The following is a 56,568-nucleotide window of genomic DNA, read 5'->3' as shown; positions in this document are numbered from 1 at the left end:
TCGGCGCCGGGCGCTATGACCGGGTACGGCAGACGGTGCGCGACAGCCTCAAGCTGATCGTCGCCTATGTGCTCGGCGTCTGGCTGATCCTGGCGCTGGCCCGCCAGCCGCTCGCCGGCCTGTTCGGGCTCTCGGCCGAAGGCGTGGCGCTGGTGGAGTTCTTCTGCCTCTATGCCGCCGGGGCCTATGTGTTCTTCGGCGCGCTGTTCGTCGCCAATGCCGCCTTCAACAATCTCGGCGCGCCGCTGCTGTCCACCCTGTTCAACTGGGGACGGGCGACGCTCGGCACCATTCCCTTCGTCTGGCTCGGCAGCCGCTGGTACGGCGTCGAGGGCGTCATCGCCGGGCAGGCGCTGGGCTCGGTCTTTTTCGGCGTGGCGGCGCTGATCTGCGCCTTTGCCGTGGTGCGCCGGCTGCATGCCGGCACCCCGCCGCCGGCACCGACGACGGCCCTGGCCGGGCCGGAACTGCCGCCCTTCTCGCGCGGCGAGGACGCCCCGGCCATCGAGACCGCCGCCGGGGTCTTTCCTCGCGCCGAGGAGAACGGATAGAGTACGGGGATGAGCGACACCGCCTTTTCCGACCTCGTCCTGCCCCCGGACGGGCGCCAGTCCGAAACCGCCCGCGCCATCCAGCGCGGGGCGCTGCGCTATCTCGCCGCGCGCGGGCTGGTGGGCGTGCCGGAATTCAGCCTCGCCTCCGGCCGGCGGGCGGACATCGCCGCGCTGGACCTGCGCGGCGAGGTGTGGGTGGTGGAGATCAAATCCTCGGTCACCGATTTCCGCACCGACCGCAAATGGGCCGACTACCGCGCCCATTGCGACCGGCTGTTCTTCGCCGTCGGGCCGGATTTCCCGGTGGAGATCCTGCCCGAGGACACCGGCATTCTCGTCGCCGATGCCTTCGGCGCCGGGCTGGTGCGCGAGGCGCCGCTGCATGCGCTGGCCGGGGCGACGCGCAAGGCGCTCACCCTGCGCTTCGCCCGCGCTGCCGCCGGACGGCTGATGGGGCTGATGGACCCGGAAGCGCTGCGCGGCGTGGTGCTTTAGAGGGGATAACCGCAGCCGGCGCTTGAAACGCGCCCCTCGCCTCTGCCAGCGTCCCCGCCATGGATCAGCCCGAGCACAGCCCCGCCCCCCAAGCGGCCGCCGACACCGAGCGCGTCACGCCCAAAGCGCTCGCGGACGCGGAGCGCGTCACGCCCAAAGCGCTCGCGGACAGCGAGCGCGTCACCCCGATGATGGCGCAATATATCGAGATCAAGGCCGCCAATCCCGGCAGCCTGCTGTTCTACCGCATGGGCGATTTCTACGAGCTGTTTCTCGACGACGCCGAAATCGCCGCCCGCACGCTCGGCATCGTGCTCACCAAGCGCGGCAAGCACCAGGGCGAGGACATCCCGATGTGCGGGGTGCCGGTGGACCGGGCGGAGGAATATCTCCACAAGCTCATCGCCGCCGGCCACCGCGTCGCCGTGTGCGAGCAGATGGAACCGCCCGCCGAGGCGAAGAAGCGCGGCCCGAAAAGCGTGGTCAAGCGCGACGTGATCCGCCTCGTCACCCCCGGCACGCTCACCGAGGACGCGCTGCTCGACGCGCGACGGGAGAATGTGCTGGCGAGCCTTGCCCGGGTGAGGGGCAGCGGCGAGGAGGGCGACGGCTATGTCTATGCGCTGGCCTTCGCCGACATTTCCACCGGCTCCTTCCGCGTCGCGGAAACCGACAGCACAAGGCTTTCCGCCGACCTCGCCCGCATCGAGCCGGCCGAATTGCTGGTCGCCGACGCGGTCTATGAGGATGCCGAGCTGCGCCCGCTCTGGCGCACCCTGCCCGCCGTGACGCCGCTGCCGAAGGAAAGCTTCGACGGCGCCACCGCCGGACGGCGTATCGCCGGCTTCTTCCAGGTGGCGACGCTGGATTCCTTCGGCAGCTTCTCGCGCGCCGAACTCGCCGCCGCCGCCGCCATCGTCGCCTATATCGAGCGCACCCAGCTCGGCGCCCGCCCGCCGCTCGGCCGGCCGCAGCGCGAGGCCTCCACCGAGGCGATGATCATCGACCCGGCGACGCGGGCGAACCTCGAAATCCTGCGCACCACCACCGGCGAGCGTATGGGGAGCCTGTGCGCGGCGGTGGACCGCACCGTCACCTCCGCCGGGGCGCGCCTGCTCGCCCGCCGCCTCGCCGAGCCGCTGACCGACCCGAAGCGCATCGCTGAGCGGCTCGACGCGGTGGAATGCCTGGTCGAGGAAACGAGCCTGCGCGCGCAATTGCGCGACCGGCTCGCCGGTGTCCCGGACCTCGCCCGCGCGCTGTCCCGCGTCGCGCTCGGCCGCGCCGGGCCGCGCGACCTCGCCGCCATCGGGCGCGGGCTGAAAGAGGGCGCCGCCATCGCCGGGCTGATCGCCGACGCCCCGGCCCCGGCGGAACTGCAGGCCGCCGCCCGGGCGCTCGGCGGGGTCGATCCCGCTTTGGCGGCGACGCTCACCGCCGCGCTCGACGATGAACTGCCGCTGAACCGCCGCGACGGCGGCTTCATCCGCGCCGGCTACCAGGACGAACTCGACGCCACCCGCGCCCTGCGCGACGAGAGCCGGCGCGTGGTGGCGGCGCTGGAGCGGCGCTATGTCGAGGAAACCGGGGTCCGCGCGCTCAAGATCCGGCACAATGCGGTGCTCGGCTATTTCGTCGAGGTGAGCCAGCAGAACGCCGACCGGCTGCGCGAGCCGCCCTTCGACGCCATTTTCATGCACCGCCAGACCATGGCGGGGGCGATGCGCTTCACCTCCACCGAGCTCGCCGAGCTGGAAGCCAAGATCGCCAGCGCCGGCGACCGCGCGCTGGCGCTGGAACAGCTGCTGTTCGACGAGCTGGTCGCCGCCGTGACCGCCGAGACCGAGGCGATCCGCGCCTGCGCCGAGGCGCTGGCGGTGATCGACGTGACCGCCGGCCTCGCCAAGCTCGCGGTGGACGAGAACCATGTGCGCCCGGAGGTGGATAACGGGCTCGATTTCCGCATCGAGGGCGGGCGCCACCCTGTCGTGGAGCAGGCGCTGCGCCGGGATGGCGGGCCGTTCGTCGCCAATGAGTGCGAGCTTTCCCCGCCCGAGGGCGCCCGCGCCGGGCGCATCTGGCTGGTCACCGGCCCGAACATGGCGGGTAAGTCGACCTTCCTGCGCCAGAACGCGCTCATCGCCATCCTCGCCCAGGCCGGCGCCTTCGTGCCGGCGCGGCTCGCGCGCATCGGCGTGGTCGACCGGCTGTTCTCACGCGTCGGCGCGGCGGACGATCTCGCGCGCGGGCGCTCCACCTTCATGGTCGAGATGGTGGAAACCGCCGCCATCCTCAACCAGGCGACCGAGCGCTCGCTGGTGATCCTCGACGAGATCGGGCGCGGCACCGCCACCTTTGACGGCCTGTCCATCGCCTGGGCGAGCCTGGAGCATCTGCACGAGGCCAATCGCTGCCGCGGCCTGTTCGCCACCCATTTCCACGAACTCACCGCCCTGTCCCAGCGCCTTCCCCGCCTCGTCAACGCGACGGTGAAGGTGAAGGAGTGGGAGGGCGAGGTGATCTTCCTGCACGAGGTGGTGCCGGGCGCGGCCGACCGTTCCTACGGCATCCAGGTCGCCAAGCTCGCCGGCCTGCCGCATGCGGTGGTGGAGCGCGCCCGCGCCGTGCTGACCGAGCTGGAGAGCGCCGACCGCGCCGCGCCGACGCAGCGCATTCTCGACGATCTCCCCCTCTTCGCCGCGCTCAACCGCGCCCCGCCCCCCGCGGCGGCGGTGAAGGCCGACCCGGTGGCGGCGGCGGTGAAGGCGGCGCTGGCCGGGATCGACCCTGACGAGATGAGCCCGCGCGAGGCGCTGGAAGCGCTCTACCGGCTGAAGGCGGCGGCCAAGGGCGGGTGAGGGCGGCGCCCCTCACGCATCGGCGGCGAGGATGTGGTTGCGCACCAGCGGATAGACCTGGCCCTTCCAGCGGCGGCCGGAGAACACGCCGTAATGGCCGACGCCGGCCTGCATGTGATGGCGGCGCAGATGCGGGCGCAGCGAGGCGCAGATGTCCTGCGCCGCCACGGTCTGGCCGACGGCGCAGATATCGTCGCGCTCGCCCTCCACGGTGAGCAGGGCGGTGCGGCGGATGGCGCGGAAATCGATCCGCTCGCCGCGATAGGTCAGCACGCCGCGCGGCAATTCGTGCTGCTGGAACACCTTGGCGATGGTTTCCAGATAGAACTCGGCCGCGAGGTCCAGCACGGCGAAATATTCGTCATAGAAGGTCTTGGTGGTGGCCGCCTTGTCGTGCTCGCCCATGGCGAGGTTCTCATACAGCCCGACATGCGCCTTCACATGGCGCTCCATGTTCATCGCCATGAAGGCGCCGACCTGGATGAAGCCGGGATAGACCCGGCGCCCCGCGCCCTTGAAGCCCGGCGGCACGGTGGCGATGAGATTCTGCGCGAACCAGTCGATCGGCTTGGAGGTGGCGAGCTCGTTCACCTTGGTCGGGTTGATGCGGGTATCCACCGGCCCGGCCATCAGCGTCATGGAAAGCGGCTGGGCGGGGTTGCTTTCCTGGGCCATGACGGCGCAGGCGGCGAGCACCTGCACGCAGGGCTGGCACACGGCGAGCACATGCCCGCCCGGCCCGATCTCTTCCAGGAAGCGGATGACATGGGCGACATAATCGTCGAAGCCGAAGCCGCCGTCGGTGAGCGGCACGTCGCGGGCATTGTGCCAGTCGGTGATGTAGACATCGTTTTCCGGCAGCAGCGTCTTCACCGTGTCGAGCAGCAGCGTGGCGAAATGGCCGGACAGCGGAGCCACCACCAGCAGGCGCGGCTGCTTCTGGTCGACATCCTTGGCGAAATGCAGCAGCGAGCCGAAGGGCAAGGCCAGCGCCACCTCCTCGCGCACCTCGACCTCGCGATTGCCCACCGTCACCGTGCCGATGGCGAAAGGCGGACGCTCATGGCTCAGCCCGGCGCGCTCGATCATCTCGAAGCCGGCCGAGAGGTTGCGCAGCAGCGGCGTGTCGTGGAGGCCGCCCATCGCCTCGCCCATCGTGCCGAGCATCTGCCGCGACAGCTTGGCCGCGAGGCGGAGCGGATCGAACAGGTCGGACTGGGCCTGATAGGCGGCATAGAGCATGGGCGGGGCAATCTTCCGGCGGCAGGGGCGGCAACGGCTCGATCGGCGACAGGCGGGCGGCCGCCGCTCGGCACAGGCGCAGGCGACCCGCTGCGCTGAAGGAGCGGGAGCCCTGCCAGGGCCATCCTAGAGCGGATGCAATGACGCTGCCAAGGAGGTTGCCAAGTAGGTAGCAAAGGAGGTTGCCAACTGGGTGGAACGCGCCGGAGCGCCCGCCGCGTGGGGCGGCCCGCGCCCGGCGCGCTGTCACAGCCCTGTCAGGAATGGCACGAAGTGTGATTGCCTCTTCCGGGCTGCACATTTGACGCCCCGCCGAAACAGGACGCCTGCCATGCCCTCCGCCACCGCCACGCCCAAGCCTGCCACCGCTCCGGGCCGCAAGAAGGCGCCGGCAAAGGCGTCGGCGAAGGCGGCAACGAAAGCCTTGGCCGCGCAGGAGCCGGGCGCCCCGGCGGCGGTGCTGACCCTCAGCAGCAAGAACTATTCGTCCTGGTCGCTGCGCGGCTATCTGCTCTGCCGGCTCGCCGGGCTCGCCTTCACCGAGGCCCGCGTTTCCGCCGACGATCCGGCCATCCGCGCCGAGCTGCTGCTGCAATCCTCCTCCTTCCTGGTGCCACGGCTCGACCATGAGGGACTGCGCATCTGGGACACGCTGGCCATCGCCGAATATCTGCACGAATGGAAGCCAGAGGCCGGGCTTCTGCCTAGGGATCGCGCAGCGCGGGCGCATTGCCGCTCGATCAGCGGCGAGATGCATTCCGGCTTCGCCAATCTGCGCTCGGCGCTGCCGATGAACATCAAGGCGCATCATCCCGGCTTCAAGGTGTGGGCGGGGGCGCAGGGCGACATATTGCGCATCGTCGCCATCTGGACCGAGTGCCTCGGCACCTATGGCGGGCCCTATCTGTTCGGTGCCGCCCCGACCATGGCGGATGCGATGTACGCCCCCGTCTGCTCGCGCTTCACCACCTATGACGTGCCGCTCGACCCGCAGAGCCGGGCCTATTGCGCCACCATGCTGGCGCTCCCCGCCATGCAGGACTGGATGGCGGCGGCGCGGGAGGAGCCGGAGGAGATGGAGGAACTCGACGTGGAGTTCTGAGGGACCTGCGGTCATCCCGCCTCCACCCTCTCCCCTCAGGACCGGGCTTGACCCGGCCACCCAGCCTTCGCACCGGCGCGGGAGGCTGGACTGGGTCCCCGGGTCAAGCCCGGGGATGAGGGCGCCGGCGCCCCCTCAATGCGCCTCGTCCCAGTTCTCTGCGGCGCGGGCGTCGACCTTCAGCGGCACTTTCAGCGCCACTGCCGGGAAGGGGGCGAGTTCCATCACCTCGCGCACCACGGGGATGGTCGCGTCGACCTCCTCGTCCGGCACCTCGAAGATCAGTTCGTCATGCACCTGAAGCAGCATGCGGGCGGAGAGGCGCGCGGCCTCCAGCGCCCCGTCCATCCGCACCATGGCGCGGCGGATGATGTCGGCGGCCGAGCCTTGCAGCCGCGCATTGATCGCCGCGCGCTCGTTGAAGGCGCGGATCGAGGGGTTCTTGGCTGATATGTCGGGGTAGTGGCAGCGCCGGCCGAACAGCGTCTCGACATAGCCGTGTTCGCGGGCAAAGGCGCGGGTCTCGTCCATATAGGCGCGGATGCCGGGAAAGCGCTCGAAATAGCGCTTGATATAGGCCCCCGCCTCCTCGCGCGGGATCGAGAGCTGGTTGGCGAGGCCAAACGCCGAGATGCCGTAGATGATGCCGAAATTGATCGCCTTGGCCCGCCGGCGCACCTCGCCCGGCATGCCCTCGATCGGCACGCCGAACATTTCCGAGGCGGTCATGGCGTGAATGTCGAGCCCGTCCTGGAACGCCTGGCGCAGCGAGGGCGTGTCGGCGATCTCGGCGAGCAGGCGCAGTTCGATCTGCGAATAATCGGCCGAGATCAGCTTGTGGCCCGGCGCGGCGATGAAAGCCTTGCGGATCTTGCGCCCTTCCTCCGAGCGCACCGGGATGTTCTGCAGATTCGGCTCGGAGGAGGAGAGCCGGCCCGTCGTGGTGGCGGCGAGCGCGAAGGAGGAATGCACCCGGCCCGTCTCGGGATGAACATAGGAGGGCAGGGCGTCGGCATAGGTCGATTTCAGCTTCTGCAGCTGGCGCCAGTCGAGAATGCGGCGCGGCAGCTCGTGCCCCTGCTCGGCCAGTTCCTCCAGCACGTCGGCCCCGGTGGACCACGCCCCCGTCGGCGTCTTGCGCCCGCCGGGAATGGCCATCTTGCCGAACAATATGTCGCCGAGCTGCTTGGGCGAGCCGGGGTTGAAGCTCTCCCCCGCCATCTCGGAAATATCCGCCTCCAGCCGGCCCATGCCTTGCGCGAACTCGCCGGACAGGCGCGAGAGCATCTGGCGGTCGATTCGGATGCCGCGCGCTTCCATGCGGGCGAGCACGGCGACCAGCGGGCGCTCCAGCGTCTCATAGACGGTGGCCTTGCCTTCGCTGGCGAGGCGGGGTTTCAGCACCCGCCACAGCCGCAGCGTCACATCGGCGTCCTCGGCGGCATATTCGCTCGCCTTGTCGAGCGGGGCGCGGTCGAAGGTGATCTGCCCCTTGCCCTTGCCGCACACCTCCTCGAACTTGATCGGGGTGTGGCCGAGCCAGCGCATGGAGAGCGGGTCCATGCCATGCGGCGAGGCGCCGGCATCGAGCACATAGGAAATGAGCATCGTGTCGTCATAAGGCGCCACCTCGATGCCGAGGCGCCGCAGCACCAGCCAGTCATATTTCAGGTTCTGGCCGACCTTGAGGACGGCCGGGTCCTGCATCAGCGGCTTCAGCGCGGCGAGCGCGTCGCGGACGGGGATCTGGTCCGGCAGCAGCCCCTCGCTGAACAGGCCCTCATCCCCGCCCTTATGGGTGAGCGGGACATAGCAGGCCTCGTTCGGCCCGGTGGCGAGCGAGAAGCCGACCAGCTCCGCCTGCATCGGGTCGAGCCCGGTGGTCTCGGTATCGACAGCGACGACGCCCACCTCGCGGGCGCGGGCGATCCAGTCTTCCAGCCGGGCGAGCGTCGTCACCGTCTCGTAGCGGGAGCGGTCGACCGGGGTGGCGGTGGCTTCCGCCTGCCGGGCGGCGGCGAGGGCGAGAGGCGTGAAGCCCGGCTCACCCATTGGCGCGCCCTCATCCCCGGGCGTGACCCGGGGACCCAGCCCGTCGCCGGCGGCCTCCGCTGTCTGGGTGGCCGGGTCAAGCCCGGCCATGAGGGAGGAAGCACCCGCCCTCAGGCCCGGATCGGGATCGATGGCGGCGACATCGACCTCATAGGCCTCGGCCACGCGGCGGGTCAGCGTGGCGAATTCCATCGCCTTGAGGAAGGCGACGAGGCGGGTGGCCGACGGTTCCACCACGGCGATGTCGTCGAGCGGCACGTCGAGCGGCACGTCGCGCTTCAGCGTCACCAGCTGGCGCGAGAGCCGGGCCTGGTCGGCGAATGCGATCAGGTTCTCGCGCCGCTTGGTCTGCTTGATCTCGGGCGCGCGGGCCAGCAGCGTGTCGAGGTCGCCATATTCGGCCAGCAACTGGGCGGCGGTCTTGATGCCGATGCCGGGCACGCCGGGCACGTTGTCGACGGAATCGCCGGCCAGCGACTGCACGTCCACCACCTTGTCCGGGGCGACGCCGAACTTCTCGAACACTTCCTCGACGCCGATCGCCTTGTCCTTCATCGGGTCGTACATGCGCACCAGCCCGTCGACGAGCTGCATCAGGTCCTTGTCGGAGGAAATGACGGTGACCTGCGCGCCGCGCGCCTTCGCCTCTTCGGCATAGGTGGCGATGAGGTCGTCGGCCTCGAAGCCGCTCTGTTCCACACAGGCGAGGTCGAAAGCCCGCGTCGCCTCGCGGATCAGCGGGAATTGCGGGCGCAGATCCTCCGGCAGCTCCGGGCGCTGCGCCTTGTAGAGCGGGTAGATGTCCTTGCGGAAGGTCTGCTCGGACTTGTCGAATACCACGGCGAGATGGGTCGGCTTCGGCGCGAATCCGCCGCCATTCTGCCCGGCGCGCACCAGCTTCCACAGCATGTTGCAGAAGCCCGCCACCGCACCGACGGGCAGCTTGTCGGACGAGCGGGTGAGCGGGGGCAAGGCGTGGTAGGCGCGGAAAATATAGGCCGAGCCGTCGATCAGGACGACATGGTCGCCGGTGTCGACAGTCTCGTGATGGGCATCAGTGGCGGGCATTGCGGGCTCCGTTTCGCGCCGCACGATGCCCCCGCCGCCGCCTTGGGGCAAGGGGGCGAGGAGCGGGGCGGGGAGAGGGGGCGACACCCGGTCCCTCATCCCCGGGCTTGACCCGGGGATCCAGAGGTCTGCGGGCGCACACGTCTGGGTGCCCGGGTCAAGCCCGGGCATGAGGGCGTGACGGGGGCGACCTCCCCTGGCAGGTGACGCGGGCGCCGCCGGGCGCTACAGAGCGCGCAGGAAAACACCATGCCCCGCTACAAGCTCACCATCGAATATGACGGCACCCCTTTCGTCGGCTGGCAGGTCCAGGCGGCGGGGCTGAGCGTGCAGGGCGTGCTCGCGGAAGCGGTGCGGCGCTTTTCCGGCGAGGCGGCGGCGGTCCAGGGCGCCGGGCGGACGGATGCCGGCGTGCACGCCACCGGGCAGGTCGCGCATGTCGAACTCGCCCGCCACTGGCGCCCCGACACGGTGCGCGACGCCATGAACGCGCATCTGCGCCCGCACCCGGTCGCCGTGCTGGCGGCCGAAGAGGCGGCGGAGGACTTTCATGCCCGCTTCTCGGCGACGGGGCGGCGCTATCTCTACCGCATCATCGCCCGCCGGCCGGACCTGGTGCTGGAGCGCAACCGGGCCTGGCGGGTGCTGCGCCCGCTCGACGCGCAGGCGATGGCGGCCGGCGCGGCGCGGCTGATCGGGCGGCACGATTTCACCACCTTCCGCGCCATTGGCTGCCAGGCGGCCTCGCCGGTGAAGACGCTCGACCGGCTGGAGGTGGAAACCGTGCCGCTGGAAGGGCCGGGGATGGAAATCCGCGTGCACGCGCAGGCGCGTTCCTTCCTGCACCATCAGGTGCGCTCCATGGTCGGCACGCTGGTGAAGCTGGGCGAAGGCGCGTGGACGCCGGACGACGTGACCGCCGCGCTGGAAGCCAGGGACCGCACGCGCTGCGGCCCGATGGCGCCCTCGGCCGGGCTGTATCTGGCGGAAGTCACCTATTGAGCCGCCAGCGCCGTCGGCGAAACCACGCCTGAACCCTCCCAGAACCGCCCGAAACCCGCCGGCGCCGGCCGCCCTGCCGTCGCCACGGCGCTGTCACGCTCGCGTCACCATTGACGCGGCAGGCTGCGGCGTCCCATGGTGCGGCCCGTCTCTTGCTTTCGGAACCAAAGGAGTGTCCCCGAGAATGTCAGTCTGGCCGATCTACGGAAAAATCGACGGTCCCATCGTGATGATCGGCTTCGGCTCGATCGGTCGCGGCACCCTGCCCCTCCTGGAGCGGCATTTCGATTTCGACAAGGAACGGCTGACCGTCATCGACCCGGTGGACGACAACCGCGCCCTGCTCGACGAGCGCGGCATCCGCTTCCTGCAGCTCGCCATCACCAAGGAAAACTATATCGAGGTGCTGAAGCCCCTGCTGACCACCGGCGGGCGCGGCTTCCTCATCAACCTCTCCGTCGATACCGGCTCGGTCGACATCATGACGCTCGCCCGCGACTGCGGCGCGCTCTATATCGACACCGTGGTCGAGCCGTGGCTCGGCTTCTATTTCGACAAGGACGCCACCCCCGCCAGCCGCTCCAACTACGCGCTGCGCGAATCCATGCTCAAGGCCAAGCGCGCCAATCCCGGCGGGCCAACGGCGGTTTCCTGCTGCGGCGCCAATCCCGGCATGGTGTCGTGGTTCGTCAAGCAGGCGCTCATTGATGTCGCCACCGATACCGGGCTCGACTTCGAGGAGCCGACGACCCGCGAGGGCTGGGCGGAGCTGATGGCCCGCGTCGGCGTCAAGGGCATCCACATCGCCGAGCGCGACACCCAGCGCGCCCGCGACCCCCGTCCCTTCGGCACCTTCGTCAACACCTGGTCGGTGGAAGGCTTCGTCTCCGAAGGGCTGCAGCCGGCCGAGCTCGGCTGGGGCACGCACGAAACCTGGATGCCGGCCAACGCCCACACGCATAATTTCGGTTCCGGCGCGGCGATCTATCTGATGCAGCCGGGCGCCGCCACCAAGGTGCGCACCTGGTGCCCGAGCCTCGGCGCCCAGCACGGCTTCCTCGTCACCCATAACGAGTCGATCTCGATCGCCGACTATTTCACCCTGCGCAACGGCGCGCAGGTCGCCTATCGCCCGACCTGCCATTACGCCTATCATCCCTGCAACGACGCGGTGCTGTCCTGGCACGAGATGTTCGGCAATGAGGGCCATTTCTCGGGCGACTGGACCATCCTGACCGAAGGCGAGATCGTCGACGGGCGCGACGAGCTCGGCGTGCTGCTCTATGGCCACGCCAAGAACGCCTATTGGTACGGCTCGCAGCTCACCATCGAGGAAGCGCGCAACCTCGCCCCCTACCAGACCGCCACCGGCATGCAGGTGACCTCCGCCGTGCTCGCCGGCATGGTGTGGGCGCTGGAGAACCCGGAGGCCGGCATCGTCGAGACCGACGAGATGGATTATCGCCGCTGCCTCGAAATCCAGAAGCCCTATCTCGGCACGGTGAAGGGCTACTACACCGACTGGACCCCGCTGGACGGCCGCCCCGGCCTGTTCCCGGAGGATATCGACCCCTCCGACCCCTGGCAGTTCCGCAACATTCTGGTGCGGTGAACCGCAGCGACGGCCGGGGGCTCACCCCTCCGGCCGGCCGATGCTGAGGCAGCGCCGGCGCGCCGCCTCCAGCCCATCGGCCACCACCTCGCAAAGGCCCGCCGCGCGCAGCGCCTCCAGACCGGCGGCGGTGGTGCCGGCATAATCCACCATCTCCTGCACGAAATCCGCCGCCGGCCGCTCGCTGCCCGCCAGCGTCGCCCCGGCGGCGTGGAACAGCTGCCCCACCGCCCGGCGCGCCACGTCAGGCGCCACGCCCTGCGCCTGCGCATAGGCCTGCACCGCGTCGGCAAAGGCGGCGACAAAGCCCGGCACCGGGCCGGTGATGGCCGTGAACACGTCGATCTGGCTCTCATCCGGCACCTCGTCCGTGCTTCCGCAGGCGGAAAACAGCGCCCGGACCCTTTCGCGGTCGGCCTCAGTCACCCCCGCCCCGGCGCACCAGGGCGAATAGGCCATGCCCAGCGCCGCGGCCGGGCTCGACATCGCCCGCACCACCCGCGCCCCGCCGCTGATCGCGATGAGCTCGTCGATCCGCACCCCGGCCATGACCGAGACCACCAGCCGCCCCGCGCCGGCAAAGCGCAGCGCGCGCCCGGCGGCGGGGGGCAGCGCGAGCAGGATCACCTCGCAGCGCGCCACCAGCATCTCCACATCGGTCGTCCAGTTCACCCCCGGCACGGCGGCGAGGTCGCCCGCCGGGCCGGAGCGGGTGGCGACCCATAGATGCCCCTGCGTCACCACCCCCGCCCGCAGCAGCGCCGCGCCGATCGCCCCGCCGAGCTGGCCGGCGCCGATGAGCCCCACATTCCGCCCGCGAACCGCCATGCCGCCTCCTGATCCTTCCGCCGCCGGGCAGCGTACAACAAAGCGCGGCGCGCGGACGCCCGCCCACGGCGCCCGCGACATTCGTCCGGTTGGAATGCGGCGCCCCTCCCCCTATAAGCACGGCACATTCTGCCGGCAGCGACCCGTCGAGGAAGTAGCGATGAACAAGCCTGTTGCGGCCAAGGACGCCTCCGTGGCCCTCACCCCCGCCCCCGGCGGCGGGCTGCCCGCCGGCCACCCGCCGGTGAAATTCGGCAAGATCGGCGTGCTCATCGTCAATCTCGGCACGCCCGACGGCACCGATTACTGGTCGATGCGCCGCTATCTCAAGGAGTTCCTCTCCGACCGGCGGGTGATCGAGGTCAACCGCGTGCTGTGGTGGTTCATCCTCAACGTCATCATCCTGTCCATCCGCCCGCAGGCCAAGGGCAAGGACTACGCCTCGATCTGGAACAAGGAGCGCAATGAGGGCCCGCTGCGCACCATCACCCGGGCGCAGTCGGAAAAGCTCGCCGCCGCGCTCGGCGTGCGCAGCGACCGGCTCGTCTTCGACTGGGCGATGCGCTACGGCAACCCGTCCATCGCCTCGCGCATCGAGGCGCTGCAGGCGGAGGGCTGCGAGCGGCTGCTCCTCGTGCCGCTCTATCCGCAATACGCCGCCGCCACCTCCGCCACGGTGTGCGACGCTGCCTTCGATGCACTGAAGAAGATGCGCTGGCAGCCGGTGCTACGCGTCGCCCCGCACTGGCCGGACGAGCCGGCCTATATCGAGGCGCTGGCAAATTCCATCACCTCGGAACTCGCCACGCTGGACTGGGAGCCGGAGCTGGTCATCGCCTCCTTCCACGGCATCCCGAAGGAGTATTTCGACAAGGGCGACCCCTATCACTGCTATTGCTACAAGACCACGCGGCTGGTGCGCGAGAAGCTCGGCTGGCCCGAGGGCAGACTGCGCCTCACCTTCCAGTCGCGCTTCGGCAGCGCCGAATGGCTGCAGCCCTATACCGACAAGACCATCGAGGCGCTGGCGAAATCCGGCGTGAAGCGGCTCGCCGTGCTCACCCCCGGCTTCGTCGCCGACTGCCTGGAAACGCTGGAGGAAATCGCCGGCGAGAATGCCGAGATCTTCCACCATAATGGCGGCGAGAAGTTCCACTTCATCCCGTGCCTCAACGACTCTCCGGGCGGCATCAAGGTGCTGGAAGCGGTGGTCGCGCGCGAGCTGAAGGGCTGGGTGGAGATTTAGGGGGCGCGTCCCCATCAAGAGCGCCCTCATCCCCGGGCTTGACCCGGGGACCCAGCCACGTCGGCACGCAGGGGTGACGCCCGGTCCTGAGGGGCGCTCTGTCACCGCGCGAAACCCAATGTGTGTTGCCGCGCCCGGCGTCCTCGCCCAAGCAGGGCGCCCGTCCTCGGCCACGGAGCGCCGCCCATGTCCTCATCCGCACGCCGCGAACCCGGCCTTCCCGCCGCCGACGATCCGCGCAGCGAGATGCAGCGCATGCGGGCGGGCGAACTCTATCGCGCCAGCGATCCCGCGATTCAGGCCGCCGAGCGCGCCTGCTTCGCCTGGCTGGCGCGCTTCAACGCCTCGCTCCCCCTCGCGCGCGCCGAGCGGCGGGTGCTCTTGGCCGAAGGGCTCGGCACGGTCGGGGAGCGCACCGGCATCCGCCCGCCCTTCCATTGCGACTATGGGTTCAACATCCATCTCGGCACGGGGGTGTTTCTCAATTTCGACTGCGTGATCCTCGACGTGGTGGCGGTGCATATCGGCGACGGCACCGAGATCGGACCCGGCACCCATATCTACACCGCCGAACACCCGCGCGACCCGGAGGTGCGCCGCCTCGGCCTGGAATATGGCCGCCCGGTCAGCATCGGCCGCAATGTCTGGATCGGCGGCAAGGCGATCATCCTGCCGGGCATCACCATCGGCGACGATGCCGTGATCGGCGCCGGCGCGGTGGTGACGCGCGACATTCCTGCCGGGGCGACGGCGGTGGGCAACCCGGCGCGGATACTGGCGCCGCGCCCGGCGGGGTGATCCGGCGTCGGACGTGATCACTCCTCGGATGTGTCGAGCCGACCGTGACCGGGCCCGGCGCCCTCGCGGCCGCTGCCGGCGAAGCGCTCGGTGAAGGCGAGCACCGCATAGGCGGCGAGGAACAGCACGCTCGCCGCCATCAGCCAGCGCACCTGCGTCTCGCTCACATCCGTTTCCAGCCGCATCAGCGCCTTCAGCAGGGTGATGCCGGAGATTGCCATCAGCGAGGCGAACAGCTTGAGCTTCAGCTCGAAGAAGCTGATCCGCATCATCCAGGCCGGCGATTCCGGCGCCTGCCGGCGGTCGATCTGCTCGACGAAATTCTCGTAGCCGGACTGGATCACGATCACCATCAACCCGCCGACCAGCACGAGATCGATCAGGTTGAGCAGCTCCATGATCACGGCGGTCTCGGAAAGGCTGAAGATCTGCAGCGCAAAGGCCCACAGCCGCGCGGCGAAAGCGACCACCAGCAGCACCAGGGCGAAGGCCAGCCCGAGAAACAGCGGCACCATCGCCCAGCGGCTGAGCAGCACAATGCGGACGATGACGCGCCCCGGCCAGCCCGACATCTCCGCCGCCATCATCCGCCCTTTCCGCCCCTGCCCGCCGGCCGCCCGCGCCGGGCAGCCGATGCTAACGGAGGAGCGGGCGGGTTCAAAGGGGCGCGAATGAGAGCAGGCGCAGACACAAGGAGAGGCCAGAACGGGGCGAGATGCTCTGGCGCACCACCCCTCGGGGCTTATCCCTCTGAAACGGCGGCGCCGGCGCTCTCACGCTTCCTCGTCGTTACCGTAAAACGCGAACTCGAATCCGCACTCAAGGCCGAGGTTGCCGATCGCGATCGACTGCCTAGGCCAAAGCATCGGCCCCCGTATTGTATCGTGACCACCAGATGCCGTTAAAACGAACATCCCATCCCCTTTGGCTCAACGCGGCGGCATCGAAGCGGGCGTCGACGAGACGGGTCAGCACCCAGTCGATATGGCGGCGGAGATCGCGTGATCTGACATGGTGTTCTGGGTCGAGAAACCATGCATTGAGGGGCGAGACACGGTGACGCCCACGACTCAACAGCACGATTTCGCCCTGCCGCGTCAGACGCGTCGGTGTGAGGCCGGTCGCGCGCGTGACCTCATCGGGGTCTGACCCGCCGGTGTAGATGTTGAGATGAACCGCGGTGCGATCGCAGGTGGCGTAGTCGTCGTTGTAGTCTTCCGTCACGGCCCCCTCTTCGCGTCGGTGAGCTGGCGCCTGTGAGGCGAGAGCCGCCCGCGCACGCCCTCTTTCAATCTTGACAGCCCTTGCGTTTCCGGCGGGCCCCGCCCCCAAACAAAACGGCCGGCGTGTTGCCACGCCGGCCGTCTCGCATTCAGCTATCAGCCGTCAGCCGGCCGAGGAGAGGCAGCTTGAGCGCCCCTCCGGGAGAGGCCGATCAATCGGCCTTCTCGCTCGCCTTCTTCAGCGCGGCGCCGAGGATGTCGCCGAGCGAGGCACCGGAATCCTGCGAGCCGAACTGGGCCACGGCTTCCTTTTCCTCGGCGATTTCCAGCGCCTTGATCGACACCTGCACCTTGCGCGCCTTGCGGTCGAACAGGGTGACGCGGGCGTCGAACTTCTCGCCGACGGCGAAGCGGTCCGGGCGCTGGTCGCCGCGGTCGCGGGCCAGTTCCGAGCGCTTGACGAAGGTGGTCATGTCGGAGCCGATGATCTTCACATCGACGCCGCCATCCTTCACGTCGATCACCTCGCAGGTGACGATGGCGCCCTTGCGCAGTTCGCCGGCGTCCTGGAAGGGGTCACCGCCGAGCTGCTTCACGCCGAGCGAGATGCGCTCCTTCTCGACATCCACGTCGAGAACGACCGCCTTGATCATGTCGCCCTTCTTGAACTCCTCGATCACCTGCTCGCCCGGACGGTTCCAGTCGAGATCGGAGAGGTGGACCATGCCATCCACATCGCCGTCGAGGCCGAGGAACAGGCCGAACTCGGTCTTGTTCTTGACCTCGCCCTCGACCACCGCGCCGGCCGGATACTTCTCGGCGAAGGCGTCCCAGGGGTTCTGCAGGGTCTGCTTGAGGCCGAGCGAGATGCGGCGCTTGACCGGATCCACCTCGAGGATCGCCACTTCCACTTCCTGCGAAGTGGCGACGATCTTGCCGGGGTGGACGTTCTTCTTGGTCCAGCTCATTTCGGAGACGTGGATCAGGCCTTCGATGCCCGGCTCCAGTTCCACGAACGCGCCGTAGTCGGTGATGTTGGTGACGCGACCCTTGAAGCGGGCCTCCACCGGGTACTTGGCCTCGATGCCCTCCCACGGATCGCCGAGCAGCTGCTTCATGCCGAGCGAGATGCGGTGGGTCTCGTGGTTGATCTTGATGATCTTCACCTTGACCGTCTGGCCGATGTTCAGCACCTCGGTCGGGTGGTTCACGCGGCGCCAGGCGATGTCGGTGACGTGCAGCAGGCCGTCAATGCCGCCGAGGTCGACGAACGCACCGTAATCGGTGATGTTCTTGACCACGCCGTCGATGACCTGACCTTCTTCGAGGTTCTGCACCAGCTCGTGGCGCTGCTCGGCGCGGGTCTCTTCGAGAACCGTGCGGCGCGAGACCACGATGTTGCCGCGGCGGCGATCCATCTTGAGGATCTGGAACGGCTGCGGGTTGTGCATCAGCGGGCCGACATCGCGGATCGGACGGATATCGACCTGCGAGCGCGGCAGGAAGGCCACGGCGCCGTCGAGGTCGACGGTGAAGCCGCCCTTGACCTGGTTGAAGATGACGCCCGTCACCTTCTCCTGCGCGTTGAACGCCTTTTCGAGGCGGACCCAGCTTTCTTCGCGGCGGGCCTTGTCGCGGGAGAGGACGGCTTCGCCCAGCGCGTTCTCGACGCGCTCGAGATAGACCTCGACCTCGTCACCGACCTTGATGTCCTGGTCGCGGCCGGGGCCGGCAAATTCCTTCAGTGCCACGCGGCCTTCGGTCTTCAGGCCGATATCGATGATCGCGAGATCCTTCTCGATCGCGACGACGATGCCCTTGACGACGGAACCTTCGGCGAGCTCGGACTGGCCGAAGCTCTCTTCGAGCATGGCGGCGAAATCGTCACGCGCGGCGGCAAGCGTTTGAGTAGCGGACATAGATGCTCCTTGCCAGGATCTGCGCCGGACGGGGTTGAATGAGCCTTCTTTCCCACGGACGCCGGGTCTGGCAGGCCCGGCGCTGTCCGCCCCTTGAGAGAGCGGACCCGGCGCGCTGGCCGCGGGAGAGAAGGCTTGGAACTTAGAGGGCGATGTACCGATCCGACTGACTCAATCGGATCGGATCGCACTCCGGGTAAACACCTGTTCGGCGCCGGTCCGGGCGCGGCCCCTTGGCGAAGGGGTCGTCACGCACGGGCACGCCGCCGAGATAAGTTGCATGGGTCCGGGGCAAGCCGCGAGGCGGGAATCGGAGGGCAGGCCTCCAAGCGACGGAGAGCGCGCATCCCGCGCCTCCGGCCCTCCCGATGGACCGCCTCGATAAATGGTGGCCCGGACACGCGCGTGCAATAGCGCAAGGGGAGGGGAAGGGCAAGCGGTTGAGGGGAGGGGGAGTTAAAACAGCCTTTTAGCTATATCGCTAACCGAGTTTAGCCCGCCTCTCACATCGCCTCCTGTCTTTGGAAGCGTAAATGTATATCTTGGATCGTTCTTATATATTAGCTTATAGTGCTTCCCGATTTCCGAAATCGTAAAGCCCATTGCTGTTAGCTCTGCACGCACCTTTCCATCCATCTTCTTATAGGACTTCAATAGCGACTTAAGCTTCGCGCGCTCGGAGCCAGCTCTCAAGTATCCCCTCATTTACGTGATCCCGAGGCTCCGGTGAATGTCGCGTTTTGGCGGATGAGTTGTGCGTATCGCTCGACGAGCGGACGCAGGCGCTCCTCCGGCATGTTGGGAATGAGGTCGTAGAGCAGGCAGCCTTGTCGGAATAGGGAGTGGACACGGCGTTTGGCGGTGCTGGTTCGCAGTTGACGATCCATGCCGAGGCTTTCGCCGGCGGCGCCCAGGATCGTCAGCAGCAGGATGGCGAAGGCATTGAGGAGCAGGAGGCGGTCGCGGCGCCTTGGATCGTCGATCCTGAGCGCGCCCAGCCCCATGCCGAAGCGCATGTCCTTGCTGTCGCGGAAGCTGGGTTCGATGGTCCACCTCTTGGAATAGAGCTTGATGATCTGCGGCGCGGACAGCGAGGCGTCACTGGCGGCCAGATGCCAAGCCTGCTTCATGCCCACAGCCTTCACGCACACGACCGCGCCGACCTTCTGGCGGGCGGCCGAAACTTCGGCGTCGCGCAATTTCCGCGCCCGCCCGTGCTTGCCGACCCAATCGGCGGCCAGCCGCGTTTCGCCGTCGGCCGCGCTGACGTGAATGTTGCCTCGGAAACGGATGACGTATTGGAAGCCGAGGCTTTCCAGGAACTCGAACAGTTTGACGTCGCCGAAACCGCGGTCGGCCAGGATCGTCGTCGCCACGCCTTCGGGCAGCAGCGCCTTCAGCCGCGACAGGCACAGGTCCTCGAAATCGTTGCGCTGGTCCTTCAATTCGTCCTTGTCGACGGTCAGCCAGAGGAGCGGCGTCGCTCGGCCGTGACGGGTGACGAGATGCAGGGCGAGCGTGGACTGATTGTCGGCGTCGAAGTCGGTCCAGTCCATCGCCACGACGATCTCGCGCCGAGCGCCCACCACCTCGCCGACCCACGAGCCGAACAAGTCCCACGGGACCACGCCCGGGTTGCTCAGGAGCCGGTCGACCTGCTTGATCGCCGACTTCGACACCAATCCACGCGCGTGGGCGAGCGCATGGCCGATCAACGAAACCGCCAGAGCCGCTCCCGTCATCACCCCAAGCGTTCCGTTGGCCAACGACAGGATGCGCTTGGCGTGCAAGTCGTCGGCAAACACCCGGATAACGAATTCATGAACAAAATCAAATCGTCTCTTCGCCCCGCGCATCGTTCCCCTCAAGCCGGCTGATGTCCTTCAGCACGACCTCGGAATCTCAAAATCAGGCGTTTTCGAGTCCGGGAAAATGAGGGGATTCATGAGGAGCCAGCTTCATTTGTCGCCGGATTGGCATTGATGACAGATTCTATCAAATGCCTCCGCCTACTATCCGAACCTAGATTGTTCTTCGCATCCGTAAGGACGTCAATTATACAACTTAATATCTCTCTCGGATAAAATTCCTGCTCTGATCCGGGATTGATCGCCAACCCTACGGCAGGGGGGCTCATGGCCTCATAGCGCCTGATTTCGCTCTTCAGTCGAGATATTTCTTTTTCAGAAGAAGCGAGATTTTGCTTTACCGAAGCAAGCTCCTGATCAAACTGCTCGATATAGTAATCGACCTCCTTAGAGTCGACGGCCTTAAGCTCCGAAACAATTTTTCTTGATAAAGCCTCCTTCGCCGAATCCCAGGTACAATTGTAAAGAGGCTGCCGATTTACCAAAGACGTCCTTATGGCAGAAAATATATCTCCTCTAAGATCTGCAGCTTTGTGATAATCATAAGGTCGAAAAAACAATCGCCTACCAGCCGCATCTGGCCAATATATCCCGACAACGCCTCCATAAACGTTAAGCGAGTTAACCTCTAGCTGCAAGCGCTGAGAAAATGGACGATTTGGCTCTACCACAACATGAGCCATACCAGATAATTCTTTTGCTAGGGTGCTTGGGTCGACTGCGGGTCGACCATTAAACGATACGCTAACGTATACGACTGGAAGTCTCGTCTCGATCGAACCAAGCACTATCTGGGCGGCGAGCGCGATCTCATTGTTTGTTAAAAATCTTGGTACCCCTTGAACCGCGAGGTCGCCATCATTGGCGCCACCCAACGCGTCAAGAATCAATCTAACTATGACTGGCTTCTTGGCCATGGGAAGAGATACGGTGGCATTCCGCGCCTCGCGAGAGGTCCGAACGCCTATCCAGCACTCTTCTCCATTTTTATGAAGTACGATGCTCGTAGTCCATTCAATATCCCTATCTTCAGCAACGAGTTTAGAAGCTAAAGTAACTTCATTGTTATTTGATACTGAAATCGAAGATAGAATTTGACTCCCGACTTGAACATTAAATTCATCGCCGAGACCAACATGCGCTATATCCGACTCTGTAAAAGCGGTGTGAGGCGATTCAATAATCCATTTCTTAATTGTAGCCAAAAAAATCGATTCCACACCCTCTGATGGAACAGGAAACTCCGTTGCAAAAGAAAGCATAATTCTCTCGAATCTTGACTCGCAACGTGGTCGCCTTTTTGAAGGCGCAAATCACGGGCAGGTTAATTTTAGAATCACATGAGCTGCCATTTCAGCAAATAAAGCGTCATCAGTCATCCGCCATCTGTCTTCAGCAGTCTGCTCTCCATCGCTTCCGCCCCAATGCGCCGGTATGTTGGCTCCGTTCTTGAGACCGTCATCCCGGCCGCAGCCGAAGGCGAAGGGCCGGGATCGTCTACCAGGCTTGGGACACGATCCCGGACAGAACCTGCGGACCTTCCGGGATGACGCTGGCGGCAGCGCGTTGAAGCCGGGGCTCCCCATGCGCAGCGCCCGGCGGGGGCCGAGCGCTTGTCCCGGCAGAAGGATCACCGCCTCCCCGCCCGCACCACCGCCGCGACGCCCATGAGGATCAGCCCGGTGCACACCCCGGCGGCGAGCACGGCGGCGGGGGTCATGCGGGCGCCGGCGGAAAGGCGCAGCGGGCCGAGGCGGATCTCGGCCGCCGCCTTCATCTCCTGAGGGTGCGTCGGCGGGGCGGCGAGCCAGGCGAGCACGGGGGAGGCGGCCTCCCCCCGGGGCGCAGCCTCCGGACGGGGCGCGGGTTCCGCCCCACCGGGCGCGGCAAGCCGGGCCGGCACGGGGCGCGCCGGCAGGCCGGGGCGACGGCCGGCATCCTCAAGCGAATCGTCACGCGGGTCGGCGGCCATGGCGGGCTCCTCGCGGCTGCGTTGGGCCCATTATGCCGGGGAATGCGCGCGCGCCAACCGCGCGAAAACGCCAAGCGAAACGCCCGCCTGCCTCAGCCGGGGGGCAGCGCCCGGGCCAGCCACACATCCATCACCCAGCCGCGCGTCGCCTTCACTTGCGCCCTCACCTCGGCAATCTCGTCCGCGACCGCGCCGAGCCGCCCGTGCCGCAGCACCTGCGCCGATGTGCCGAGATTGGCGCCCCACCAGATGTCGCCGTCAAAACCCCGCGCCGCCAGCGCGGCAAGGCCGGAACCATCATCCAGCAGCACGGCGAAGGCGGGGGATGCGGGCGTCGCTTTCGCCACATTGCGCCCGGTGGTGAGCGCCACCTCCTCGCCAATGGCGTTGAGCGGGATTTCATGCGCCGCGCACAGCACCTGGAGCGCGGTGAGGCCGGGGAAAACCTCGACGGTGAAATCCGTCTGCGCCCGCGCCGCGCCGAGCACCCGCAGGGTCGAATCATAGAGCATCGGGTCGCCCCAGACGAGCAGCGCGCCCGTGCCCTCCTCCGGCAGCTCCCCGGCGATGAGGCCGGCGAGCAGGCGGGCGCGGGCACCGTGCCAGTCCGCCACCGCGCCTTCATACGCTTCGCGCGCGCCCGCGAGCGCAGCGGGGCGGCGAGGCGGGCTCGGCGCCCGCACCACGCGGTGGCCGGGCTTGGCGAAGCGGGCGATCAGCTTCTCGCGCGCCGCCACCAGCTCCCCCGCGCCCTCCCCCTTGTCGAGCAGGAAGAACACCTCGGCGCGGGCAAGGGCGGAGATGGCGTGGCCGGTGAGCCCTTCCGCCTCGCCCATGCCGATGCCGATGACCAGCACGCGCCGCATGGCCTACCCCGCCGCGGGGGCGGCATCGCGCGCGGAAAAGACTTCCTTGGCGATCAGCAGCGCGTCGAGCGCGGCGGGGAAGCCGGCATAGAGCGCCATCTGCATGATGACCTCCACCACCTCGTCGCGCGTCGCCCCCACATTCAGCGCCGAGCCGATATGCACGCGCAGCTCCCGCTCGGCATGGCCGAGGCAGACCAGCCCGGCGACGGTGGCGAGCATGCGGGCGCGCAGATCCAGCCCCGGGCGGGAATAGACATCGCCATAGCCGAACTCGAAAATGTAGCGGGCGAAATCCGGGGCGACATCGCCGAGCGCGGCCATCACCTCCTCGCCGGAGCGGCCGGTGATGGCGGAGAGCCGCGCCTTGCCGCGGGCGAGCTTGTCTTCCGCCGGGGCCTTCCCGGTCAGGTCGGCCGCATCGGCCCGATCGGTCACATCATCCACCTCATCGGACTCACTAGCCACGCTCATCGCGCCCCTCCCAGGCCCTGCCGGCGGGCGACGATGGCGAGCGCCGCCTGCCAGCTTTCCTCGACGCCGAGATGGGTGTTGTCGAGGATCTCGGCATCGTCGGCGCGCAGCAGCGGGGCGCTGGCGCGCCCGCTATCCCTTTCATCGCGCTTAGCAATATCCGCCAGCACCTGCTCGAAAGTGACGGCTTCGCCGCGCCCGACAAGCTCGGCATGGCGGCGCGCGGCGCGGGCTTCCGGCGTGGCGGTGACGAAGATTTTCACCTCCGCCTGCGGGGCGATGACGGTGCCGATATCGCGCCCGTCCAGCACCGCGCCGCCGGGCTGGTGGGCGAAATCCTGCTGTACGGTCAACAGCTTGGCGCGCACGCCCGGCAGGGCGGCAACGCGCGAGGCGGCTTCCCCGATGGCGCCGGCTTTGAGCGATTCCGGGTCCAAAGCGGCGGGGTCGAGCGCGCCGGCGAGGCGTTCGAGGGCGGCGACATCCTCGAAATTGACGTGTTCTGCCAAAGCCTTGGCGCCCACCGCGCGGTAGAGCAGCCCGGTGTCGAGATGCGGCAGGCGGAAATGCGCGGCGAGCCGCCGGGCGATGGTGCCCTTGCCCGAGGCGGCCGGTCCGTCCAGCGCGATGATCATCCCGCGACAGCCTCGGTATCGATGAGAGCCCCCAGCGCCCGCATCTGGGGCAAGAAGGTGGGGAAGGAGGTGGCGATGAAGGAAATATCGTCCACTTTCAAGGGCTTGTCGGTAGCGAGGCCCATGACGAGGAAGCTCATGGCGATGCGGTGATCCATATGGGTGGCCACCGTGCCGCCCCCCGCCGCCGCCCCGGCGCCGGTGACGATGAGGTCGTCGCCCTCGATGCGATAGGCCACCCCCGCCTGCGCAAGGCCATCCGCCACAGCGGCGAGGCGGTCGGATTCCTTCACCCGCAATTCGGAAAGTCCGTTCATCCGCGTCTCGCCGGTGGCGAAAGCGGCCGCAACGGCCAGCACCGGGTATTCGTCGATCATCGACGGCGCCCGCTCCGCCGGCACATTGACGCCGGTGAGCGCGGAGGCCCGCACGCGGATGTCGGCGACGCTCTCGCCGCCTTCCACCCGCTCGTTCTCGAAGGTGATGTCGGCGCCCATCTCCTTGAGCGTGATGAACAATCCGGTGCGCAGCGGGTTGGTCATCACCCCCTCGATCACCACCTCCGAGCCCGGCACGATCAGCGCCGCCACCAGCGGGAAGGCGGCGGACGAGGGGTCGGCCGGCACGCGGATCGGCGCCGGCTTCAGCTCCGGCCGGCCCTTCAGCGTTACCTTGCGGCCATGTTCGCCATAGGGCTCCACCGTCACCTCGGCGCCGAAATGGGTGAGCATGCGCTCGGTATGGTCGCGGCTCGCCTCCTTCTCGATCACCGTGGTCTCACCCGGCGCGCCGAGGCCCGCGAGCAGCACCGCCGACTTGATCTGCGCCGAGGCGACCGGGCTCTCATAGGTGATCGGCACCAGTTCCTGCGGCCCCTTGAGGGTGAGCGGCAGGCGCCCGCCGTCAGCGGCATCGACGACCGCGACACCCATCTTCTCCAGCGGGTCGAGAATGCGGCGCATCGGCCGGCGGCGCAGGCTGGCATCACCGTCAAAGGTGGCGGTGATCGGGTTGCCGGCGACCACGCCCATCATCAGCCGCGAACCGGTGCCGGCATTGCCGAAATCCAGCACGCCGTCGGGGGCGCGCAGCCCGCCGACGCCGACGCCGTGCACCCGCCATTCGCCCTCGCCCACCCGCTCCACATCCGCGCCGAGCGCGGCACAGGCCTTGGCGGTGTTGAGCACGTCCTCGCCCTCCAGAAGGCCGGAAATGCGGGTCTCGCCGACGGTGAGCGCACCGAAGATCAGCGAGCGGTGCGAGACCGACTTGTCGCCGGGCACGCGCACCCGCCCCTTCAGCGCCGGCGAACGGCGGGCACGGGCGGGAACGGGGAGGGTGGCGTGACCGGTGCTGCTCATCACTCAAGCCTTGTCTTGCGATCGATCGGGGAACCGCCCGGCCGGGGGCGGTAACGCGGAACGCCGGGAGAGGCCTCCTCCGGCGCCAAATGCGGGGCCCCTCCTAGCACGGGGGCTGGCCAGCCGCCACGGCCCGTGCAGATGCGGCTTGACTCCGCCCCCTCAGCGGTTCAATGGGAGCACCCTTTCCATCACCACCCGAGGTCCGAAACCGTGGTGAAACCTGAATTAGGCACCAAGCGCGTCTGCCCCGTCACCGGGCGGAAGTTCTACGACCTGAACAAGGATCCGGTGATCTCGCCCTATACCGGCCAGATCGTGCCGATCACCCTTCCGGTCACCCGCGGCCGCGCAGAAGCCCCGCGCGCCGCTGCTGTTGCGGCCGATCCCGACCTGGAAGAGGTCGCCGATGTCGAGCTGGTCTCGCTGGAGGACGCCGACGAGGAAGCCGCCGGCACCTCCAAGGCGGCGGCCGTCGATGACGATCTCGAAATCGACGACGACGAGGTCGCGACCGATGACGACGACACCTTCCTCGAAGAAGACGAGGATGGCGATGATGACGTGACCGATCTCATCGGCGACGGCATCGAGGACGACGAAGAGAGCTGAAAGCGGAAAGCCCTGGGGACGGATCACTCGATTTAAAATCGAGGCTTGCAGTCTGATCCGTCCTGTGGTTTACGAGCGTCCCGTCCCGGAGCGATCCGGGTCGGAAAGTCCGGATGAGAACCCAAAGTGCAGCGCTAAGGCGCTCCACGCATCCGGCGCCCTCGGTGGGGCCATAGCTCAGTTGGGAGAGCGCTTGAATGGCATTCAAGAGGTCGGCGGTTCGATTCCGCCTGGCTCCACCAAATCTCACTTCCCCAAGATATTCCCGATCAAGACATTCCCGATCAGGACACTGTCCTGAAGAGACGGCGTGCGGCGTCGTTCGCGGCGCGGCGCGGCCGATGCACGGAAACGGCGCCGATACGCGGCGCAGGGCGAATCACCTGCGCCTGAGCAGGCCACCCCGCGCAGCGCGTCAGGCGCGAAGGGCCGCCGCAGGGGATTGGCGATAGGCCAGCACGGCCGGCAGCAGCGCCGCCAGCCCGCCAATGGCAAACAGAAGCAGAAAGGCCCCGCCATCCTCGGCGGCGAAGCCCACCGGCAGCACAACGCCGGTCTGCATCGAAATCTGCCGCGCCAGCAGGCGGGCGACGCCAAAGCCGAGCGCGAATCCGCCCGCCAGCCCGGCGCCGATCACCAGCACCGCCTCCAGCCAGACCACGGCGCACACCACCGCGCGCGGCGCGCCGAAGGCTCTGAGCGCACCGATCTGCCGACGGCGTCCCATGACATGGATGAGCACCACCAGCAGCACCGCCGCAGCCACCAGAAGCTGCGCATTGAGCGTCACGAAGGCGAGAATCTGCCGCGCATCGCCGAGCGTGCCGTAAAGGCGGGTGAGCACCTCGCCGGGAAACACCGCCAGCGTGTGGTCGGTGCGGTAGGCCTGCCGCAGACGGTAGGCATCGGCGATGGTGCGCGGCTTCACCACGATGGCGGGCACGCCCGGCGCATCGGGCGCCGTCAACGCCTCCGGGTTGATCGGGGCATCGAAGCCGGCGGCGTCGCTTTGCTCGCGCTGCCTGTGCGCCTCGGCGATGGTCCGCGCCGGCGTGCCGGCGGCAGGGCCGGGCTCGGAGGGGTCCGGCGCGTCATGCGGTTCCGCCTCCGCCTGCGCGTGGCCCTCGGCCGCGTGGTTCGCGTCTTCATGGTCTTCGGACCCGTGACCTTCGCTGCCATGGTCCTCAGCGCCATGGGTGCCGGGCGCATGGGTGCGCCACACCGCCTCGATCGGCACCAGGATGGCCCGGTCCCATGCCGTGCCGGTTGGCGCCAGCCGCCCGACGATGCGGTAGGTGATGGCACTGTGCACCCCGCCGCGGGCTTCCGCGAGGCCATGCATGGGATGGAAGCTGTCCCCGAGCGCGCGGGGCACGGCGGCACCCATGATGGCGTCGCCCAGCCGTCGGAAACTGTGGCCCTCGGTCACGCCGCCGAGACCGTCGACCAGCGGCTGGGTGGTGCCGATTACGGGCCGGTCATCAGAGAAATCACCGAAGCCGACCGGCGCTGCATAGGCAACGCGCGGGTCGGTGGCGAGCGCGGCCAGCACACTGCCGGGCAGCAGGGTCAGCGGCGCCGGCTGCAGGAACACCGCCGAGAGCACGAGCTGAGTCTCGCTGCCGGGGGCGCCGATGACGAGGTCGAAGGCCGCCGCCGCCCGGGCGCTGCCGAGGCGCAGGGCGCGCTCCTCCAGCGTGACCACCACGCCGAGCGCGGTCGCCAGCGCGATCAGCAGCGCAATGGCGAGCGCGCCCCAGCGATGCCGAACGAGATCCGCCGCGATCAGCCGGAACATCTGCGCCTCCTGAAGCATCTTCGGGCGAAGCGGGGTGCGGTTCGCGGGAAGAAAAACGCGACAACATGATTCGGAGCCCATCCGCCGACCTGGCGGGCACCGGAAGGCACTAGGCCGCGGGGTCGACGGCCGCGTGAGTTGGAGCCGGTGCGGCCGGATTGGCGCCCGCCGGCACCAGCCGCCCCGCTTCGAGGCGCAGCACCTGCGCCATGCCGGCGATGAGCCGGGCATCGTGCGTCGCCACGATGAGGGTCGCCCCCACCTCGCGCGCCAACGCGGCGAGCAGTTCCGCCACCGCCGCCCCGGCATCGGCGTCGAGGCTGGCTGTCGGCTCGTCGGCGACGAGGATCGGCGGACGTGCCACCAGCGCCCGGGCCACGGCCACGCGCTGCATCTGGCCTCGGGAGAGGGTTTCCACCTTCTGCCCGGGACGTTCAATGCCCACCCGCGCCAACAGGCGGTCGGCCTCGGCCCGCCGGCCCGGCGCCAGCCGGAACGTCGCGAGGCGCTGCGGCAGCAGCACATTTTCCAGCGCCGAGAGGCCGGGGAACAGGTGAAACTCCTGCATCACCAGCCCGACATGCCCGGCACGCCAGCGGTCGCGGGCGCCCTCGCCCAGCCGGCCGATGTCGGTGTCGCCCCAGATGACACGGCCGGCGGGCGCACGGTCGAGCCCGGTGAGGATATTGATGAGGGTGGTCTTGCCGGAGCCGGAGGGCCCGGTGAGCGCCACATGAGCGCCGGCCGGCAGTTGAAGCGTGGGGATATCCAGCGCCGGCCGTTCCAGCCCCGGAAAACGCACGACAAGGTCACTGACGTGAAGTTCCGGCATGGTCACACGGTCCGGAAGGCGGCGCCGACCAGGCGCAGCAGGCTGACGAAGCCGGTCTGCGGGTCGGTCCAGGAACCGACCTCCAGCCGTCCCGTAACGTCGATCGGGGCATTGGCCTGTACGAAGGTCTGGGCGCGGTCGAGATAGACCACGACGATATTGTCAGGCCAGTCGCTGTCCGAGGAGCAGAAGGGACAGATGGACATCGGAATCTCGGTCAGCACGAAGAAATTGGCCTCGGCCTTCAGCGGCGGCGCCATGAAGCCGCGCATGGTCACCTCGCCGCCGTTCAGGCTCTTGACCTTGTCGGAGAAGGTCAGGCCCAGAACGGTGACCTTGGCGTAGAGCTCGTCGAAGTCGAGCCGTGTCGCGGCGGCAGCGGCCAGGCCGCACAGAGTGGCACCGCCCGCCCCAAGCAGCAGCCGCGCGCTCCCGATGAGGAAGGCGCGGCGCCCGTCAAAGCCGGCCCCCGTGGGGGCCGGCGGCGACGACGACATCGCTGCGTCGCCCAGGATCACTTCTGCGCCGGGGCGAGGGCGAACGCCTCGACCAGCACGCGGTAGACGTCGCTCTCTTCCATATAGCCCTTGAAGGCTTCGGCGCCGGGGCCGGAGGCCTGCAGGACGCCGTCATCCACCGCATGCACGGCGGTGTCGGTCGAGCGCGGAATATTGCCGATGCGCAGCACCGCGCCGGGCAGGTCCTTATAGGCCGCGTTGGCGACGTACTCGCCCTTCTCGTTCTTGATCGCCGGGTCGAACGGGCCGTTCATCTTCGGCCGCCAGGTCTCGTAATAGTCCGGGAAGTTGTTGGCGAACACGGCGAGGCGGCGCGACACGTCCACCTTGTCGGGATAGCCGTCGCCATTGGCGTCGGTGTAATTCGGGAAGCCGGCGGCCGCGTAGACGCCCACCTTCTCGCGCATGTCCTCGCCCGGCTTGTCGTCGTCAATGGTGCCGATGATCGAGACGCCGTGGGTGTGGTCCGGGGTCGCGATGACCAGCGTGTCGGGATGCTCCTTGGCGAAGTCCATCGCCACGCGCAGGGCCTGGTCGAATTCGATGGTGTCGTAGAGCGCGCGGTCCCAGTCCATGGGATGCGACATCTTGTCGATGGTGGCGGCTTCCACCATCAGGAAGAAGCCGTCCGGGTTCTTGGCCAGCTGGGCCAGCGCCACCTTGGTCATGTCCACGAGGCCGGGCTGGTCGGGGAACTTGTCGACCGTGCCCTTCTTCAGGAACTTGCGATCGAGCACCGAGTCCATGTTGCCGGTGTGGAACAGGCCGAGGATCTTGCCGGCGTTGGCCTGCCCCACCGCCTGCAGCGTGCCGGCGTCGGTGGCGAGGCTGTAGCCGGCCTCGGTGAACGCCTTGATGAAGTCCTGGTCGTCCTTGCGCTTCGAGCCGGGGGTGGTTTTCGGCAGGAAATAGGCCGAGCCGCCGCCGAGCACCACTTCCGGCTTCAGCGCGAACATCATCTCGACGATATCCGCCTTGCGGTCGCGCAGGCGGGTATGGGCAACGACGGCGGCCGGGGTCGCGTCCTCGACCTCGGCGGTGGTGACGATGCCCACCGACTTGCGGCCGGTGCGGGCGAGCGCTTCGGTGATGTTCTCCACCCGCGGATCGTCCAGCGGGTCCTTGGTGCGGTCGGCATAGACGCCGAGCGCGTTCACCGCCGTCTTGTGCCCGGTCATGTGCGCCGACATGGTGTTGGCGCTGTCAGTGGCGATGGCGTTCGTCGACGAGGTGCCGATGAAGGCCATGTAGTCGAGATCGTCCATGGCGAGGCGGCCATTGGCCTTGCCCTCGGTCATGCCCTTGGAGAGCAGCCGGGCGCCGGTGCGGTGCGCCACCGACATGCCGTCGCCGAGGAAAAAGATGATGTTCTTGGCCTTCGGCACGTCCGGGGTGCCGTACACGTCCCAATGCACCGTCTTGGTGTCATTGCCGGCCTTCACCTCGACCGCGTAGGCGCCGGGCTTGACCACCTTGGCCGCGCGCAGCAGAACCGCCGACGCGTCGACGCCCTCTTCCTTGGCGATGAACTCGAAGTCCTTGCCGAGAATCTTGGCCGCAGGTTCGCCATTGATGGTGATCGACACATCCTCCGCCTTCACGACACCGGCGAACTCGACCTTGAAGTCGAAAGCCGAGCCGGCCAGGATTGTGGCGCGATCGATCGGATAGACATTCGCCGCATCGGCCGTGCCGATGAAGCAGGCCGTGGCGGCCAGCAGCGCTGCAAAAAGGCGCATGGTGTTCCCTCGCTACACCGGATTACCCGGCCTTGTTAGCGCCGCCACGTGTCACGGCGATAACAGGTCGGACGCCCTGGGGGCGGGGCCTATTCCCGCGCGGTGCGCCAATGGGGATAGGTGACATAGGCGGTGAGAGCGCCTTCCTCATGCGCATGAATGGTCACCGTCTCGCCCTTCGGCATGTAGACGATCTCGCCCGGACCGGCCCCGACCTCAACCTCCTGCGCCGCCACCGAAAGCCGGCCGGCGAGGACGATCATCACGTCGTCCACCGCCATGGTTTCCGTCAGCCTCTGGTTGGGGGCGTAGCGGCCATAGCCGATGGTGATCGGCCCGCCGTGGCGCTCGTCGACGGCATTGCCGACAAAGATCTCGGCCTCCGTGCCGGGGGTCCGCTCCAGCGTGACGTCGGCGATGGCGAATTTCTGCAGCTTCATCATGCTCTCCCAGCGGCCCGGGCCGGCGGTCCATCGGGCGGCAAGGAAATGACGGCAACGCGGAAGCAGAGTTCCCGCCGTTGAAGCTCTTGTGAGTACAGAGGCGGCGACCGCAGAGAGTGGGCGCATCGCGACCGGACGCCTGCGCCCGGCCGCGACGGCTCCCGGTCCGTTCAAGCGCCGGGGGCGCGGGGCAGCACGAAACGCTCGATGGCGTGGGCGACGCCGTCCTCCTCATTGGTGAGGGTGACGAAATGCGCCTGTTCCTTCACTTCCGCCGCGCCATTACCCATGGCGATGGCGAGGCCGCCGACCGCGAACATCGGCAGGTCATTGGCCATGTCGCCGATAACAGCCACCTCGTCCATCGACACGCCGTAATGCCGGGCGAAGGCCCGTGCCGCATAGCCCTTGTCGGTGCCGGGCGGCGTCATGTCGAGATATTTGGCCTGCGAGCGCCGCGCCGTGGCGCCCGCGCCGACCAGCGCCTGCAGCTCCGGCTCGCTCGCCGCCAGCATGTCGAAATCGGTGGAGGAGAACACGATCTTGCCGGCGCGGGTGAGATGGTCGCCGAAATCCTCCACCACCGTCGGCTGGAAAGCCACGGTGCGGATTTCGCCGGCGACATAGGTGCCGTCGGGATCGGTGACGAACCATTCGTCATCGGCGAACACCCAGACCGCCGCGCCGCGCGGCTGCATCAGGGCGATGCCGGCCCGCGCCGCCTCGGCCGAGACGAAATGCTCCTCGACGACCGAGAAATCCCGGCGCTGGATGCAGCCGCCATTGAAGCCGCCGAACAGGTCGACATTCAGCGCCTCGACCATCAGCCGCATGCCGCGCGGCGGGCGGGCGGAGACGGCGGCGAAGGCAATGCCGGCCTCATGCAGGCGGCGCACCGCCTCGATCGTGGCGGGCGTCACCTCCTTGGCCTTGTTCACCAGTGTACCGTCGACATCCGACACCATGAGGCGGATGCGCGAAGCGGGGGGGCGGGTGGCGCCTCCCCGCTCTTCGAGGGCCAGTTCGGTCGAAGCGCTCATCGCGGGCGATCCCTCTCCAGCGGCAACCACTGGAAGCCGTCCTGCGCCAGCATCACATCCGACATGGCCGGGCCGCTGGAACCGGCGGAATAGAACTGCACCTCGTTCTCGCCGCCGCCGACCGCCTCCAGGATCGGCTCCACCGCTTCCCATCCGGCCTCGATCGTGTCGGCACGCTGGAACAGCGTGGGGTCGCCGCACAGGCAGTCATAGATCAGCGTCTCATAGCCCGTGCTGGGCGCCGCCTTGAAGTAGTCGGCATATTTGAAGCTCATCTCGACATCCGAGAGCCGGACCTTGCGGCCGGGCACCTTGGCGGCGAAACGCAGCGAGACGCCCTCATCCGGCTGCACATGGATGACCATCAGGTTCGGCTTGAGCGCCGTCGGCAGGTGGCGGAACAGCACGCCCGGCGCCCGCTTGAACTGAATGGCGATCTCGGTGCGCCGTACCGCCAGCGCCTTGCCGGTGCGCACATAGAAGGGCACGCCGTTCCAGCGCCAGGAATCGACGAAGCATTTGAGCGCCACATAGGTCTCGGTGCGGCTCTCGGGATGCACGTCCTTCTCGTCGCGATAGTCCTTCACCGCCTCGCCATTGACGAAGCCGGCGCGGTACTGGCCGCGCACCGCCGCACCGATCGCCTCGCTCGGGCGCATATGGCGGATGGCTTCGATCACCTTGGTCTTTTCCGAGCGCACCGCGTCGGCATCGAAGGAGTTGGGCGGCTCCATCGCCGTCATGGCGAGCAGCTGGAACATGTGGTTCGGCACCATGTCGCGCAGCGCGCCGGTGGCGTCGTAGAAGCCGCCGCGCTGTTCCACCGTCACCGTCTCGGCGGCGGTGATCTGGACATGGTCGATATATTCCTTGCTCCAGATCGGCTCGAAAATACCGTTGCCGAAGCGCAGCGCCATCATGTTCTGGACCGTTTCCTTGCCGAGGAAATGGTCGATCCGGTAGATCTGGCGCTCATCGGCGACCGCCAGCAGGCGGCGGTTCAGCGCCTTGGCCGAAGGCATGTCGGAGCCGAAGGGCTTCTCCACCACGACATGGCGGAAGCTGCCCTCCCCCTCCTTCAGCAAGCCGGCAGCGCCGAGCTGTTCGGCGATGGTCGCGAAGAAGCGCGGGGCCACGGCGAGGTAGAACACCGCATTGCCGGTCTGCGCCCTGCGCTGCTCCAGCCGCTCGCGGATGCGGCCATAGGTGGCCGGGTCCTCGAAATCGCCGGCGACGTAGAAGATGCGGCTGATCAGCCAGCGCCAGGTCTCGCCCTCGGTGTCGAGCGAGCCCGGCAGTTCCCGCACCGCATCGGTGAGGAAGGCGCGGTAATCCTCCTCGCTGCGCTCGACATGGTCGACGCCAACAATGGCGAAGTCGTCGACCAGCACGCCCTCATGGGCGAGGTTGTAGAGCGAGGGCAGGAGCAGGCGCTTGGTGAGATCGCCCGAGGCACCGAAGATGAAGAAGGTCGAGGCCGGTGCCGGCGCCGCATCGGGCGCCAGCACCTTCTGGCCGAGAACGACGGACTCGCTTCCCATGGATCGCTGTCCGCCGCTCACTTGGTCTTGAATTCGGTGTGGCCGCCGAACTGGAAGCGCATCGCCGAAAGGAGCTTCTCGCCGAAGGTGTGGTCCTGGCGCGAGCGGAAGCGGGTGTAGAGCGCGGCGGACAGCACCTCGGCGGACACCGCCTCCTCGATCGCTGCCATGACCGTCCAGCGTCCCTCGCCGGAATCAGCCACCTCGCCGGGGAAATCGCTCAGGCTCTCATCCTTGGTGAGGGCGATGGCGGAGAGGTCGAGCAGCCAGGACGACACCACCGAGCCGCGACGCCACACCTCGGCGACATCGGCCATGTCGAGGGTGAAGCGCTCATTCTCCGGCAGGTCGGTGGAGTTCTTCTTCTTCAGGATCTCGAAGCCTTCGGCATAGGCCTGCATCAGCCCGTATTCGATGCCGTTATGCACCATCTTGACGAAATGGCCGGAGCCGGCCGGGCCGCAATGCATGTAGCCATGCTCGACGCGCGCATCGCGGTCCTCGCGGCCGGGCGTGCGGGGAATGTCGCCAAGTCCCGGGGCGAGGGCGGAGAAGATCGGGTCGAGCCGGTCCACCGCTTCCTTCGGGCCGCCGATCATCATGCAATAGCCGCGCTCCAGGCCCCAGACGCCGCCTGACGTGCCGACATCGATATAGTGCAGGCCCTTGGGCTCCAGCTCGGCGGCGCGGCGAATGTCGTCCTTGTAGAAGGTATTGCCGCCATCGATGATGACATCGCCCGGCGCCAGCAGGCCGGTCAGCGTGGCGATCGTGCTCTCTGTCGGGCCGCCGGCGGGCAGCATCACCCAGACCGCGCGCGGGGCGTCGAGCTTGGCGACGAGATCGGCGAGATCGGCGGCGGGCCGGTTGCCTTCGCCGCCCAGCTCCGTCACGGCGGCTTCGTTGCGGTCCCACACCACGCAGTCATGACCGGCCTTGGTGAGGCGGCGCGCGATATTTCCACCCATGCGGCCGAGGCCGATGATTCCGAGCTGCATCTGCTTTTCTCCCCGATACGACGCCACCCGCCCGCTCGTGCCGCGGCTGCGGAACCGGCGCCCGCTGCATTCAAGCCGAATGTCTAGGCCAAGCCTATGCCGACCATGCGACAATTGGAACGGGTGGGGTGCGAAAGCGCCGGCATCCGCGCAGCGGCACGTTCACAACTCAGGAAGAGAACTCGGTCTCGTGCTTGAGCACGTCCTCCGCCTCCGGATTGAGCGGGCGGGCGGGGCGCTCGGGCGCGACCAGCGGCTCGGGCTCAAGCGGCAGCGGCCCGCGATCCTCGCCTTCGGCCAGCTGCCGGCGCAGCCGTTCCAGGTCGCGCTGGCGCACATCGGCAACGGTCGCCTGCGCGGTGGCGGCGTCGATGCCATTGGCGCGCAGCGCGGCTTCACCGAAAGCGAGGGCCGATTCGAAGGTCTCGCGGATCTCGAAATCCACCCCCCGCCCGCGCAGCGCCACCGCATGGGTGCGGTCATAGGCGCGCGCGTGCAGGCGCACATCGGGCATGTTCTGGCGGATGATCTCGACGATACGGTCCGTGGTCTCGCGCCGGTCGACGCAGACGGCGACCACCCGCGCCCGCTCGGCGCCGGCAGCGCGCAGCACGTCGAGCCGCGTACCGTCGCCATAGAAGATGCGGAAGCCGAAGCGGCCGGCGCTCTGGATCATCTCGACATCATTGTCGATGATCGTCACCTCCAGCCCGCGCGCCAGCAGGCACTGCGACACGATCTGGCCGAAACGGCCGAAGCCGACCACCAGCACCGAGCCATGGGCGTCGCTGAAATCCTCGTCCGGCAAGGTGGTGCGGCGGTCCAGCCGGCGGGCAAGCTGCTCGCCGAGCAGCGCCACCGGGGGCCCGAGCAGCATGGTCATGGCGGCGCAGGCCACCAGCATGTCGGACTGGCGCGAATCGATCAGCCCCAGGCTGAGCGCGAGCGGAAACAGCACGAAGGAGAATTCGCCCGCCGGCGTCAGCACGGAGGCTGAGCGCACCGCGTCGGCGCGCGTGCTGTCGGAGAAGCGGAATACCGCCCAGACCGACACCGCCTTCACCAGCGTCACCATCAGCGTGCCGACGATGAGCAGAGGCGCGTTGGCCAGCACCACGTCGAGATTCATCGACATGCCCACGCCCATGAAGAACAGGGCGATCAGCAGGCCGCGAAACGCTTCGATATTGGCTTCCAGCTCGTGGCGGAAATTGGATTCCGACAGCATGACACCGGCGAGGAACGCGCCGAGCGCCATCGACATCCCCGCCGCCGCCATCAGCGCGCCGGCGCCGAGCACGACGAGGAGCGCGGCGGCCGTCATCACCTCGCGGGCGCCGGAGTGGGCGAGGATGCGGAACAGGGGCGGCAACAGATAGCGGCCGGCACCGACGATGAGCAGCATCGCCCCGATGATGATCGCCACATGCTCGGCCGAATCGAGAAAGCTGTGCTCTTCCTGCACGCCCTGCCCGAGAAAGGGCAGCAAAGCGAGCAGCGGCACGATCGCCATGTCCTGGAACAGCAGCACGCCGAAGGCCCGCTGGCCATAGGGCTGGGCCAGGCCGCTCTTTTCTTCGAGCAATTGCAGCGCGATGGAGGTGGCCGACAGCGCCAGCGCCATGCCGGCGACCAGCGCCCCGCGCCAGTCGAAGCCGGTGGCGGCGTAATGGGTCAGCACCGCAATGGCGGCGCCGCTGAACAGAAGCTGCGCCGTGCCGAGACCGAAGATCGCCCGCCGCAGCGCCAGCAGCCGCGAGAATTGCAGCTCCAGCCCGATGATGAACAGCAGCAGCACCACGCCGATCTCGGCGACGGTGATGATCCGTTCGGGATCGTTGAACGCGCCGAGGCCGGACGGTCCGATGGCGACGCCGGCCAGCAGATAGCCCACGATCGGCGAAAGGCCGAGCCGGCGCGCGACTGGAACGGCGATGACGGCGGTGGCGAGGAATACCAGCGCCCCGATCAGAAATCCGTGGCCGTCTGCATGCATGGACCCGCCATCCTCCGCGCCTTCGCCCGCCGCACAGTAAAGGATCGGATGACGCGCGCCGATGGCGGAAGCGTGATGGAAAGGCGAAGATTCGGCGCTGAACCCCGCCATTCGCACGAAATCATGTCGCGGGAAAACGGCTCCGGGCACATGCCCTTACGGAAGACACCGCCGCGAAAGCCCCGGCATGACGCGGCTGGCAGCGCCTTCCAGCGTGCCGGCCAGGTGTGAAGGCGCAGGGTGTGAAGGCGCAGGCCTCAGTGGTGATGCGCGGTCGGGCCGGGAATGTCGCGGGTCGGGCGCGGCAGGGGAATGGTGTCGCGGGAGACCGGCGGCAGCGACTTCAGCGCCTCGAGCACATGCGGGGCAAGGCCCTCGCCGCCGGCGGCGATGTGGTCCTCGATGCGCGCGCGCATGCGCGGATCCCAGAAGTCCTTGATGTGTTTGGCGACGCCCTTCACGGCCTTCTCATAGCCCTGCGGCTCGAAGAACTTGCCGATCTGGTTCGCCATATAGACCAGACGTTCCATCGTGTTAGCCGACATGGGCGAAACGCTCCTTCTCTGCCCCGTCCAGCACGATGCGATGGGGGTGGGTAAAGACTTCGAATCCGTCGTCACGGGCGATGGCGACGAGGGTGATGCCGGCCTTCTCCGCCGTGCGGACGGCGAGAGCGGTCGGCGCCGACACCGCCACCAGCACCGAGGCGCCCAGCATGGCGGTCTTCTGCACCATCTCGATCGACACCCGGCTGGTGAGCAGCACCAGCCCGCCGCCGGCCGCATGACCGCGCCTCACCAGATGGCCGACGAGCTTGTCGAGCGCATTATGGCGCCCGACATCCTCGCGCACGGCCACAAGCCCGGCTTCCGGCTCCCAGAACGCGGCCGCGTGCACGGCACGGGTCTGGTGGTTCAGCGTCTGCGCCGGGGGCAGCGCGGCCACCGCGCGGGAGATTTCCGCCGCCGTGAACCCTCGACCCTCCGGCACGGTGCGGGCGGGCTTCACCGCCAGCTCCAGACTTTCGACACCGCACAGCCCGCACCCCGTAGGGCCGGCGATCTGGCGGCGGCGGGCGACCTGTTCGCCCGCGCGCGTGGCGGTGAGCCAGAGACGCACCTCGACGCCGCTGACACCGTCCTCCTCGCCGAATTCGAGCGTCTCGATCTGCTCGACATCGGCGAGACTCTCGATGACGCCTTCGGTCAGGCTGAAGCCATAGCCGAAATCCTCGAGGTCGGCCGGCGTCGCCATCATCACGGCATAGGTGGAGCCGTTATGGACGATGGCGACGGGCGTCTCCTCGGGGATCGCCCGCTCGCCCGCCATCACCCCCGTGGAGGTGACGGCGCGGCGCGCAACGCGGGCGACCGGCGGGATCATGACAGCCCGGTCCCGCTCACTCCGCCGCCACCGCGATGCGGCGGCTCTGGCGGGTGAACTCGTCATAGTCTTCCTGCCACTCGGACGGGCCGTTGGAGCGGGCGATCTGCACCGCCGTCACCTTGAACTCGGGGCAATTGGTGGCCCAGTCCGAGAAGTCGGTGGTGACGACATTCGCCTGCGTCGTCGGGTGGTGGAAGGTGGTGTAGACGACGCCCGGCGCCACACGGTCGGTGATCTGCGCGCGCAGGGTGGTGGAGCCGGCGCGGCTGTCGATGCGCACCCAGTCGCCGTCGCGCACGCCGCGCTGCTCGGCGTCGTGCGGGTGGATTTCCAGCACGTCCTCGGGATGCCAGGCCACGTTCTCGGTGCGGCGGGTCTGCGCGCCGACATTGTAGTGGCTGAGGATGCGGCCGGTGGTGAGCAGCAGCGGGAAGCGGGGGCCCGAACGCTCGTCGGTCGGCACATATTCGGTGACGACGAACTTGCCCTTGCCGCGCGCGAAGCCGCCAATGTGCATGATCGGCATGCCCTCGGGATTGGCGTCGTTGCAGGGCCACTGCACCGAGCCCATCTCGTCCAGCTTCTTGAACGACACGCCGGCGAAGCTCGGGGTGAGCGCGGCGATCTCGTCCATGATCTGGGCGGGGTGGCTGTAGTTCCAGTCGAGGCCGATGGCGCGGGCGAGCATCTGGGTGACTTCCCAGTCGCCATAGCCATTCTTCGGCGCCATCACCTTGCGCACGAGCTGGATGCGGCGCTCGGCATTGGTGAAGGTGCCGTCCTTCTCGAGGAAGGTGCAGCCCGGCAGGAACACATGGGCATAGGCGGCGGTCTCGTTCAGGAACAGATCCTGCACGATCACCAGCTCCATCGCCGCGAGGCCGGAGGCGACGTGATGCGTGTCCGGGTCGGACTGCAGAATGTCCTCGCCCTGGATGTAGATCGCCTTGAACGTGCCGTCGACGGCCGCGTCCAGCATGTTGGGAATGCGCAGGCCGGGCTCGGGATCGAGCGGGCGGCCCCACATCGCCTCGAAGGTGGCGCGGGTGGCGTCGTCGGAGATGTGGCGGTAGCCCGGCAGCTCATGCGGGAACGAGCCCATGTCGCACGAGCCCTGCACGTTGTTCTGGCCGCGCAGCGGGTTCACGCCGACGCCGCGACGGCCGATATTGCCGGTCGCCATGGCGAGGTTGGCGATCGCCATCACCGTGGTCGAGCCCTGCGAGTGCTCGGTGACGCCGAGGCCGTAATAGATCGCCGCATTGCCGCCGGTGGCGTAGAGCCGGGCCGCGCCGCGAATCTGCTCGGCCGGCACGCCGGAGAGCTTCTCGACTTCCTCGGGCGAGTGACGCGCATCGGCGACGAACTCGGCCCAGTCCTGGAATTCCTCCCAGTCGCAGAACTGGCGGACATATTCCTCGTTCACCAGCCCCTCGGTCACGATGACATGGGCGAGCGAGGTGACGATGGCGACGTTGGTGCCCGGCTGCAGCGGCAGGTGGAAATCCGCCTTGATGTGGGGCGAACGCACGAGGTCGATGCGGCGCGGATCGATGACGATCAGCTTCGCACCCTCGCGCAGGCGCTTCTTCATGCGCGAACCGAACACCGGATGGCCGTCGGTCGGGTTGGCGCCGATCACCAGGATGACATCGGAATCCTCGACCGAGTCGAAATCCTGCGTGCCCGCCGAGGTGCCGAAGGCCTGGTTCAGGCCGTAGCCGGTCGGCGAATGGCAGACGCGGGCGCAGGTGTCGACATTGTTGGTGCCGAAGCCGGCGCGGATGATCTTCTGGACGAGATAGGCTTCCTCATTGGTGCAGCGCGAGGAGGTGATGCCGCCGACCGACTTGCGGCCATAGGTCTCCTGGATGCGCTTCAGCTCGGAGGCGGTGTAGGCGATCGCCTCTTCCCACGACACTTCGCGCCACGGCTCGGTGACCTTGGAGCGGATCATCGGCTTGAGGATGCGGTCCTGGTGCATCGCATAGCCCCAGGCGAAGCGGCCCTTGACGCAGCTATGGCCGCGATTGGCCTTGCCGTCCTTCCACGGCACCATGCGCACCACTTCCTGGCCGCGCATTTCCGCCTTGAAGGTGCAGCCGACGCCGCAATAGGCGCAGGTCGTCACCACCGAATGCTCGGGCGTGCCGATGTCGATCAGGCGCTTTTCGGAAAGCGTCGCGGTCGGGCAGGCCTGCACGCAGGCGCCGCAGGACACGCATTCCGAGGTGAGGAAGGCTTCCGACTGGCCGGGCGAGACGCGGCTGTCGAAGCCGCGGCCGGAAATGGTCAGCGCGAAGGTGCCCTGCACTTCCTCGCAGGCGCGCACGCAGCGATTGCAGACGATGCACTTGGCCGGGTCATAGGTGAAATACGGGTTCGACTCGTCCTTCGGCATGGCGAGCGCGGAGGAGGGGGCGAAGTGGTTCGCGCCCTCCATGCCGTAGCGCACTTCGCGCAGGCCGACCGCGCCGGCCATGTCCTGCAGTTCGCAGTCGCCATTGGCGGCGCAGGTCAGGCAGTCCAGCGGATGGTCGGAAATGTAGAGCTCCATCACCCCCTTGCGCAGCTGGGCGAGCCGCGGGGTCTGGGTGTGGACCTTGATGCCCGGCGCCACCGGCGTGGTGCAGGAGGCCGGGGTGCCGTTGCGGCCCTCGATCTCGATCAGGCAGAGACGGCAGGAGCCGAAGGCCTCCAGCGAATCGGTGGCGCAGAGCTTGGGGATCTGCGTCCCCATCTCCATCGCCGCGCGCATGATGGACGTGCCTTCCGGCACGGTCACTTCCATGCCGTCGATGGTGAGGGTCACCATCTTGTCGGTCTTCGGAGCCGGCGTACCGTAGTCGATCTCATGGATGAGAGACATGATGCGTCCTCCTCACTCGGCGGCTTCGAGGCGGCGCGGGGGTGCGCCGAATTCCTCGGGGAAATGGTTCAGCGCACTCAGCACCGGATACGGGGTGAACCCGCCAAGGGCGCAAAGCGATCCAAGCTTCATGGTCTGGCAGAGGTCGGTGAGCGTGGCGAGGTTGGCTTCGACGCGCTCGCCGGCAATGATCTTGTCCATCAGTTCGACGCCGCGCGTCGAGCCGATGCGGCAGGGCGTGCACTTGCCGCAGCTTTCCACGGAGCAGAACTCCATGGCGAAGCGCGCCATCTTGGCGAGGTCCGCGCTCTCGTCGAACACGACGATGCCGCCATGGCCGATCAGCGCGTCCTTGGCCGCGAAAGCCTCATAGTCGAAGGGCAGGTCGAACTGCCAGGTCGGCACATAGGCGCCGAGCGGGCCGCCGACCTGCGCCGCCTTCACCGGCTTGCCGGTGGCGGTGCCGCCGCCAATGTCGTTGATCAGTTCGCCGAGCGTGATGCCGAAGGCGGTTTCGAACAGGCCGCCGAACTTCACATTGCCGGCGATCTGGATCGGCATCGTGCCGCGCGAGCGGCCCATGCCGAAATTGGCGTAGAACTCGCCGCCATCGGCCAGGATATGCGGCACGGCGGTGAGCGAGAGCACGTTGTTGATGACGGTCGGCTTCTGGAACAGGCCCTTATGCGCCGGCAGCGGCGGCTTGGCGCGCACCGTGCCGCGCTTGCCTTCCAGGCTGTCGAGCAGGGCGGTTTCCTCGCCGCACACATAGGCGCCGGCGCCCATGCGCACTTCCATGTCGAAGCTGTAGGGCGAACCGGCGATGTTGACGCCGAGCATGCCATGGGCGCGCGCCACCTCGATCGCCTTCTCCATCGCCCAGATGGCGTGGGGATATTCGGAACGGGTGTAGACATAGCCCTTGGTGGCGCCGACCGCGATGCCGGCGATGGTCATGCCCTCGATCAGCTCGAAGGGGTCGCCTTCCATGATCATGCGGTCGGCGAAGGTGCCGCTGTCGCCTTCGTCGGCATTGCAGACGATGTATTTGCGGTCGGCCTTGGCGTCGGCCACGGTCTTCCACTTGATCGCGGTCGGGAAGCCGGCGCCGCCACGGCCGCGCAGGCCGGACTTCTTCACTTCCTCGATGATCTCGGCCGGCCCGAGCTGCAGCGCGCGCTCCAGGCCCTTATAACCGCCATGCGCGCGGTAATCGGCATAGGAGGCCGGGTCGATGATACCGCAGCGGGCGAAGGTGAGCCGGGTCTGCTTGGCGAGGAAGGGGTGCTCCTCCGGCTTGCCGATGCGCAGCGCATGGTCGCCGCCGGTGAGGAAGCCGGCCGCGAACAGGCCCTCGACATCGCCAGCCTCGACAGGGCCATAAGCGATGCGGCCCTCGGGCGTGACGACCTCGACCATCGGCTCAAGCCAGAGCATACCGCGCGAGCCGTTGCGCACGATCTCCACCGGCTGGCGCGCCGAAACGGCGGCAGCGGCGATCGCCTCGGCCACCTCGTCGGCGCCGCAGGCGATGGCGCAGGCATCCTTGGGAACGTAGATGCGGATGGTCACGACTGGGCCTCCTCGATCAGGGCGTCGAGCCGGCGCTCGTTGAGCCGCGCGACGATCCGGCCGTCCAGCATGGCGGAGGGCGCGGTCGCGCAGAGGCCGAGGCAGTAGATGGGCTCCACGGTGACGCGGCCATCGGCCGTGGTCTCGCCGAGCTTGCAGCCGAGCCTGTGCTCGGCATGTTCGGCCAGCGCATCGCCGCCCGCCGCCTGGCAGGCCTCGGCGCGGCAGAGCTTCAGCACATGGCGGCCGGCCGGCTCATGGCGGAAATCGTGATAGAAGGTCACGACGCCATGCACTTCGGCGCGCGAGACGTTCAGCTTCTCCGCCAGCATGGGCACGACGGCGTCGGGAACGTGGCCGAACGTCTCCTGCACCGCGTGGAGCATCGGCATCAGCGGGCCTTCCAGATGAGAAAACTCATCGATGACCGCGCGGGCGCGCTCGTCGCTCCAGGGTTCGTAATGCGGCATTTCTCCCGTAGCCTTCTTTTAGAATTTTCCAAAGGTGAGGATGGTACGCGGCGAAACTGAAATCAATTCAGGTGTTCCGTGCCACGATAGAATTTCTCTATCACCAATCAGACGGGTAGGCGCTTAACGTTCTGTTCATGTTCTACCCGCTTTGTTCCCTTATTGTTCTTGACCTGCGCGTTCTGGGCCGTATTCTGCCACCAGCGGGTGCGGAACGGCGGCGCCCCGACGTGCATTGCCGGATCTCCTGGGAGAGGGTGCGATGGTCCAGCGCGTGGCGACGGTGGCGTTCGAGGGGGTGGAGACGCGCCCGGTCGATGTTCAAGTTCAGGTGAGCCCCGGCCTGCCGGCCTTCAATCTCGTCGGCCTGGCCGACAAGGCGGTCACCGAAGCGAAGGAGCGGGTGCGGGCGGCCCTCACCGCCTCCGGCCTCGCGCTTCCCGCCCGCCGCATCACCGTCAACCTCGCCCCCGCCGACCTGCCGAAGGAAGGCAGCCATTACGACCTGCCCATCGCCCTCGGCCTCATGGCCGCGATCGGCGCCATCGGCCCGGACGCGCTGGAAGGCTTCACCGTGGTGGGCGAGCTCGCGCTGGACGGGCGCATCGCCGCGGTCTCCGGCGTGCTGCCGGCGGCCATCGGCGCCAATGCGCGCGGCCACGGGCTCATCTGCCCGGAGGCGTGCGGGCCGGAGGCGGCCTGGGCCAGCCCCGACATGGCGGTGCTGGCGCCGCACTCGCTGATCCAGCTGGTCAATCACTTCGCCGGCCGCCAACTCCTCAGCCGTCCGGAGCCGCGGCTGGAGGCGGGACCCGCCCAGCTGCCCGACCTCGCCGATGTGAAGGGCCAGGAAACGGCCCGGCGGGCGCTGGAGATCGCGGCGGCCGGGCGGCACAATCTTCTGCTCAGCGGCCCGCCCGGCGCCGGCAAATCCATGCTGGCGCAACGCCTGCCCTCGCTGCTGCCGCCGCTCACCCCCTCGGAGCTGCTGGAAGTGTCTATGGTCGCCTCGGTGGCCGGTACGCTGCAGGGCGGGGCACTGACCAGCCGGCGCCCGTTCCGCGCGCCGCACCATTCCGCCAGCATGGCGGCGATGGTGGGCGGCGGCATGCGGGCCCGGCCGGGCGAGGTCTCGCTGGCGCATAATGGCGTGCTGTTCCTCGACGAATTGCCGGAATTCGCCCCCGCCGTGCTCGATTCGCTGCGCCAGCCGCTGGAAACCGGCGAGGCGGTCATCGCACGCGCCAATCACCGGATTTCCTATCCCGCCCGCTTCCAGCTGATCGCGGCGATGAATCCCTGCCGCTGCGGCCGCGCCGGCGAACCGGGGCAGAGCTGCCGGCGCGGGCCGCGCTGCGCGGCGGAATATCAGGCGCGCCTCTCCGGCCCGTTCCTCGACCGGGTCGACCTGCATCTCGACGTGCCGGCCGTCGCAGCGGTCGATCTGGTTCGCCCGGGTCCCTCGGAGCCCAGTGCGGCCGTGGCGCGGCGGGTGGCGCAGGCGCGCAGGCTTCAGCGCGAGCGCTTCCTGGCACTCGGGCGGCCTGACCTGTTCACCAATGCCGAGGCGACGGGCCCGATCCTCGAAGAGATCGCCACACCCGACGCCGCCGGCACGGCCCTGCTGGCGGACGCGGCCAAGCTGATGCGCCTCTCCGCCCGCGGCTATCACCGGGTGCTGCGGGTGGCGCGCACTCTCGCCGATCTCGCCGGCGCGGAGACAGTCGGCCGGGGGCATCTCGCCGAGGCCTTGGCCTACCGCGCCGCTGCCGACCGCCAGGCCGCCGCCGCCTGACGGCGAAAGCGCGCGGCGGCCTGCCGGGGACATGCAGCGTGTGTCGCCGCCGCGCACGGGGGCGTCGCGTCCGGGCCGACCGTCATCGCCACCCCGCCCGCGCAGGCGCCTCGACACGACGGCTCGGCAGTCCCCCGGCACCGGCGCGACCCGTGCCCCCGTCTGTCACATGACCGTCTGAGAAATGTGATTCCTGTCACAAAACGCTATAGTGAAGGCAGCGTGGGGGATCGGACATGACGCAGCTGTTCGCCGAAGGGACTGTCGAGACACCGCCCACCTCGCGCTTTGCCGCCTCGCTCAACGCTCCCGGCCTCTCGGCCCTGCGCAGCTTCTTTACCCCTCGAACGGCCCTGCCCGGTGCCGCGCCGCTGCGGCTGGTGCCGGCGGCGCTCACCCCCTCCCGCCTGATGCCGGCCTTGCGCTCCTATTCCGGCGTGCGCCATCGCGGCAGCCGGGGTGAGCCCGGCCCGGCAACGCTGGGGCGCATCGGCGCGCTCGAAGTGCGGCTCGCGGTGACGGCGGCGGATGTGCGCCGCGCCCAGCGCCTGCGCTACGAAGTGTTCTACGAGGAAATGTCGGCGACCCCGGCCGCCGCCATGCGGCTCGCCCGGCGCGATGTCGACGCCTTTGACGGTATTTGCGATCACCTTCTCGTGCTCGACCATGAATCCTGCCGCATGGTGCGCGGCCGGCGCGTGCCGCGCGTCGTCGGCACCTACCGCCTGCTGCGGCAGGAGATCGCCGACCGGCACAACGGTTTCTACACGGCGAGCGAGTTCGACATCGCCCCGCTGCTGGCGCGCCACCCGCACCGCCGCTTCCTCGAACTCGGCCGCTCCTGCGTGCTCAGCTCCTACCGCACCAAGCGCACGGTGGAGCTGCTCTGGCACGGTATCTGGGCCTATGTGCGCCGCCATGGCATCGACGTGATGTTCGGCTGCGCCAGCCTGGAAGGCTGCGACCCGCAGGCGCTCGCCCGTCCGCTGGCCTTCCTGCACCATTTCGCGCCGACCGATCCGGAATGGGCGGCGCAGGCGCTGCCGCAACATGCCGCGCCGATGGACCTTGTTTCGGTCGAGGCGCTGGACGCCAAGGCGGCGCTGCTGGCGCTGCCGCCGCTCATCAAGGGCTATCTGCGTCTCGGCGCGCAGATCGGGCGCGGCGCGGTGATCGACCGCCAGTTCGGCACCACCGATGTGCTGATCGTGCTGCCGGTGGAGAAGATCAACCCGCGCTATCTCGATCATTTCGGTGTCAATGGCGAACGCCACGCCGCCTGAGCGCGGCATTTTGGGGCCATCGCCCCGTCCCACCGGGAGCCTTTCCGCTGAACACCTGTTCGGCTGAAAGGCTCCAAGCATTTGTTCCGGCGCATTGTCCTGGCGCGAACGGAAATCCACGTCGCGCGCGAAGGCTGCAGGTCAACCGCGGCCATCACCCGGCGCGGCCGGCCACGCGTTCCACGCTCTCCCCCTGCCCGTCGCCACCCACACCCGGCGTCTTGCGCAGCGGCCGGCGCGGGCCCATATCGCTCCCCAACGGGATGCCTTCACCGGGTCCCATCACACAAAGTCGCTTCAGACGAGGACTTTGGGAGCATGTCGCGTATTCCCTCGCTGTCGAGCCCCTTCCTGCTCGGCTTTGATGAGGTCGAGCGGGCGCTCGACCGTGTCATGAAAGGTTCCGACGGGTACCCGCCCTACAATATCGAGCGGGTGGCCACGCCGGATCAGCCGGAAAAACTCCGCATCACCCTGGCCGTCGCGGGCTTCACCCGCGAGCAGCTCGACGTGACGGTGGAGGAGAAGGAGCTCGTCATCCGCGGCCGCCAGAGCGAAGAGCCCGGGCGGGTCTTTCTTCACCGGGGCATCGCCGCCCGCCAGTTCCAGCGCGTCTTCGTGCTGGCCGAAGGCATGAAGGTGATCGGCGCCGAACTGAAGAACGGCCTGCTCTGCGTCGAACTGGTGCGACCGGAACCGGAACGCGTCGTCCGGCGTATCACCATTGCGACGGATGAGTGACGACGTCCCCCAGGCGGTCTCGACTGTACGCAGAGGAGTAGCCGATCATGACCAATGAATTTCACATCGACCCCGCTTCCGCCGGTTCGGCGCTCGCCGGCGCCCTCACGGCGGAAGATTTCGCCAATCTCGGCGGCGGGCATATCGCCTATCTGCGCACGATCCGTTCGGAAGAAGCGGCGGAAATGTTTCCGCAGGCGCATCTCTCGCCCGGTCTGGTGCTGTTCACCCTGCATGCCGCCGACGGCACGCCGATCATGCTGACCGACAGCCGTGAAGCGGCGATCGCCAATGCGATGCAGAACGAGCTGGTGACGCTCAGCGTCCACTGAACGCCCTCGCGCGCACGAAATGACGGCACCGCCCCCAGGGCGGTGCCGTTTTTCCTGCAACGCCGTGCCGGGCCGACCTCAGCGGCGCTTGGCCTCGATCATGTCCCACACCGTCACCGCGATGTCCGGCCCGCCAATGCGCTTGATGGCGCGAATGCCGGTGGGAGCGGTGACGTTGATCTCGGTGAGATGGCCGTCGATCACGTCGATACCGGTCAGCAGCAGCCCGCGCGCCCGCAGCGCCGGGCCCAGCCGCTCGCAGATCTCGCGCTCGCGGGCGGTGAGGTCGGTTTCCGCCGCAGCCCCGCCGCGCACCATGTTGGAACGCAGATCGCCTTCGCTCGGCACCCGGTTCACCGCACCGGCGAACACGCCGTCCACCAGAATGATGCGCTTGTCGCCGTGCTTCACCTCGGGGAGGAAGCGCTGCACCACCCAGGGCTCGCGCAAGGTGGTGGCGAACAGGTCGTAGAGCGAGCCGAAATTCAGGTCGTCGCGGGTGAGCCGGAACACCGAGGCGCCGCCATGGCCATAGAGCGGCTTCATCACGATGTCGCCGAACTCGTCGCGGAACGCCTTGATCTCATCGAGGTCGCGGGTAATCAGCGTCGGCGGCATCAGGTCGGGGAATTCGGTGACGAAGATCTTTTCCGGCGCGTTGCGCACATGGGCGGGGTCGTTCACGACAAGCGTCTTCGGGTGAATGCGCTCCAGCAGATGCGTGGCGGTGATGTAGCTCATGTCGAAAGGCGGGTCCTGCCGCATCAGGATCACGTCGAACGTATCGAGCCGCACCCGGCGCGCCTCGCCGAGCGTGTAGTGGTCGCCCTTCACATCGCGCACCTCCAGCGGGTGGACGGTGGCGAACACCTCGCCATCGCGCATCGCCATGCGGTCGGGCGTGTAATAGGCGAGCGCGTGGCCGCGCGCCTGCGCTTCCAACATCAGGGCGAAGGCGGAATCGCCGGCAATGTTGATGCGGTCGATCGGGTCCATCTGGACGGCGACGTTGAGGCTCATGGGAGTTCCGTCTGCGACAGGAGGGAGCCGGCCGGCGGCAGATGTGCCCGGCGGCGTTTTCATCTCCCTGTTTAGTCGCTCCCGCGTCGCCGCGCCACGGCCTCGTACCCCGCGCTCATTCCGCCTCGAAGGCGCCCGGCAGGTGGAGCGGCGGCGCGCCGGGCGCGACCAGAACCACGTCGAGCCGCTGGTCGAGCGTGGCGAGCTCAGGATGGCGCGCGAGGTAGATTTCCGCCGCGCCGACGATCCGCCGGCGCTGGCGCGGCAGGATCGATTCGGCCGCGAAACGCAGCGAGGCGCGGGCCTTCACCTCGATGAAGACGACAAGATCGCCGCGCCGCGCCACCAGGTCGATCTCGCCGCGCGGGGTGCGCACGCGCCGTTCCAGAATGGCGAAGCCTTCGGCCTCGAACAGGGCGGCGGCGGCGGCTTCCGCCGCCATGCCCCGGGTGAAGGCGGCCTGGCGGCGCTGAAGCGCCCGCGCACGCCCCGCATCCTCCGGCGCGCCGCCGTCAGCCATCGCCGCCCTGCAAGGCCAGCGCGCGGGCATAGACCGCGCGGCGCGGCAGCCCGGTCGCGGTCGCCACCGCCGCCGCGGCATCCTTCACCGAAAGGCTGGCCAAGGCCGCTTTCAGCGCGGCGTCGAGATCGGCCTCGCTCGATTCCTCCGCCATGGGCGGGCCGATCACCAGCACGATCTCGCCCTTGGGCGGGCCGGCCTCGACATAATGGGCGGCGAGCGCGTCCAGCGTGCCACGCCGCGCCTCCTCGAAAGTCTTGGTGAGTTCCCGGCACACCGCCGCCGGGCGCGGGCCGAGCCCGTCGGCGAGGTCGGCGAGGCTGTCGGGCAGGCGCGGGCCGCTCTCATAAAGGATCAGCGTCGCCGGCAGCGTCTTCAATTCGCTGATGCGGGTGCGGCGGGCGCCGCTCTTGGGCGGCAAAAAGCCCTCGAAGAAGAAGCGGTCGGTCGGCAGGCCGGCGGCCACCAGCGCGGCAAGGCTCGCCGACGCGCCCGGCAGCGGAATGACGCGGTGCCCGGCCTCGATCGCCGCCGCCACCAGCTTGTAGCCGGGGTCGGAAACCAGCGGCGTACCCGCATCCGACACCTGCGCCACCACGCCGCCTTCCGCCAGCCGGGCGAGCAGGCGCGGGCGGGCCTGCTCGGCATTGTGGTCGTGATAGGCCACCAGCTTCGTTTCGATACCGTAACGCTCCAGCAGCCGGCGGGTGACGCGGGTGTCCTCGCAGGCGATGAGATCGGCCCCGGCAAGGGTTTCCAGCGCGCGCAGGGTCACGTCGCCGAGATTGCCGATCGGCGTGGCGACGATGTAGAGCCCGGGCTGCGGCCGCGCGGCGGGCAGGCTGTGCGCGCCGATACGGAAGCTGCGCGGCGCGGAGGTCTCGGAGGAAGCGGAGGTAGCGGGAGAAAGGGTCATGCGTGCATTGTAGAGAGCCGCGCGGCCCGCGTCATGCGCCGCGTGCCGGGCCCGCTGAGCCCGCGCTCGCGGAAAATGACGGCCGAACGCGTGGATATTTAACGCTTTCGCGCCCCCGGCCGCGCGGAGAAGGTGACAGCGCGAGTCCCGCCGTCCTAAAAAGGTAGGCGACGTCGGCCAGGGTGGCAGGCGCACAGCCGAGCCGAACGCACCGCATGAACGCTAGGGATACGGCCGCGATCCGCACAGGCCTCGCCCGGACGAGCCGGCGCGGTTTTCTCCTCATGGCGGGCGCGGCGGGGCTGGCCGCTTGCTCCTCCGGGCCGGATATGGGGGCGCCGCAGGCGGCGCTGCCGCTGCCGGAGGCTCCGCCGACCGCCACTCCCGCCCTCGGCACCGGCACCCCCATCGGCCTCATCCTGCCGCTCGGCGCCAGCGGAAATGCCGGGGCGGTGGCGCTCTCGCTGCGCAATGCCGCCGAAATGGCGCTGTCGGAATTTTCCGGCGCGCGGATAAGGCTGATCGTCAAGGATGATGGCGGCACCGGGCCGGGGGCGCAGGCCGCTGCCAGCCAGGCCCTGGACGAGGGCGCCCGCGCGCTCATCGGTCCGCTCTTCGCCCATTCCGTCGCCGCCGCCGGACAGGTGGCACGCCAGCGCGGCGTGCCGCTGGTCGGCTTTTCCACCGATACCAATGTGGCGACGCAGGGGGTCTATCTCCTCAGCTTCCTGCCGCAGACCGATGTCGAGCGCGTCATCCGCTACACCGCCTCCCAGGGCCGGCGCTCCTATGTCGGGCTGGTGCCGGACAATGCCTATGGCTCGGTGGTCGAGGCCGCCTTCCGCGAGACCGTGCCTGTGGTCGGCGGGCGCGTGGTCGGGCTGGAGCGCTACGCCTCGGGCCGGGCGGCCGAGGCCGCGCGCCGCCTTGCCGGCTCGATGGCGCAGGCGGATGCCGTGTTCCTCCCGGATGCCGCCGGCACCGTGCCGCAGATCGTGCAGGCGCTGTCGGGCTCCGGCGCCAGCCTCGCCGGCAAGCAGCTGATCGGCACCGGCCTGTGGGACGATGCCAAGCTGTTCGCCAATCCCGCGATGAATGGCGGCCTCTTCGCCGCGCCGGACACAGCCGGCTTCCGCGCCTTCGCCGCCCGCTACCGCGCCCGCTTCGGCAGCGAGCCGGTGCGCACCACCACGCTCTCGCATGACGCGGTGTCGCTGATGGCGGCGCTGGTGAACTCCTATGGCGAGAACGGCATCACCGATGCGGCGATCCAGAACCCGTCGGGCTTTTCCGGCGTCGACGGCATTTTCCGCTTCCGCGCCGATGGCACCAATCAGCGCGGGCTGGCGGTGATGCAGATTTCCGGCGGCACCAGCCACATCGTCAGCCCGGCCCCGCGCAGCTTCGCGCAGGGGTGAGGGGCTTTCATTCGCCGTCATCCCGGACGGTCCGCAGGACCGATCCGGGATCGCTATCTCGTAGGAAACAGGCGGCAGACGATCCCGGCTCCCGCTGCGCTCGGCCGGGATGACGGCCGAAAGGGAGCCGCCGCGTCCCCCTACGCCGCCAGATCGGCGACAAGCGCATCGAGCACCGGCAGGCCGAGCGCGGTGGCGCGCAGGCGGTTCCCCGGCAGTTCCTCGATCATGCCGTCTTCCAGCAGCGCCGCCACGCGCGCGGGGTCGAAGCCGCGCCCCGCCAGCCGGGCGAAGCGGGCGCGGTCGATGCCCTCCATGAGCCGCAACCCCATCAGCAGATATTCGTCGGCCTGCTCGGCGCGGGTCAGCGTCTCGTCGGCGATGACACCATGGCCCTGCGCCTCCACCTTCGCCACCCATTCCTCCGGGCCGCGCTCGGTGGAGGTGGCGACCCGCCCCTCCGGCGTGTCGAGCCGTCCATGCGCGCCGGGCCCGATGCCGGCATATTCGCCATAGCGCCAGTACAGCAGATTGTGCTGGCTCTCCGCGCCCGGGCGGGCATGGTTGGAAATCTCATAGGCCGGCAGGCCGGCGGCGCGCGTCGTCTCCTGCGTCACGTCCCACAGGGCGCGCGCGACCTCGTCCTCGGGCACGATCAGCCGGCCGGCGCGGTGGAGGGCGGCGAAGGGCGTGCCCTCCTCAATGGTCAGCTGGTAGAGCGAGAGATGCTCGCAGCCCTCGTCGATGGCGCGGCGCAGCTCCGCCGCCCAGTCCGCCGGCCGCTGGTCCGGCCGGGCATAGATGAGATCGAAGGAGACGCGCTCGAAGGCGGCGCGCGCCACCGCCACCGCGCCGAGCGCCTCCTCCGCGCTGTGCATGCGCCCCAGCGCCTTCAGCGCGGCGTCGTCCAAGGCCTGCACGCCGAGCGAGACGCGGTTGACGCCCGCGGCGCGATAGCCGCGAAAACGGCCGGCCTCGACGCTGGTGGGGTTGGCCTCCAGCGTCACCTCGGCGCGCGCGTCGAGCGGCCAGGCCTCGTTAATGGCGTCGAGAATGGCGCCGACCGTCGCCGGCTCCATCAGCGACGGTGTGCCGCCGCCGAAGAACACGCTGTGGGTCCGCCGCTGGCCGATGCGTTCGCGCGTATGCGCGATCTCGGCCCGGAACGCCGCCACGAAGCGCGCCTGGTCCGGCGGCGCATGGCGGACATGCGAGTTGAAGTCGCAATAGGGGCATTTCGCCTTGCAGAACGGCCAATGCACATAGACGCCGAAGCCGGGGTCCGCCGGCGGCGGCGCGGGGGCGCGCTCAGTCAAACGTCGCCCCGAGGCAGGCCTGCGCCAGCGTCATGAAGGCCCGCGCGCGGTGGGAGAGGCCGCGCCCATGCGGCGGCAGGCCGTGCTTCTCGGCGCCGCTCATCTCGCCGAAAGTGCGCTCATGGCCATCGGGCTGGAACATCGGATCATAGCCAAAGCCGGCCGGCCCGCGCGGCGGCCAGACCAGCGTGCCGTTCACCACGCCCTCGAAATCCTCGACATGCCCGTCGGGCCAGGCGAGGCACAAGGCGGAGATGAAATGCGCCTTGCGCAGGTCGGGGAGTTCGGCCCCGGCATCGCGCAGTTCCTCCTCCACCCGCGTCATCGCGGCCATGAAGTCCTTTTCCGGCCCCGCCCAGCGGGCGGTGTAGAGCCCCGGCGCGCCGCCCAGCGCATCGACGCACAGGCCGGAATCGTCGGCGAAGGCCGGCAGGCCCGACGCATTGGCGGCGGCGATGGCCTTGATGCGGGCATTCTCGCCGAAGGTGAGGCCGGTTTCCTCCGGCTCGGGCAGGCCGAGCTCGCCGGCGGACACGGCGTCGATGCCATAGGGCGCCAGCAGGCCCCGCATCTCTTCCAGCTTGCCGGGATTATGGGTGGCGATGACGACCCGGCCTTCGAGCCGGCGGTGCGCGGCGGGGCTCATGCGACGGCCAGCTTCTGCAGATCGACCAGCTTGGCGACGCCCTTGCGGGCGAGGCCGAGCATGGCGTTGAACTCGTCCTCGGTGAACGGCGTCTTCTCCGCCGTGCCCTGCACCTCGACGAAGCCGCCGGAGCCGGTCATGACGAAGTTGACGTCGGTATGCGCCTCGGAATCCTCGGCATAGTCGAGATCGAGCCGCGGCTCGCCGTCGATGATGCCGCAGGAAACGGCGGCGAGATGGTCGCGCAGCGGCAGGGTGGAGAGCATGCCGCGCGCCTTCATCCAGCTCAGGCAGTCATGCAGCGCGATCCACGCCCCGGTGACGGAAGCGGTGCGGGTGCCGCCATCGGCCTGGATCACGTCGCAATCAATGGTGATCTGCCGCTCGCCGAGCTTTTCCAGATCCATCACCGCGCGCAGCGACCGGCCGATGAGGCGCTGGATTTCCTGGGTGCGGCCGGACTGCTTACCGGCAGAAGCCTCACGGCGCGTGCGGTCATGGGTGGCGCGCGGCAGCATGCCATATTCCGCCGTCACCCAGCCGCGCCCCTGCCCCTTCAGCCAGGGCGGCAGCCGCTCTTCCAGCGTGGCGGCGACGAGCACATGGGTCTCGCCGAACTTGACGAGGCAGGAACCCTCGGCATGGCGCAGCACGCCGCGCTCGAAGCTTACGGCCCGCATCTCGTCGGGAAGGCGGCGGGAAGGGCGCATGCGGACGATCTCCTGAACGGCGGCGGCGGGCCCGTCGCGACAGGCCCTGTGGGCGGACCTTGTAAGGGCGGCGCGGGCCCGGTGCAATCGCCAGCCGTCCCTCACGGCCCAATGACGGGGCCTCGGCACGCGCCGCCTTGTACATGGGCGGCGATTACCGAGATAATAGACACCCATGACCGGGTAGACGAGACAAGGGACAGGCCCCGCGATGCCCCTCGACCCATTTCTCTCCGCCACCGCGCCGTCGCTGGCGCGGCTCGACGAGCGCTCGCGCGAGATTTTCCGGCAGATTGTCGAGACCTATCTCGCCACCGGCGAGCCGGCCGGCTCGCGCAACATCTCCCGGCTCATCCCCATGACCCTGTCGCCCGCCTCGGTGCGCAATGTGATGGCGGACCTCGAAGCGGCGGGGCTGATCTTCGCTCCCCACACCAGCGCCGGCCGTCTGCCGACCGAGCTGGGGCTGCGCTTCTTCGTCGATGCGCTGCTGGAGATCGGCGACGTTTCGGAAGACGAGCGCAACTCGATCGAGACCCAGGTGCGCGCCGCCGCCCGCGCCCAGACGGTGGACGGGGTGCTGGCGGAAGCCTCCAACCTGCTCTCCGGCCTCTCGCGCGGCGCTGGCGTCGTCACGACAGGCAAGACCGATGTGCGGCTCAAACATATCGAATTCGTGCCGCTCGACCCCAGCCGGGCGTTGCTGATCCTCGTCTCCGAGGATGGCGAGGTGGAAAACCGCCTCGTGCCGCTGCCCAAGGGCCTGCCCTCCTCCGCGCTGGTGGAAGCGACCAACTTCCTCAGCGCGCTGACGCGCGGGCGCACGCTGGTGGAACTGCGCACCGAGGTGGAGCGCACCCTCGCCGCCCGCCGCGCCGAACTCGACGAGGTGACGGCGCGGGTGGTGGAAAGCGGCATGGCCAGCTGGTCGGGCGGCGACAAGGCGGAGCGGCGGCTCATCGTGCGCGGCCAGACGCGGCTGCTGCACGATCTGCGCGCCATCGAGGATCTGGAGCGGGTGCGTCTGCTGTTCGACGATCTCGAAGCCAAGCAGGAGGTTGTGGACCTGCTCGGGCGGGCCGAGGACGCGCAGGGCCTGCGCATTTTCATCGGCTCGGAGAACAAGCTGTTCTCGCTGTCGGGCTCCTCCACCATCGTCGCGCCCTATCGCGACGGGCAGGGCAGGGTGGTCGGCGTGCTCGGCGTCATCGGGCCGACGCGGCTCAACTATGCCCGCATCGTGCCGATGGTCGACTTCACCGCCCGCGTCGTCAGCCGCGTCCTCGCCGGTCCGGGGATTGACGCGGCTTGATTTTTGCGGCTTCCGCCCCGATATGGCGGGCGTCCGTGCGGCCCTGCCGCCGGGACGGATTCATTGTTCGACGAGGTATTCATGAGCGACGAAAACCGCACTCCGGCTGACCAGCCCGAAACGGGTGATCAGACTGTCGACGCCGGCCACGGCGCTGCGGGCGCGCCGGACGACCTCGCTGCCGCCTTCGCCGCCGAGAAGGAACAGCTCGAGGCCGAGATCGCCGCGCTGAAGGACAAGTTCCTGCGCGCCTTCGCCGAGGCCGACAATGTGCGCCGCCGCGCCGAGCGCGAGGTGGCGGACGCCAAGATCTACGGCATCACCGGCTTTGCCCGCGACATCCTCACCGTGGCCGACGATTTCGAGCGCGCGCTCGGCGCCATCGACGCCGAGGCCCGCGCCAAGGCCGACGGTACGCTGAAGACGCTGCTGGAAGGCATCGACCTCACCGGCCGCGCTTTGCTGCACGCGCTGTCCAAGCACGGCGTGGCGCGCATCGAGGCGGAAGGGGCGAAGTTCGATCCGAACATGCATCAGGCGATGTTCGAGGTGCCCAACACCGAGGTGCCCACCGGCACCGTGGTTCAGGTCATCCAGCCCGGCTACAAGCTCGGCGAGCGCGTGCTGCGCCCGGCGCTGGTCGGTGTCTCCAAGGGCGGGCCGAAGGCGGCCCCCACGGACGCCCCGCCGGCCGGAAACTGAGCCGCGCTCCGCGCGCGCCGGCACATCCGACCTGAAAAAGGGCCCCGCGGGGCCCTTTTTTGCGGGTGGTTCAGAAGATCAGCGCAGGGTCACGCCGTCGCGCACGGCCCGCATGGCGGTGTAGTCGGTGTCGAAATTCTCCGTCGCCGCCACGCCGACCATGCGCAGATAGCCGTTGCGGCCGAAGCTGAGCCACTGCGCCACCTTCACCGGCGTACCGCTCTGCTGGTCCACCGCATTGGCGATCAGCTCATAGCCGGGCTGGCCGCCGACGCGCAGCGGGCCGCCGCGCTCGACGCGCAGTTCCTTGATGCCCGGCACGCTGGCGATCGCCCGCTTGGCCACCGCCTCCCGCTCATCCTCGCGAATTTCACCGGGCCCGACGGCGACGATGAAAAAGGACTGGGACTGCATCTCGCCCTTGTCCGCCGGGGCGGCATCGGCCTTGGTGAGCAGCACCGCATTATTGCCGATCACCTTCATCACCTTGTAGCCGCTCAGCTGGTCCAGCGTGAAGGGCAGCTTGGCGAGCATTTCCTCGGTGCTGGGGGGCGCGCGGAACACCACGGTCTTCAGCGCCTCCTCGACCTTGGCGTCGGGATAGCGGCTGCTGGAAGCCTCGGGGAACTGCACCGTCACCATGCCGGTCTGGTCCTTGCCGCCGGCGATGAGGATCCATTTCTTCAGCGCCCCGGCACCCACGGTCTGAAAGCCCTTGAGCAGCACCGCCGGCACGCCATCGGCGAGCGTCACGTCGCGGCGCTCCTCCACCGTCACGCCCTGCTTCTCCAGCTCCTTGGCGGCGAAGCTCTTGGTGATCTCCTCATAAGCGGGCTTGGGCATTTCAAGCACGAGCAGCGAGGCGCTG

50 protein-coding genes and 1 tRNA gene (2 of these 51 running past the window's edge) are annotated in these 56,568 nt (G+C 68.4%); 17 read left to right on the top strand and 34 right to left on the bottom strand.

All coding sequences use genetic code 11. From position 1 onward, the window contains the following. The 3 genes in view from J2S75_RS04815 to mutS are tightly spaced (at most 59 nt apart) and all read left to right on the top strand, a layout consistent with a single transcriptional unit that may run on beyond the window. Positions 1-551, top strand: partial view of an MATE family efflux transporter gene (locus tag J2S75_RS04815; RefSeq protein WP_307018694.1) — the end only. The gene continues 922 nt to the left of window position 1, outside the view; the window shows 551 of its 1,473 coding nt (coding positions 923-1,473); the start codon falls outside the window, past its left edge; the stop codon is at positions 549-551. 9 nt (positions 552-560) lie between these two features. Next, positions 561-1,049, top strand: a complete 489-nt coding sequence (locus J2S75_RS04810; protein WP_307018693.1) for an MmcB family DNA repair protein — start codon at positions 561-563, stop codon at positions 1,047-1,049. 59 nt (positions 1,050-1,108) lie between these two features. Beyond that, complete coding sequence (gene mutS, locus J2S75_RS04805) at positions 1,109-3,907, top strand: DNA mismatch repair protein MutS (protein WP_370874088.1); 2,799 nt, start codon at positions 1,109-1,111, stop codon at positions 3,905-3,907. 12 nt (positions 3,908-3,919) lie between these two features. Here the strand turns inward: mutS and J2S75_RS04800 are convergent, their stop codons facing one another. Beyond that, positions 3,920-5,149 (bottom strand): polyhydroxyalkanoate depolymerase, encoded by a 1,230-nt coding sequence (locus J2S75_RS04800; RefSeq protein WP_307018692.1) that lies wholly within the window; start codon positions 5,147-5,149, stop codon positions 3,920-3,922. A gap of 331 nt (positions 5,150-5,480) precedes the next feature. Here J2S75_RS04800 and J2S75_RS04795 point away from each other — a divergent pair, with 331 nt between their 5' ends. Beyond that, the gene (locus J2S75_RS04795) at positions 5,481-6,251 is read left to right on the top strand and encodes a glutathione S-transferase (RefSeq protein ID WP_307018691.1); all 771 of its coding nucleotides are present in this window, start codon (positions 5,481-5,483) and stop codon (positions 6,249-6,251) included. 135 nt (positions 6,252-6,386) lie between these two features. Here J2S75_RS04795 and polA read toward each other — a convergent pair whose 3' ends face one another. Beyond that, on the bottom strand, positions 6,387-9,371 hold the full coding sequence (gene polA, locus J2S75_RS04790) for a DNA polymerase I (RefSeq protein WP_307018690.1): 2,985 nt from the start codon (positions 9,369-9,371) through the stop codon (positions 6,387-6,389). 249 nt (positions 9,372-9,620) lie between these two features. Between polA and truA the strand changes: the two genes are divergently transcribed. After that, positions 9,621-10,373: a tRNA pseudouridine(38-40) synthase TruA gene (gene truA / locus J2S75_RS04785; RefSeq protein WP_307018689.1), complete on the top strand. Its 753-nt coding sequence runs from the start codon at positions 9,621-9,623 to the stop codon at positions 10,371-10,373. Positions 10,374-10,557: 184 nt separating this feature from the next. Continuing rightward, entirely contained in the window at positions 10,558-11,985 is a 1,428-nt protein-coding gene (locus J2S75_RS04780) for a homospermidine synthase (RefSeq protein ID WP_307018688.1), read from the top strand. Between the two features lie 21 nt (positions 11,986-12,006). Here J2S75_RS04780 and J2S75_RS04775 read toward each other — a convergent pair whose 3' ends face one another. Next, the gene (locus J2S75_RS04775; protein ID WP_307018687.1) at positions 12,007-12,813 is read right to left on the bottom strand and encodes a pyrroline-5-carboxylate reductase family protein; all 807 of its coding nucleotides are present in this window, start codon (positions 12,811-12,813) and stop codon (positions 12,007-12,009) included. A gap of 160 nt (positions 12,814-12,973) precedes the next feature. Here J2S75_RS04775 and hemH point away from each other — a divergent pair, with 160 nt between their 5' ends. Together hemH and J2S75_RS04765 are read left to right on the top strand one after the other, a co-directional pair. Beyond that, positions 12,974-14,059: a ferrochelatase gene (hemH, locus tag J2S75_RS04770; RefSeq protein WP_307018686.1), complete on the top strand. Its 1,086-nt coding sequence runs from the start codon at positions 12,974-12,976 to the stop codon at positions 14,057-14,059. A gap of 186 nt (positions 14,060-14,245) precedes the next feature. Beyond that, on the top strand, positions 14,246-14,857 hold the full coding sequence (locus J2S75_RS04765; protein ID WP_307018685.1) for a sugar O-acetyltransferase: 612 nt from the start codon (positions 14,246-14,248) through the stop codon (positions 14,855-14,857). 17 nt (positions 14,858-14,874) lie between these two features. Here J2S75_RS04765 and J2S75_RS04760 read toward each other — a convergent pair whose 3' ends face one another. The 10 genes from J2S75_RS04760 to aroA all read right to left on the bottom strand — a co-directional run bounded on the left by J2S75_RS04760 (position 14,875) and on the right by aroA (position 25,175). Continuing rightward, positions 14,875-15,444, bottom strand: a complete 570-nt coding sequence (locus J2S75_RS04760) for a YqhA family protein (protein ID WP_307018684.1) — start codon at positions 15,442-15,444, stop codon at positions 14,875-14,877. Positions 15,445-15,709: 265 nt separating this feature from the next. Further along, on the bottom strand, positions 15,710-16,081 hold the full coding sequence (locus J2S75_RS04755) for a DUF4279 domain-containing protein (RefSeq protein ID WP_307018683.1): 372 nt from the start codon (positions 16,079-16,081) through the stop codon (positions 15,710-15,712). A gap of 211 nt (positions 16,082-16,292) precedes the next feature. Then, positions 16,293-17,999 carry a 30S ribosomal protein S1 gene (rpsA, locus tag J2S75_RS04750; protein WP_307018681.1) on the bottom strand — a complete coding sequence of 569 codons (1,707 nt, stop codon included), beginning with the start codon at positions 17,997-17,999 and terminating at the stop codon, positions 16,293-16,295. A gap of 701 nt (positions 18,000-18,700) precedes the next feature. Continuing rightward, entirely contained in the window at positions 18,701-19,855 is a 1,155-nt protein-coding gene (locus tag J2S75_RS04745; protein WP_307018679.1) for an IS4 family transposase, read from the bottom strand. Positions 19,856-19,941: 86 nt separating this feature from the next. Next, entirely contained in the window at positions 19,942-21,129 is a 1,188-nt protein-coding gene (locus J2S75_RS04740) for a PspA/IM30 family protein (RefSeq protein ID WP_307018677.1), read from the bottom strand. Positions 21,130-21,497: 368 nt separating this feature from the next. After that, positions 21,498-21,839 (bottom strand): hypothetical protein, encoded by a 342-nt coding sequence (locus tag J2S75_RS04735; protein WP_307018675.1) that lies wholly within the window; start codon positions 21,837-21,839, stop codon positions 21,498-21,500. Between the two features lie 92 nt (positions 21,840-21,931). Continuing rightward, positions 21,932-22,705 (bottom strand): precorrin-6A synthase (deacetylating), encoded by a 774-nt coding sequence (gene cobF, locus J2S75_RS04730; RefSeq protein WP_307018673.1) that lies wholly within the window; start codon positions 22,703-22,705, stop codon positions 21,932-21,934. Between the two features lie 3 nt (positions 22,706-22,708). After that, the gene (locus J2S75_RS04725) at positions 22,709-23,179 is read right to left on the bottom strand and encodes a carboxymuconolactone decarboxylase family protein (protein WP_370874086.1); all 471 of its coding nucleotides are present in this window, start codon (positions 23,177-23,179) and stop codon (positions 22,709-22,711) included. Further along, positions 23,176-23,814 carry a (d)CMP kinase gene (gene cmk / locus J2S75_RS04720; protein ID WP_307018671.1) on the bottom strand — a complete coding sequence of 213 codons (639 nt, stop codon included), beginning with the start codon at positions 23,812-23,814 and terminating at the stop codon, positions 23,176-23,178. Before cmk ends, J2S75_RS04725 begins: the two co-directional genes overlap by 4 nt. Continuing rightward, entirely contained in the window at positions 23,811-25,175 is a 1,365-nt protein-coding gene (gene aroA / locus J2S75_RS04715; RefSeq protein ID WP_307018669.1) for a 3-phosphoshikimate 1-carboxyvinyltransferase, read from the bottom strand. Before aroA ends, cmk begins: the two co-directional genes overlap by 4 nt. Before the next feature lie 213 nt (positions 25,176-25,388). Between aroA and J2S75_RS04710 the strand changes: the two genes are divergently transcribed. Further along, positions 25,389-25,787 carry a TIGR02300 family protein gene (locus J2S75_RS04710; protein ID WP_307018667.1) on the top strand — a complete coding sequence of 133 codons (399 nt, stop codon included), beginning with the start codon at positions 25,389-25,391 and terminating at the stop codon, positions 25,785-25,787. A 166-nt stretch (positions 25,788-25,953) separates the two neighbouring features. Beyond that, positions 25,954-26,029, top strand: a tRNA-Ala gene (locus J2S75_RS04705). A 173-nt stretch (positions 26,030-26,202) separates the two neighbouring features. On the opposite strand, the gene J2S75_RS04700 is transcribed toward J2S75_RS04705, so the two are convergent. The 14 genes from J2S75_RS04700 to J2S75_RS04635 all read right to left on the bottom strand — a co-directional run bounded on the left by J2S75_RS04700 (position 26,203) and on the right by J2S75_RS04635 (position 42,989). Next, positions 26,203-27,585, bottom strand: coding sequence for an FtsX-like permease family protein (locus J2S75_RS04700; RefSeq protein ID WP_307018665.1), 1,383 nt, complete (start codon positions 27,583-27,585; stop codon positions 26,203-26,205). Positions 27,586-27,694: 109 nt separating this feature from the next. Then, positions 27,695-28,417, bottom strand: a complete 723-nt coding sequence (locus J2S75_RS04695; protein ID WP_307018663.1) for an ABC transporter ATP-binding protein — start codon at positions 28,415-28,417, stop codon at positions 27,695-27,697. 2 nt (positions 28,418-28,419) lie between these two features. Next, the gene (locus tag J2S75_RS04690) at positions 28,420-28,914 is read right to left on the bottom strand and encodes a hypothetical protein (RefSeq protein ID WP_307018661.1); all 495 of its coding nucleotides are present in this window, start codon (positions 28,912-28,914) and stop codon (positions 28,420-28,422) included. A gap of 17 nt (positions 28,915-28,931) precedes the next feature. Continuing rightward, a complete protein-coding gene (locus tag J2S75_RS04685) occupies positions 28,932-30,674 on the bottom strand; it encodes an alkaline phosphatase (protein WP_307018660.1) in 1,743 nt (580 codons plus the stop codon). An 89-nt stretch (positions 30,675-30,763) separates the two neighbouring features. Further along, a complete protein-coding gene (locus J2S75_RS04680) occupies positions 30,764-31,114 on the bottom strand; it encodes a EutQ-related cupin domain-containing protein (RefSeq protein ID WP_307018658.1) in 351 nt (116 codons plus the stop codon). A gap of 173 nt (positions 31,115-31,287) precedes the next feature. Further along, complete coding sequence (locus J2S75_RS04675) at positions 31,288-32,157, bottom strand: Cof-type HAD-IIB family hydrolase (protein WP_307018656.1); 870 nt, start codon at positions 32,155-32,157, stop codon at positions 31,288-31,290. Beyond that, positions 32,154-33,698: a glucose-6-phosphate dehydrogenase gene (gene zwf, locus J2S75_RS04670; protein ID WP_307018654.1), complete on the bottom strand. Its 1,545-nt coding sequence runs from the start codon at positions 33,696-33,698 to the stop codon at positions 32,154-32,156. Before zwf ends, J2S75_RS04675 begins: the two co-directional genes overlap by 4 nt. 17 nt (positions 33,699-33,715) lie before the next feature. Beyond that, positions 33,716-34,723: a phosphogluconate dehydrogenase (NAD(+)-dependent, decarboxylating) gene (gene gnd, locus J2S75_RS04665; RefSeq protein ID WP_370874085.1), complete on the bottom strand. Its 1,008-nt coding sequence runs from the start codon at positions 34,721-34,723 to the stop codon at positions 33,716-33,718. A gap of 142 nt (positions 34,724-34,865) precedes the next feature. Beyond that, the gene (locus J2S75_RS04660; protein ID WP_307018650.1) at positions 34,866-36,692 is read right to left on the bottom strand and encodes a monovalent cation:proton antiporter-2 (CPA2) family protein; all 1,827 of its coding nucleotides are present in this window, start codon (positions 36,690-36,692) and stop codon (positions 34,866-34,868) included. Between the two features lie 257 nt (positions 36,693-36,949). Next, positions 36,950-37,237, bottom strand: a complete 288-nt coding sequence (locus tag J2S75_RS04655) for a formate dehydrogenase subunit delta (RefSeq protein ID WP_244380262.1) — start codon at positions 37,235-37,237, stop codon at positions 36,950-36,952. Continuing rightward, on the bottom strand, positions 37,227-38,075 hold the full coding sequence (fdhD, locus tag J2S75_RS04650; RefSeq protein WP_307018648.1) for a formate dehydrogenase accessory sulfurtransferase FdhD: 849 nt from the start codon (positions 38,073-38,075) through the stop codon (positions 37,227-37,229). Before fdhD ends, J2S75_RS04655 begins: the two co-directional genes overlap by 11 nt. Before the next feature lie 16 nt (positions 38,076-38,091). Next, positions 38,092-40,947 carry a formate dehydrogenase subunit alpha gene (gene fdhF, locus J2S75_RS04645; RefSeq protein WP_307018646.1) on the bottom strand — a complete coding sequence of 952 codons (2,856 nt, stop codon included), beginning with the start codon at positions 40,945-40,947 and terminating at the stop codon, positions 38,092-38,094. A 12-nt stretch (positions 40,948-40,959) separates the two neighbouring features. Then, on the bottom strand, positions 40,960-42,519 hold the full coding sequence (locus J2S75_RS04640) for a formate dehydrogenase beta subunit (RefSeq protein ID WP_307018644.1): 1,560 nt from the start codon (positions 42,517-42,519) through the stop codon (positions 40,960-40,962). After that, positions 42,516-42,989, bottom strand: coding sequence for a formate dehydrogenase subunit gamma (locus J2S75_RS04635; protein ID WP_244380283.1), 474 nt, complete (start codon positions 42,987-42,989; stop codon positions 42,516-42,518). The genes J2S75_RS04640 and J2S75_RS04635 overlap by 4 nt, the downstream gene beginning before the upstream one ends. Positions 42,990-43,251: 262 nt before the next feature. On the opposite strand from J2S75_RS04635, the gene J2S75_RS04630 reads away from it, so the two are divergent. The 4 genes from J2S75_RS04630 (at position 43,252) to J2S75_RS04615 (ending at position 47,140) form a co-directional block, all read left to right on the top strand. After that, a complete protein-coding gene (locus tag J2S75_RS04630; RefSeq protein ID WP_307018641.1) occupies positions 43,252-44,784 on the top strand; it encodes a YifB family Mg chelatase-like AAA ATPase in 1,533 nt (510 codons plus the stop codon). A gap of 236 nt (positions 44,785-45,020) precedes the next feature. Then, on the top strand, positions 45,021-46,067 hold the full coding sequence (gene olsB, locus J2S75_RS04625) for a l-ornithine N(alpha)-acyltransferase (protein WP_307018639.1): 1,047 nt from the start codon (positions 45,021-45,023) through the stop codon (positions 46,065-46,067). Positions 46,068-46,385: 318 nt separating this feature from the next. Further along, a complete protein-coding gene (locus J2S75_RS04620) occupies positions 46,386-46,808 on the top strand; it encodes an Hsp20 family protein (RefSeq protein WP_307018637.1) in 423 nt (140 codons plus the stop codon). Positions 46,809-46,855: 47 nt separating this feature from the next. Continuing rightward, positions 46,856-47,140: a BQ00720 family protein gene (locus J2S75_RS04615; protein ID WP_018388532.1), complete on the top strand. Its 285-nt coding sequence runs from the start codon at positions 46,856-46,858 to the stop codon at positions 47,138-47,140. 78 nt (positions 47,141-47,218) lie between these two features. Here the strand turns inward: J2S75_RS04615 and gshB are convergent, their stop codons facing one another. The 3 genes from gshB to rsmI form a co-directional block, all read right to left on the bottom strand. Then, positions 47,219-48,160, bottom strand: a complete 942-nt coding sequence (gene gshB, locus J2S75_RS04610) for a glutathione synthase (protein ID WP_307018633.1) — start codon at positions 48,158-48,160, stop codon at positions 47,219-47,221. Positions 48,161-48,275: 115 nt separating this feature from the next. Beyond that, a complete protein-coding gene (locus J2S75_RS04605) occupies positions 48,276-48,680 on the bottom strand; it encodes a YraN family protein (RefSeq protein WP_307018631.1) in 405 nt (134 codons plus the stop codon). Further along, positions 48,673-49,596: a 16S rRNA (cytidine(1402)-2'-O)-methyltransferase gene (rsmI, locus tag J2S75_RS04600; protein ID WP_307018629.1), complete on the bottom strand. Its 924-nt coding sequence runs from the start codon at positions 49,594-49,596 to the stop codon at positions 48,673-48,675. The genes J2S75_RS04605 and rsmI overlap by 8 nt, the downstream gene beginning before the upstream one ends. Positions 49,597-49,811: 215 nt before the next feature. Here rsmI and J2S75_RS04595 point away from each other — a divergent pair, with 215 nt between their 5' ends. After that, positions 49,812-51,014, top strand: a complete 1,203-nt coding sequence (locus J2S75_RS04595; protein WP_307018627.1) for a penicillin-binding protein activator — start codon at positions 49,812-49,814, stop codon at positions 51,012-51,014. A gap of 140 nt (positions 51,015-51,154) precedes the next feature. On the opposite strand, the gene hemW is transcribed toward J2S75_RS04595, so the two are convergent. From hemW to rph, 3 genes are read right to left on the bottom strand one after another with little or no spacing between them, the layout of a single operon-like run. Beyond that, positions 51,155-52,330, bottom strand: coding sequence for a radical SAM family heme chaperone HemW (hemW, locus tag J2S75_RS04590; protein ID WP_307018625.1), 1,176 nt, complete (start codon positions 52,328-52,330; stop codon positions 51,155-51,157). Next, positions 52,323-52,976: an RdgB/HAM1 family non-canonical purine NTP pyrophosphatase gene (gene rdgB, locus J2S75_RS04585; RefSeq protein ID WP_244380322.1), complete on the bottom strand. Its 654-nt coding sequence runs from the start codon at positions 52,974-52,976 to the stop codon at positions 52,323-52,325. The genes hemW and rdgB overlap by 8 nt, the downstream gene beginning before the upstream one ends. Next, on the bottom strand, positions 52,973-53,686 hold the full coding sequence (gene rph, locus J2S75_RS04580) for a ribonuclease PH (RefSeq protein WP_307018623.1): 714 nt from the start codon (positions 53,684-53,686) through the stop codon (positions 52,973-52,975). The genes rdgB and rph overlap by 4 nt, the downstream gene beginning before the upstream one ends. A gap of 211 nt (positions 53,687-53,897) precedes the next feature. Between rph and hrcA the strand changes: the two genes are divergently transcribed. Beyond that, complete coding sequence (gene hrcA / locus J2S75_RS04575) at positions 53,898-54,998, top strand: heat-inducible transcriptional repressor HrcA (RefSeq protein WP_307018621.1); 1,101 nt, start codon at positions 53,898-53,900, stop codon at positions 54,996-54,998. An 81-nt stretch (positions 54,999-55,079) separates the two neighbouring features. After that, a complete protein-coding gene (grpE, locus tag J2S75_RS04570) occupies positions 55,080-55,700 on the top strand; it encodes a nucleotide exchange factor GrpE (RefSeq protein WP_307018619.1) in 621 nt (206 codons plus the stop codon). A gap of 78 nt (positions 55,701-55,778) precedes the next feature. On the opposite strand, the gene J2S75_RS04565 is transcribed toward grpE, so the two are convergent. After that, positions 55,779-56,568, bottom strand: partial view of a hypothetical protein gene (locus J2S75_RS04565; RefSeq protein WP_307018616.1) — the 3' portion only. It continues 164 nt past the right edge of the window; 790 of the gene's 954 nt are visible here — the last part of the coding sequence; its start codon lies beyond the right edge, outside the window — the gene reads right to left on this strand; its stop codon occupies positions 55,779-55,781.

It is taken from the genome of Ancylobacter polymorphus (assembly GCF_030813495.1).
GTDB lineage: Bacteria > Pseudomonadota > Alphaproteobacteria > Rhizobiales > Xanthobacteraceae > Ancylobacter > Ancylobacter polymorphus.
The sequence above is the reverse complement of the archived record's forward strand: the minus strand, read 5'-3'. Positions and strand labels throughout refer to the sequence as shown.

What these genes read in the sequence shown, in the direction of transcription:
- J2S75_RS04685 (WP_307018660.1), bottom strand. Translation starts at nt 30,674, where the DNA reads ATGCGCCTTTTTGCAGCGCTGCTGGCCGCCACGGCCTGCTTCATCGGC.
- olsB (WP_307018639.1), top strand. Translation starts at nt 45,021, where the DNA reads ATGACGCAGCTGTTCGCCGAAGGGACTGTCGAGACACCGCCCACCTCG.
- J2S75_RS04760 (WP_307018684.1), bottom strand. Translation starts at nt 15,444, where the DNA reads ATGATGGCGGCGGAGATGTCGGGCTGGCCGGGGCGCGTCATCGTCCGC.
- hrcA (WP_307018621.1), top strand. Translation starts at nt 53,898, where the DNA reads ATGCCCCTCGACCCATTTCTCTCCGCCACCGCGCCGTCGCTGGCGCGG.
- J2S75_RS04605 (WP_307018631.1), bottom strand. Translation starts at nt 48,680, where the DNA reads ATGGCTGACGGCGGCGCGCCGGAGGATGCGGGGCGTGCGCGGGCGCTT.
- J2S75_RS04800 (WP_307018692.1), bottom strand. Translation starts at nt 5,149, where the DNA reads ATGCTCTATGCCGCCTATCAGGCCCAGTCCGACCTGTTCGATCCGCTC.
- J2S75_RS04615 (WP_018388532.1), top strand. Translation starts at nt 46,856, where the DNA reads ATGACCAATGAATTTCACATCGACCCCGCTTCCGCCGGTTCGGCGCTC.
- J2S75_RS04595 (WP_307018627.1), top strand. Translation starts at nt 49,812, where the DNA reads ATGAACGCTAGGGATACGGCCGCGATCCGCACAGGCCTCGCCCGGACG.
- J2S75_RS04795 (WP_307018691.1), top strand. Translation starts at nt 5,481, where the DNA reads ATGCCCTCCGCCACCGCCACGCCCAAGCCTGCCACCGCTCCGGGCCGC.
- J2S75_RS04775 (WP_307018687.1), bottom strand. Translation starts at nt 12,813, where the DNA reads ATGGCGGTTCGCGGGCGGAATGTGGGGCTCATCGGCGCCGGCCAGCTC.
- fdhF (WP_307018646.1), bottom strand. Translation starts at nt 40,947, where the DNA reads ATGTCTCTCATCCATGAGATCGACTACGGTACGCCGGCTCCGAAGACC.
- rdgB (WP_244380322.1), bottom strand. Translation starts at nt 52,976, where the DNA reads ATGAGCCCCGCCGCGCACCGCCGGCTCGAAGGCCGGGTCGTCATCGCC.
- gshB (WP_307018633.1), bottom strand. Translation starts at nt 48,160, where the DNA reads ATGAGCCTCAACGTCGCCGTCCAGATGGACCCGATCGACCGCATCAAC.
- mutS (WP_370874088.1), top strand. Translation starts at nt 1,109, where the DNA reads ATGGATCAGCCCGAGCACAGCCCCGCCCCCCAAGCGGCCGCCGACACC.
- fdhD (WP_307018648.1), bottom strand. Translation starts at nt 38,075, where the DNA reads ATGATCCCGCCGGTCGCCCGCGTTGCGCGCCGCGCCGTCACCTCCACG.
- J2S75_RS04655 (WP_244380262.1), bottom strand. Translation starts at nt 37,237, where the DNA reads ATGTCGGCTAACACGATGGAACGTCTGGTCTATATGGCGAACCAGATC.
- aroA (WP_307018669.1), bottom strand. Translation starts at nt 25,175, where the DNA reads ATGAGCAGCACCGGTCACGCCACCCTCCCCGTTCCCGCCCGTGCCCGC.
- J2S75_RS04810 (WP_307018693.1), top strand. Translation starts at nt 561, where the DNA reads ATGAGCGACACCGCCTTTTCCGACCTCGTCCTGCCCCCGGACGGGCGC.
- cobF (WP_307018673.1), bottom strand. Translation starts at nt 22,705, where the DNA reads ATGCGGCGCGTGCTGGTCATCGGCATCGGCATGGGCGAGGCGGAAGGG.
- J2S75_RS04695 (WP_307018663.1), bottom strand. Translation starts at nt 28,417, where the DNA reads ATGCCGGAACTTCACGTCAGTGACCTTGTCGTGCGTTTTCCGGGGCTG.
- J2S75_RS04675 (WP_307018656.1), bottom strand. Translation starts at nt 32,157, where the DNA reads ATGAGCGCTTCGACCGAACTGGCCCTCGAAGAGCGGGGAGGCGCCACC.
- J2S75_RS04635 (WP_244380283.1), bottom strand. Translation starts at nt 42,989, where the DNA reads ATGCCGCATTACGAACCCTGGAGCGACGAGCGCGCCCGCGCGGTCATC.
- J2S75_RS04690 (WP_307018661.1), bottom strand. Translation starts at nt 28,914, where the DNA reads ATGTCGTCGTCGCCGCCGGCCCCCACGGGGGCCGGCTTTGACGGGCGC.
- hemH (WP_307018686.1), top strand. Translation starts at nt 12,974, where the DNA reads ATGAACAAGCCTGTTGCGGCCAAGGACGCCTCCGTGGCCCTCACCCCC.
- cmk (WP_307018671.1), bottom strand. Translation starts at nt 23,814, where the DNA reads ATGATCATCGCGCTGGACGGACCGGCCGCCTCGGGCAAGGGCACCATC.
- J2S75_RS04735 (WP_307018675.1), bottom strand. Translation starts at nt 21,839, where the DNA reads ATGGCCGCCGACCCGCGTGACGATTCGCTTGAGGATGCCGGCCGTCGC.
- J2S75_RS04740 (WP_307018677.1), bottom strand. Translation starts at nt 21,129, where the DNA reads ATGCTTTCTTTTGCAACGGAGTTTCCTGTTCCATCAGAGGGTGTGGAA.
- rsmI (WP_307018629.1), bottom strand. Translation starts at nt 49,596, where the DNA reads ATGACCCTTTCTCCCGCTACCTCCGCTTCCTCCGAGACCTCCGCGCCG.
- rph (WP_307018623.1), bottom strand. Translation starts at nt 53,686, where the DNA reads ATGCGCCCTTCCCGCCGCCTTCCCGACGAGATGCGGGCCGTAAGCTTC.
- J2S75_RS04745 (WP_307018679.1), bottom strand. Translation starts at nt 19,855, where the DNA reads ATGCGCGGGGCGAAGAGACGATTTGATTTTGTTCATGAATTCGTTATC.
- J2S75_RS04660 (WP_307018650.1), bottom strand. Translation starts at nt 36,692, where the DNA reads ATGCATGCAGACGGCCACGGATTTCTGATCGGGGCGCTGGTATTCCTC.
- rpsA (WP_307018681.1), bottom strand. Translation starts at nt 17,999, where the DNA reads ATGTCCGCTACTCAAACGCTTGCCGCCGCGCGTGACGATTTCGCCGCC.
- grpE (WP_307018619.1), top strand. Translation starts at nt 55,080, where the DNA reads ATGAGCGACGAAAACCGCACTCCGGCTGACCAGCCCGAAACGGGTGAT.
- J2S75_RS04700 (WP_307018665.1), bottom strand. Translation starts at nt 27,585, where the DNA reads ATGTTCCGGCTGATCGCGGCGGATCTCGTTCGGCATCGCTGGGGCGCG.
- J2S75_RS04620 (WP_307018637.1), top strand. Translation starts at nt 46,386, where the DNA reads ATGTCGCGTATTCCCTCGCTGTCGAGCCCCTTCCTGCTCGGCTTTGAT.
- J2S75_RS04780 (WP_307018688.1), top strand. Translation starts at nt 10,558, where the DNA reads ATGTCAGTCTGGCCGATCTACGGAAAAATCGACGGTCCCATCGTGATG.
- zwf (WP_307018654.1), bottom strand. Translation starts at nt 33,698, where the DNA reads ATGGGAAGCGAGTCCGTCGTTCTCGGCCAGAAGGTGCTGGCGCCCGAT.
- J2S75_RS04765 (WP_307018685.1), top strand. Translation starts at nt 14,246, where the DNA reads ATGTCCTCATCCGCACGCCGCGAACCCGGCCTTCCCGCCGCCGACGAT.
- J2S75_RS04680 (WP_307018658.1), bottom strand. Translation starts at nt 31,114, where the DNA reads ATGAAGCTGCAGAAATTCGCCATCGCCGACGTCACGCTGGAGCGGACC.
- J2S75_RS04630 (WP_307018641.1), top strand. Translation starts at nt 43,252, where the DNA reads ATGGTCCAGCGCGTGGCGACGGTGGCGTTCGAGGGGGTGGAGACGCGC.
- J2S75_RS04725 (WP_370874086.1), bottom strand. Translation starts at nt 23,179, where the DNA reads ATGAGCGTGGCTAGTGAGTCCGATGAGGTGGATGATGTGACCGATCGG.
- truA (WP_307018689.1), top strand. Translation starts at nt 9,621, where the DNA reads ATGCCCCGCTACAAGCTCACCATCGAATATGACGGCACCCCTTTCGTC.
- polA (WP_307018690.1), bottom strand. Translation starts at nt 9,371, where the DNA reads ATGCCCGCCACTGATGCCCATCACGAGACTGTCGACACCGGCGACCAT.